This window comes from Streptomyces sp. Tu6071 (assembly GCF_000213055.1).
GTDB lineage: Bacteria > Actinomycetota > Actinomycetes > Streptomycetales > Streptomycetaceae > Streptomyces > Streptomyces evansiae.
In genome coordinates this window covers 572,978-629,277 of record NZ_CM001165.1, presented here as the reverse complement: position 1 = coordinate 629,277, position 56,300 = coordinate 572,978, and the positions used below count along the sequence as shown (strand labels likewise).

Here is a 56,300-nt window from a genome sequence, read left to right as displayed (position 1 = left end):
GGGACGCGGCGCAGGTAGAGGAAGTCGGGTGGCAGCGGCGCGGGTTGGTGGGCGTCCTCGATCCAGTAGACCGACGGGGGCAGGCCCGCCGCGCGCAGTGCGGCGGCGAGCGCTGCCCGAGGGTCCCCGGCCTCAGCCGACGAGGACACGCAGGTAGTCGTGGTCGAGCAGCCACTTCACGTTGAGTCCCTCGCCCTCGCCCGGGTTCAGCAGTGCCGGGTCCAGTTTGATCTGCTCGCCGCCGCCCGGCTGCCCGAACCACGGCGCGATCGGCCCCTGCCACACGGTGAACCGCTTCGTCACCTCGTACACGTGGTAGCTGCACGGCGCGCTCACCTCACGGGTGGTGAGGTTCTGCGGCGGCAGCGCGCGCTTCGCGTAGGCGTCCCCGGCGGGGGCGAGGAAAGCCCCGTACACCGAGCCGAACCGGTCCAGGCGCTCCCCGCGCCGCAGCCGCGTCGCCGTGCGGTCCGGCTCGCCGTTCGTCTCCGTGAAGCCGTCGTTCGGCGGGTACTTCCAGCTCCCCTTCGTGGCGTCGCCCTCCCAGTACTTCTTCAGGAAGGCGCGCTCGCCGAGCCCGCCCGTACGCTTCCAGCCCTTCAGGAGCGGGCCCACCGGCTCCTCGCGCGGCCCCGGCAGGTGGCGCGGGCCGAGCCGCGCGTCACCGCGGAACTCGCCCGTGCACGGGGCGGCAGCGGCGGCCTTGGCCGGTTTCGCCGCCTCGGCGGGAGCGGTGGCGAGCGCTGCGGTGGTGAGCGCGGCGAGCAGCAGCGCGAGCGGCTTGGCGGTCACGAAGGGGTACCTCCGGGCTGTACGGGAGCCCGCGCGGCGGGCGCGGGTGGTGACCTGCCGCAAGCTAGCCGCGCGCCGTCCCCGCGCCCGCCGCGCGGGACCCGTACCCGCCGGAGTTCCCCCGAACGAGTGAGGCGGACTCAGTTCAGCGCGAACCCCAGTTCAGCGGCGGCCCGTTCGGGTGCCGGGTCGTTCCAGTACCGGAGCAGGTTCTCGTTCGAGGTGAGCGAGCGCGGCAGCGCCCGGTCCACGTACAGCGTCCCGTCGAGGTGGTCCGTCTCGTGCTGCACGATGCGCGCCGGCCACCCCCGTACCTCCTCGTCGAGCCCCCTGCCGTGCTCGTCCTCGGCGCGCAGCCGCACCACCGCGTGCCGCGCCACGACGGCCTGCCAGCCCGGCACGCTCAGACAGCCCTCGTAGAAGGCCGCGCGCCGCTCGCCGACGCCCTCGCACACCGGATTGACCAGCACGCGGTACGGGAGCGGCTCCCGCTCGCGCACGCGCCGCACCTCCTCGGGCACCGTCGCCGGGTCCTCCAGGACCGCGAGGCGCAGCGGCACACCGATCTGCGGCGCCGCGAGACCGACCCCCGGGGCCTCGCGCATCGTGCGCCGCATCGCCGCGAGCAGCCGGGAGAGCAGCGCCTCGGGCAACTGGCCCTCGTACGGTGCGGCCGGGGTGCGCAGGACGGGGTCACCCGCGGCGACGATCGGCAGCGGGTCCTCGGTGGCGAGCAGGCGCTCGACCCGCTCGGGCAGGGGCGGCAGGGTGCCGGGAGTGGTCATCGGGCCAGTCTCGCAAAACGGTCCGCGCGCGTCAGTCCCGCAGGAGGCCGGTTTCGCGGGACCGGGCCCGGCTCGCGCCGCGGTCCGTCCACTCCCGTACCCCGCCCGCCGAGAAGACCACCGGCAGCTCCTCCAGGCCCCGCTTCCACAGCGAGCGGCGCCAGCGCAGCTCCTCGGCCTCGACCGCGACCGCGAGGTCGGGCAGCCGGGCGAGCAGCGTGTCGATCGCCGTGCGCGCGATGACGCGGGCCATCTGCGGGGACGGGTGCGGGCAGCGGTGCTCGCCCATGCTGAACGACAGGTGCGCCGTGCTGCCCTCGCCCATGCCGCCGTGCGGCCACAGCTCGGGATCGGTGTTCGCAGCGGCGAGACCGAGCAACACGCAGTCGCCCTGTTTGACGGGCCGACCGCCGAGTTCCGTGTCGCGCGTCGCCCAGCGACCCAGGAAGTTCTGCACCGGGGTGTCGAGCCACAGCGTCTCGGTGAGCGCTTCCGGGACCCCGACGCGACCGCCCGCGACCCTGTCGGCGAAGCGGTCGTCGAGCAGGAGGAGACGCAGCGCGTTGCAGATCCAGTTCGACGTGGGCTGCTGACCGGCCAGGATGAGCACCGTGAGGTCGTGCACCGCCTCCGTGTCGGTCAGCGCCGCTTCGTCCGTCACGAGGTACGAGGTGAGGTCCCGCTCGGGCCGCTCCCGGCGCGCGGCGACGAGCGCCCCGAGCTGCCGCGCCACCCGCCGGTACGCCTCCACCGGATTCTCGCCGCGCTCGGCGTCGAGAGTGATCCGCAGATCCTCGGCGAGGTTCTCGGTGATGTCCTCGCCCGCGGGCATCCCGCACAGCTCGATCATCACGCGCACGGGGAGCGCGTGCACGTACGACTCCAGCAGCTCCACCCGCCCGTCGTGCACGAAGCGGTCGATGAGACGACGGCCGACCGACTCGCACACGAGCGAGACGTCGTACATGTCCATCGCCTCCAGCGCGCGCGTGAGCGCGCCCGCGCGGCGCCGGTGCTCCTCGCCCTCGGCGAAGAACACCGAGGGCTGGTAGCCCGCGTAGGCGAGCAGCGGCCAGTCGCCCGGGATGTTCTCCCACTGGTGCCAGCGCCGCGAGTCGCGCCCGAACTCCTCGTCGTGGCCCGTCACATAGGCGACCTCGGGGTAGCCGAGGGCGAGCCAGGCGGGGATGTCGTCGTCGAGCAGCACGGGGGCGACGGGCCCGAAGCGCGCACGCAGTTCGCGGTACAGCTCGGCGGGCGGCCGGTCCGAGTCGAGCGTCGAGAGGCGTACGGGCTCGTCCTCCCAGCGATCGCCGTGCGCGGGGCAGGCGGGCGGGGGGCCGCCCGCCGCGGTGGGACCGCGCAGCGGCGGCGTCGCGGACTCCTTCGGGCGGTGGTCCCAGGGCCGCAGCGGTTCGGGCCCGTAGTCGTCCGAGGGGGGCGGGAAGAGCGGGTTCTTCATACGCCTGCCTCCTGCGCGAGGGCGCGGTGGTAGAGGTGGTCGACGAGGGTGAGCAGGACCTCCTTGCTGGAGGCGCGTTCGCGCGCGTCGCAGTCCAGGACGGGGACGTGCGCGGAGAGGTTGAGCGCCGCGCGGATCTCGGCGAGTCCGTAGCGGCGCGGGTCGTTCTCGAAGCGGTTGACGGCGACGACGAAGGGGGTGCGGTGGGCTTCGAGGCGGTCGACGGCGTACCAGGAGTCGGCGACCTTGCGCGTGTCGACGAGGACGACCGCGCCGAGGCTCCCGGCGAAGAGCTGGTCCCACAAGAACCAGAAGCGCTCCTGCCCGGGGGCGCCGAAGAGGTAGAGCACCGTGCGCTCGTTGAGGGTGATGCGGCCGAAGTCGAAGGCGACCGTCGTGGTGGTCTTCGACTCGACGCCCGCGAGGTCGTCGACGCCCTCACCGGCCTCCGTCATGACCTCCTCGGTGCTCAGCGGGCGGATCTCGCTCACCGCGCGCACCATCGTCGTCTTGCCGACGGCGAAGCCGCCCACGACGACGATCTTCACGCCCTGCTCGGCGGTCGCGGGCAGCGGCGTGCGGGGCCCCGGGGGCGCGGTGGCCTGGGCGGGGACGGCGTCGGAGGGGGGAACGGCGGGCGCGGACGCGGCGGCGGGCCCGGCGGGTGTCGTGGGGGTGGCGGGTTCAGAGTCTGCGCAGCGCATGGAGCACCTCTTCGAGTACGGCGGTGTCCGGCCCCGTCGTCCCTGCCGCGCGGGCGGCGGGGCGCGGGGAGCGGACGCGGATGTGCCCGGCGGCGAGCAGGTCCTCCAGCAGAATGCGCGTCACCACCACGGGGAGGCCCAGTTCGGCGGAGAGTTCGACGACCGCCACCGGGTGCTGGCACAGGTCCAGGACGCGCTGGTGCTCGGGGCCGAGGTCCCGGGCCCGGTCCGTCTCGCGCACGACCAGGGTGACGAGGTCGAAGACGCGCGAGCCGGCCGCGGTCCTGCCGCCGGTGACGAGGAAGATCCGGTCGGGTTCGCCCACGTCGGCCGGACCGCGTGGCGTCACGGGGTACCGGCGTTCGGTGCGGGGCTGCGCGGTTCGGCGCGCAGGTGTGCGCCGATCGCGCCGACCAGGTGGCTCATCTCCTGTCCCACGTACTCGGGGTCGGCGTTCTCCTCGGCGACCACCGCGAGGTGCGCGCCGTCGCCCGCGTCCACGATGAACAACTGTCCGCCGTAGTACGCGGTCATCGAGTGCCGCACCCCGCCGCGCCGGTCGCCGAACTCGACGGACGCGCCCTGGGCGAGCGCCTGGATGCCGGAACAGATCGCGGCGAGCTGGTCGGCCTGGTCGAGGGGGAGGTCGGGGGTCCAGCAGAGCTTGAGGCCGTCGCGGGAGAGGACGAGGGCGTGCCGGGTTCCCGGGGTGTGGTCCAGGAGTTTTTCGAGGAGCCAGTCGAGGCTGTTGTCGGTGGTGGGCATGGTGTGCGCGGGCGGGGTCCGGGCGGGGGCACGGACACCGGCCCTTGTCTCCAATCACGTGCGCCGGTCCGGGGCCGCCGCGGGGGCGGCCGGGGGCGGGGCGGGGGGAACTCGGGGGCGGCCCTGCCGGGGCTCAGGGGGTCTCGCGCTCCGGCAGGGGAGTGGGGGGCGGGGTGGGCCCGGGGGGCGGGTCGCCGTGCGGGCGCGGGCCTTCGGCGGGCGCGGGGCCCGGTGGCGCGGCGGGGTCCGGCGTGGTGGGCGGGGCCGCCTGCTCCGTGGCAATCGCCTGCTCGGTCGCGACGGTCTGTTCGCTGGCGAGCGCCTGTTCGGTCGTGGCCGCTTCGCGGGCGGCGCGGCCCGCGCGCATCGCGCGGTCGAAGCCGCCGAAGCTGCGGCCCACGTCCTGCTGCGGGGCGGGCGCGGGGGGCTCCCCAGCGAGGAGTTCGGCGATCATCTGGTCCACGGCGGCCATCGTCCGGCCCGGCGGGCGCACGGGGAGACCGTTCTCCGTGGAGACGAGCGGCCCGAGCCCCTGCAAAGGGTCGAAGAACAACTCGCCGCTGTCGTCCCCGAAGAAGCGCGCCCGCGCCGAGTCGGGGTCGGTGCGGAAGCGCTCGCGTTCCATGAAGCCGGGCACCGGGTCCTCGCTGTCGGGCTCCTCCGGCAGGTCCCGGGAGTACGGGCCCACGGCGCCGGACTGGTGACGCGGCGAGGGGAGCGGCCCGTGCGAGCCGGGGCCACGGGTGGGGAGCGGGGGCGGGGCGTCCTGCGCGGGGGCGCCGGTCCGGGCGGGGGTGCCGGGAGGGATGCCGGAACCGGCGGGGGCGCTGGACCCGGCGGGCGCGCCGGACCCGGCAAGGGCGTGGGGCTCGGCGGGACGCGCGGGCGCCCCCGTACCCCCCGGCTCCGTCCCCGTCCCGTACGAGTCGGTGCCGCCCGTACCGCTCGTCGGCGCTTCCCCCGCCGAGGCGGCGTCCGTCGCTTCCGGGGCCGGTCCGTCGCGGAACGGGTCCCTCCCCGTCACCTCCTCGTATCCGCCCGGCGGTTCGCTGTCGTACGGGTCCGCGCCCTCGGGCAGGTACGGTGCCCGCCTCCGGCGGCCTCGCGGCTCCTGCTCGGGGGCTTCGCCCCGGTGCTCCTCGGGGGCGGGCGCGGGCTGGGCGAGCCAGGGAGCCGTCAGGCGCTCCAGCTCGGAGGGCGGTCCGGGCGGGGGCAGCGGGGTGCCCGCCTCGGCGGCGGCGCGGGCGCGCTCCTCCTTGTGGGCCTTGACCCATGCCCGGTGCTTGGCGAGGGCCTCGGCGGGCGGTAGGTCGCGGTCGAGCGGCGGGGCGACGGGCGCGGTGATCTCGGGGAGCTTCTGCTCGACGACGAGCGCGGGGTGCTGGGGGTTGCGCTCGGAGATGTGCGCGGAGGGGAGCAGGACGACGAAGCCCGTACCGCCGCGTGAGGAGGGCCGGATGCTGACCTCGATCTCGAAGCGCTGGGCGATCATGCCGACGACGTTGAAGCCGTAGTGGTGGTTCTTGAAGTCCGCGAGATCGAGCACCTTGCCCGCGAGACAGTCCTCGACGTACTCGCGCATCGCCCAGGGGATCTTCATGCCGCTGTCCTCGATCGTCACGACGATGCCCGCGGGACGCTCCTCGGCGTAGACGTGCACCTCGGCGGTGGGCGGCGAGAACTGGGTCGAGTTGTCGATGAGTTCGGCGAGCAGGTGCATGATCGCCTCGGCCGAGCGGCCGACGATCGACAATTCGGTGTCGCAGTGCAGCACGACCCTGCGGTACGCCTCGATCTTGCCGATCGCGCCGCGCAGGATGCGGTACATGACGATGGGCCGGGTCCAGATCCGGCTGCCCCGGCCGCCGACCATCCAGGCGATGCGGTCGGCGGCGAGGGCGAGTCGCGAGGCGGTCTCGTCGAGGAAGAAGAGGTCCTTGAACGCCTCCTGCCCGTACCGGAACTGCATGTCCTGGAGGCGGTGCAGCACGGTGGCGTTGCGCGCCTGCACGCGGGTGAGGCTGTGCCTGACCATGCCGTAGGCGACCTTGGCGCGCCGCATGCCGTAGTGCGCGGACCACGCGAACTCGTCGAGCGCGGCGCGCAGCCGCTCGTCCTCGGGGAGCGGGACGCGGTGCAAGGCGTCGCCGTGGTTGCGCAGTTCGGCGAAGCGGGCGACGACGAGCGGCACTGTCTCGTGCGCGAAGGTCTCGATGTCCTGGTCCAGGCGCTCGGCGTGCCGCGCGGCCTCGACGCTCAGGGCGTGGGCGTCGCGCGCCGCCGTGTGCGCGGAGCCGAGCGCGGTCGCGACGGAGTGGAGGGCCGCCCGCAGTGAGGGATCGGACGGGAGCGAGAGCGCGTCGAGCGCGCGCGTCGGGTCCTCGCCCTCGGCGAGCCTCGCGCCGAGGTCGGGCAGGAGGACGCGGACGAGCCGGGCGATCTCCGCCGTGTGCCCGGAGAGCGCCTCGCGGGCGTCGGTACGGGCCTGTTCGGCGCGCTCCGCGCGGCGCCGGTGCACCCGGACGAGCAGGGTGGCCCACGTGGTGGCGAGGGCGAGGAGCAGCCAGCAGACCGCCGCGGTCGTACCCGTCCAGACCTGGGCGGCCGGGGGCGCGGCGGTCGTCGCGGCCATGGCACCGACAGCGGTGAGGGCGAGCAGGAGCAGGGGGGGCGCCGCCCGGGGCAGCCGCCCGGGGCGGCCCGCGCGGCGCGGGTGGTGAGCGGTCACTGGCATTCCGCGGTTCCCTCGGTCTCGATGGTGGGGGAGGGGAGTACGGGGACGTACGAGACGCGGACCGGGGCCGCGTGCGGGTCATGCTAACCGTGCCGAAGCGGACCGTTGGGGTGCTGTAGGGGCATAGCGCCCGATGGGGGTGTTTACTGCCGAATCCCTTTCAGGGGTGGGGTGATTGTGGTAGAGGAGGCGGATTTGCCGGACGGGGTCAGCCGGTCCGGCTGAAGTGGCGCCCTATCGGAAGGACGAGGGGCGTGCCGGACACGGGGTCGGGGACGACGCGGCAGTCCATCGCGAAGACCTCGCGCACCAGGTCCTCGGTGACGACCTCCGCCGGGGCGCCCTCCGCGACGACGCGGCCCTCGCGCAGGGCGATCAGGTGGTCCCCGTACCGGCAGGCGAGGTTGAGGTCGTGCAGCACGGCGACGACCGTCGTGCCGCGCTCGCGGTTGAGGTCGGTGACGAGGTCGAGCACGTCGACCTGGTGCGGCAGGTCGAGGTAGGTCGTCGGCTCGTCGAGGAGCAGGATGCCGGTGCGCTGCGCGAGCGCGACCGCGATCCACACGCGCTGGCGCTGGCCGCCGGAGAGTTCGTCGACGGGCCGGTCCGCGAGGTCGAGCGTGTCGGTCGCCGCGAGCGCCTCGGCGACGGCCGTGTCGTCCTCGGTGCTCCAGCGCCGGAAGAGCCCCTGGTGCGGGTAGCGACCGCGGCCCACGAGGTCGAGCACGCGGATGCCGTCGGGCGCCACGGGGGTCTGCGGCAGGATGCCCAGCCGGGCGGCGACCTCGCGCGAGGGGACGGAGTGGATGTCCTCGCCGTCGAGCAGGACGTCACCCGCCGTGGGGCTCAGGAGCCGCGCGAGCCCGCGCAACAGCGTCGACTTCCCGCAGGCGTTGGGCCCCACGATCATCGTGACCTTGCCGGTGGGCAGCGCGGTGCTCACCCCGGCGACGACGCTGCGCCGCGCGTACCCGAGGTGCAGGGCGCGTGCCTCCAGGCTGCTGGGCGGGGCGGCGTCGGGGGCGGACCGGGCGTCGGGGGACGGCGCGGGCGCGGGGGTGGCCCGGGCGTCGGCGGACGGGGCGGGGGCGGTGGTACGGGGCATGGGTGCGGTCCTCATGGTGTGTCAGCCCCCCTGGCCCGCGCGGCCCGCGCGGGCGAGGAGCCACAGGAGACAGGGGGCGCCGACGGCGCCCGTGACGACGCCGACGGGGTAACCGCCCACGCCGGGCAGGTGCTGGGCGAGCAGGTCGCAGCCGAGCAGGAGACCCGCCCCGCACAGCGCGGCGGTGCCGAGCACGGGCCCGCCGCGTCCGGTGAGCCGCTGGGCGAGCGGCCCGGCGAGGAAGGCGACGAAGGCGACGGGCCCGGTCGCCGCGGTCGCGACGGCGGCGAGGCAGACGGCGGCGAGGACGAGCCACAGCCGTCCCGCCTCGACGCGCAGCCCGAGCCCGGCCGCCGCGTCGTCGCCGAGCGAGAGCGCGGGCAGGACGCGCGCGGCGAGCGCGACGGTGAGCGGGAGCAGCGGGATCAGGCAGAGCAGCAGCGGGCGGGCCTTGTCCCAGTCGGCGCCGCCGAGGCTCCCGGTGAGCCACAGCATCGCCTCTTGCGCGGTGTGGACCTCCGCGCGCGTCGTCAGGTACGAGACGACGCTGCCGAGCACGGCCGAGACGCCGATGCCGACGAGCACGAGGCGGTACCCGCTCACGCCGCGCCGCCACGCCAGCGCGTACATCAGGACGGCCGTCAGCACCGCGCCGACGACCGCGGCGAGCGGGACGGGCGGGCCGCCGAGGTGGAGCACGACGATCGCGAGGACGGCGCCCGTGCTCGCGCCCGAGGTGATGCCGATGACGTCGGGGCTCGCGAGCGGGTTGCGCACGAGGCTCTGGAAGACCGCGCCCGACATGCCGAAGGCGGCGCCCGCCGCGAGCGCGGTCGCGACGCGCGGCAGCCGTACGTGCTGGACGACGAACTCCGACGCGGCGTCGCCCCGCCCCGCGAGCGCGCGCGAGACCTGCCCGAGCGGCACGGTGAAGTCGCCGGTGCTCAGCGCGAGGCAGGACAGCGCGAGCAGCAGCGCGGTGAGCGCGGCGGTCACCACGAGGAGCCGCGGCAGGGCCCGGCGGCGCACGCCGCGCAGGGCACGCAGGGTCTCGGGGGTGACGGGCGCGGGGGCGGGGCGGCGGAAGGCGGGGGTCCCGGTATGGGTCCGCTCGAGCGCGGGGACGGGGGCGGTGGTGCGTGCGTGGGTCACAGTTCCGCCAGCCGGCTCTTGCGGACCAGGGCGATGAAGACGGGCGCGCCGATGACGGCGGTCACGATCCCGACCTCGATCTCGCCCGGCCGTGCCACGACGCGGCCGAGCACGTCGGCGACGAGCAGCAGCGCGGGCGCGAGGACCATCGTGTACGGGAGGATCCAGCGGTGGTCGGGCCCGGTGAAGGCCCGTACCGCGTGCGGCACCGTGAGCCCGATGAAGCCCAGCGGCCCGGCGAGGGCGGTCGCCGCCCCGCACAGGAGCACGACGGACGCCGAGCAGAAGACGCGGGCGAGCGCCGGGTTCTGGCCGAGTCCGCGCGCCGCCTCGTCGCCGAGGCCGAGCGTGTTGAGCATGCGCCCCGACAGGAGCGCGCACACCGCGCCGACCGCCAGGAAGGGCCCCGCCTGCGCGGCGACGCCGAGCCCGCGTCCGGCGAGGGAGCCGACCTCCCAGAAGCGGAACTGGTCGAAGGTCTTCGTGTCGCTGAGCAGGACGGCGCGCGTGAAACTCATGAGCCCCGCGCTCACGGCGGCCCCGGCGAGCGCGAGTTTGACGGGCGTCGCGCCCTGCCCGCCGAAGGAGCCGACGAGGTGCACGAGGAGCGCGGCGAGCGCGGCGCCGGCGAAGCCGAACCACACGTACCCGGTGAAGGTCGTGACCCCGAGGACGCCGATCGCGAGCACGACGGCGAAGGAGGCGCCCGCGTTGACCCCGAGGAGTCCGGGGTCGGCGAGCGGGTTGCGGGTCAGGCCCTGCATGAGGGTCCCGGCGAGCCCGAGCGCGGCCCCGGCGAGCAGGCCCACGACGGTGCGCGGCAGGCGCAGCGAGGTGACGACGGTCTGGTCGTCGTCGGAGGGGTCGTGGTGCAGGACGGTGTTCCACACGGTGTCCAGCGGCACGGACTTGGCGCCGATCGCGAGGCTCGCGAGCACCGCGAGCGCGAGGACGACGAGCGCGAGCGCGAGGCCGCCGCCGAGCGCGCCGCCCCTGCGACGCCGCGCGGGGGCGGCGGCGGGTGGTGGCCCTGTGGCCGTACGGGTACTGGACATGAACGACTCCTCTGGAATCAGGGGAGGCTAACCTAATATCTGCTCCCCATAATTCGGTCGCTAAGTGCATGAATATGAATAAAAAGCTCGTCTGTCTGGTCGTTCTCGGTCATTCAATGTCGATGAACGGACGCGGGGAAAAGTCGGCCGTTCCGCCTCCGTGGCGCCTGTCGCCCCGTTATCGGGCCTGTTCGCGAGGGGAGTTGGCGAGCGGGCTCGGCGCGGAGCGGCGCCGGGCCGCGCCGGGGCGGTGGCCGGGTGGCCGTACGACGTGTCCGTGTGGTCCGTGGTGGGGTGTGCGGCTGGTTAGGCTCGCCAAAGTTAGGCAAACCTAAGTCGCCTTGGAGTGCACATGTCCCGCCCCCTCGCTTCCGCACCGTCCCGTCGGCGTGTCCTCGGTTCCGCCGCGGGCATCCTCGCGGCGGCCGGCCTCGCCGCCTGCTCCAGCGACTCGGACGACGGGGGCAAGAAGGGCACCGAGTCCCCGGGCGCCTCGGGGACCCGTACCGTCGACACCGCCAAGGGCAAGGTGAAGATTCCCGCGCGGCCGAAGCGGGTCGTGGCCATCAACGACTTCCCGATGTCGGCGATGTTCGACATGGGACTCACGCCCGCCGGGGTCTTCAACGCCGGTGAGGAGTACGTGCCCGCGCGGGATCTCCAGCGGTGGCGCGCGGTGCCGAAGGTCTCCGACGGGGTCGGCGGCGAGATCCAGGTCGAGAAGGTCGCGGCGCTCCGCCCCGACCTCGTCATCGGCATCGACGCGCAGACCAACCTCCCGTACAAGCAGCTCAGCGCCCTCGCCCCGACCGTCCTGCTGCCCTTCAGCAAGTCGAAGAGCCCGTGGCGCGACATGGCGGAGCAGACCGCCGACGTGCTCGGCGAGCACGGCAGGCTCGACGCGCTCAAGAAGGAGTACGAGGCGAAGGCCGCCGCCGTCCGCGAGAAGCACGCCAAGGCGCTCGCCGCGACGCACTGGGCGCTGCTCCAGGGCGGTTTCGACGAGGGCCAGTGGTGGCTGTACGGGCACGGCTCGCCGATCGGCGGCATCCTCGCCGACGCGGGCGCGGTCTTCTCCTCGGCGAGCCGGCGGCTCGACGTGCAGCAGGCCGTCTCGTACGAGCTGATCGCGAACAAGCTCGCCGACGCCGACGCGGTCTTCTACTACACGACCAACGACGGGAAGCCCGCCAACCTCGGCCCCAAGCTCTTCGCGCAGCCCGCCTTCGAGAAGCTCGCCGCGACGAAGGCCGACAAGCTCTTCGGCAGCATCTACTTCCTGCCCGGCGGCATGCGCGACGCGATCGCCGCGCTCGACGACTTCGACAAGGCGCTGCGGAAGCTGTGAGGCGTGGGCGGAGGCAGCGGGTGCCCCGGTCCGCGCCGCCTCAGTCGCCGCCGCCCTGCCCCTGGCTCGCCGAGAAGTAGGCGCCGGGGGTGCGGCCCGTCTCGTGGCGGAAGGCCGCGACGAACGAGCTGGGCGAGGTGTAGCCGACACGGTGCGCGACCGCCGTCAGCGGGCGGTTGACCGCCATGTGCTCCAGACCCGCCCGCAGCCGGGCCCGCGTGCGCCAGCGCCCGAAGGACAGGCCCGTCTCCGCGCTGAAGAGCCGGGCCAGGGTGCGCGCGCTCGCGCCGACGAGACGGCCCCACTCGTCCAGCGAGCGGGGATCGGCCGGGTGCGCGACGAGCGCCTCGGCGACGCGCAGGGCCCGCTCGTCGCGCGGCATCGGGACCTCGATCGTCGTCACCTCCACGGGCCGCAGCAGATCCGGGAGCAGCGCCTCGGCGCGGGCGCGCGGGCCCGGTTCCAGCGGCGTGTCCGCGAGGTGTGTGATGAGTTCGCGCAGCAGCGGGCCCACCGCGACCACGGTCGGGCCCGGCCGGCGCACGGGGGAGTGCCGGGGCAGGAGGTAGACGCTCCGCATGAGCGCGGGACGCGTCGCGCTCGTCGTGTGCGGGGTCCCCGCCGGTATCCAGAGCGCGAGCGTCGGCGGCAGGACCCAGGAGTGCGCGCCGATGTCCACCGTGAGGGTCCCCGCCGCAGCCCAGGCGAGCTGGTGCGCGGAGTGCTCGTGCCGCTCGAAGCGACGGCCGCCCGGCATCTCGAAGTTCATGACCCGCAGGGCGCCCCGGGAATCACCGGGGACCGCGCCCTTGCCGCCGGGAGCGGGCTCGGCGCCGGGTTGTCTGTTCAGCGACATGGCGCGTCACCGTATCGCACACCCGTCAAACTTAGCCAGCCCTAACCTGAGGCGGGGGCGCCGGGACGGCCTCCCGCTCGTTCGCACGGACGGCCTTCCGCTCGTCCGCACCCCGGACCACGACCGCCCCCGCAGACCACGCCTCCGAAGGTGATGCCCGTGAAGCCCCCCGCCCAGGACGCCCGGCCCGTCGCCCCGCCCCCGCGCGGACCCGGTGCCGTTCTCGCCGCGGCGGCCCGTTCCGTACGGGGCCCGCTGCTCGGCTCGCTCGTCCTGCTCGCGGGGCACCAGGCGGGCGAGGCGCTCGTGCCCGTCGTCGTCGGCGTCGTCGTGGACCGCGCCGTGGACGGAGGGGCGGCGGGGGCGCTGCTCGGCTGCCTCGCCCTGCTCGCCGCCGACTTCCTGTTCCTCTCGCTCTGTTACCGCTTCGGCTCCCGCCTCTCCACCCGCGCGCGCGAACACTCCGCGCACCGCCTCCGTGTCCGGCTCGCGGGGCGCCTCCTCGCCCACGACGACGCGGCCGGCCGCGACCGGCTCCCCGGCGACCTGCTCACCGTCACCGGCTCCGACACGCAGGTGGTCGGCCAGTTCACGAGCTGGCTCGGCATGACGACGGGCAACCTCGTCGCCGTCGGCCTCGGTGCCGCCCTCCTGCTGCGCATGTCCGTCCCCCTCGGAGTCCTCGTCCTCCTCGGCACGCCCGCCGTGCTCCTCCTCATGAACCGCGCGGGCCGTCCGCTGGAGCGCCGGGGCGCCGCCGAGCAGGCCGCCGCCGCGCGCGCCGCGGCGACCGCCGTCGACTACGTGAGCGGACTGCGCGTCCTCAAGGGCCTGCGCGCCGAACGCACCGCGCTGCGCCACTACGAGGGCGTCAATCGCGAGAGCCTGCGCGCGACTGTCACCGCGGCCCGCACCGAAGCGGTGCTCGACGGCGCCGGGACGCTGCTCGCCGGGGTCCTCGTCGCCGCCGTCGCACTCGTCGCCGGGCGCCTCGCGCTCGGTGGGGACCTCGGACTCGGCGACCTCATCGCGTGCGTGGGGCTCTGCCAGTTCCTCCTGGCCCCGATCCAGGGCCTCCTGGAACTCGGCCCCGCGCTCGCCCGCGCCCGCGCGAGCGCGCGCCGCGTCGCCGTCCTCCTCGACGCGCCCGCGCCACCGCCCGGTACGGCCCGGCTGCCCGAGGACGTGCCGGTACGGGGCGAGCTGACGGTACGGGGCCTCGCGCACGAGGCGCTGCGCGGCGTGGACCTGCGCCTCGCCCCCGGCGAACACCTCGGTCTCGTCGTCCCCGAGCCGGTCGCGGCGGCCGAACTCCTCGCCTGCCTCGCGGGCGACCTCGCCCCCGCGCACGGGACGATATGCCTGGACGGCGTGCCCCTGACCGCCCTCGACCGCGCGGAGGCGCGCGGCGCCGTCCTCGTCGCCCCCCACCAGGCGTACCTCTTCGACGGCACGGTCCTCGACAACCTCCGCCCCGACGAGGGGGAGGCCGGGGAGACGGCCACGAGCGCCGACACCGAGGCCCTGCACGCCGCGGCCGCCACGGACCTCGTCGACGGTCTCCCGCACGGCACGGCGACCCGGGTCGGCGAGCGCGGCGCCTTCCTCTCCGGCGGGCAACGCCAGCGCCTCGCCCTGGCCCGCGCGCTGCGCGCCGCGCCGCCCGTACTCGTCCTGCACGACCCGACGACCGCGGTCGACGCGGTGACACAGACCCGTATCGCACGCGGCATCCGCACCCTGCGCGCGGGCCGCACGACCCTTGTCCTCACCTCGTCCCCCGCCCTCCTCGGCGCCTGCGACCGCGTGGCCGTCCTCCGCGAGGGCCGCGTGACCGCGAGCGGCCCGCACACCGCCCTCCTCGCCACCGACAGCTTCTACGGAAAGGTGGTCAGCGCATGAACGCCACGGACGGGACACCGGCGGGGACGGAGGGCCCCGGCGAGCGGGGCGGCCTCGCGGCGCGGACGCGCGCTGTGCCGGGGCCCGCCGCGCCGGCGGGGGAGCCGGGCGGCGGGCGGTCCGCCTCCGGGAGGGACGGGAAGAACGCCGTCCCGCCCCGTGACGGCGACACCCAGCGCTCCCTCCTGCCCACCGCCACCTCGCGGCGTACCTGGGGCGCGGCGCGGGAGTTGACGCGGCCCCACCGGGGGCGGGCGCTCGCGGCCGTCGCCGTGTTCGCCGCGGACGCGGCGGCCGGGCTCGCGGGGCCCTTCGCGCTGGGGTGGATCGTCGACACCGTGCGCGAGGGCGGGACGAGCGGCGCCGTCACCGGGGCCGCGCTCGTGCTGTTCGGGGCCGCGCTGCTCCAGGCCGTCCTGACCGCGACCGGGGCCGGGCTCGTGGCCCGCGTCGGCGAGGGGGCGCTCGCGCGGCTGCGGGAACGGGTCGTCGCCCGCGCCCTCGCGCTGCCCTCACAACGCGTCGAGGAGGCGGGCACGGGCGACCTCGCCGCGCGCATCGGCGACGACGCGGCGCTCGTGGCGCGCGCCGTGCGCGACGTCGTCCCGGGCCTCGCGGGCTCCGCGCTCACGCTCGCCGCGACCCTCGTCGGGCTCACCGCGCTCGACTGGCGCTTCGCCCTCGCGGGGCTGTGCGCCGTACCGATCCAGGCCGCGACCCTGCGCTGGTACCTGCGCCGCTCGACCCCGCTGTACGCGCGCCAGCGCGAAGTCGGCGCCGAACGCGCGCGGCAGACACTCGAATCGGTCTCGGGCGCGGCGACGGTACGGGCCTTCCGGCTCGGCGCCCGCCACACCCGCCGCATCGAGGAGCGCTCCGCCGACGCGGTCGCGTACGCCCAGCGCGCCACGACCCTCCGCTCCCGCTTCTACGGGCGCCTCAACGTCGCCGAGTTCGTCGGCCTCGCGCTCATCCTCGTCGTCGGCCACGTCCTCGTCCGGGACGGCTCCGCGCGCGTCGGCGAGGCGACGGCCGCCGCGCTGCTCTTCGTCCGGCTCTTCGACCCGGTGAACATCCTGCTCGCGCTCGCGGGCACCGCGCAGGAGGCCGCCGCGGGCCTCGCGCGGCTGGTCGGTGTCGCCGACCTCGTAGCGGCGTCGCCGCCAGGAACGTCCGAGGAGGCGCGTACCGCGCCGTCCGCGCCCGGCGCGTACGCCGTCTCCGCCCTCGGCATCCGGCACGACTACCGCCCGGGGCACCCCGTCCTGCACGGCGTCGACCTGCGGCTCGCGCCCGGCGAGCACGTCACGCTCGTCGGGGCGAGCGGCGCGGGCAAGAGCACACTGGCCCGGATCGTCGCCGGGGCCCACGCCCCCACCGCCGGGAGCGTCACCGTACGGGCCGCGGCGGGCGAGGGCCCCCGCGTCCTCCTCGTCGACCAGGACACGCACGTCTTCGCCGGGACCCTCGCCGACAACCTCCTCCTCGCCCGGCCCGGCGCCGCCGCCTCCGACCTCGCCGCCGCGCTCCGGGCCGTCGGCGCCGAGGGCTGGACCCGCGCGCTGCCCGAAGGGCTCGCGACCGTCGTCGGCGCGGGCGGACTGGCGCTCACCCCGCTCCAGGCGCAGCAACTCGCCCTCGCCCGCCTGGTCCTCGCCGACCCGCCGGTCGTCGTCCTCGACGAGGCGGCGGCGGAGGCGGGCAGCGAGGGGGCGCGGGGGCTGGAGAAGGCGGCGGAGGAGGCGATACGGGGCCGCACCGCACTCGTCGTCGCCCACCGGCTGGGGCAGGCAGCACGTGCCGACCGCGTCGCCGTGATGGAGGCGGGCCGCGTCGTCGAGGAGGGCACGCACGCCGGACTCCTCGCGGCGGACGGCGCGTACGCCCGGCTGTGGGCGGCGTGGGCGGCGCGCGGGGCGGAGTGACGGAGGAGGTGGGCGGGGCGCGTTGTCAGTGGGGCGTGCGAGAGTCCCGTACATGCTTGCGATCGTGATCAGGACGGAGCCCGGCGAGAGCCACGAGCGGGTGTCCGCGGAGGGGCTCGCCGGGCTGGTGCGGCGCGTCGGGGGACGCAAGGACCGGTTCCTCGTGCTCGAACGGCTGCCGGACGAACCGGACTTCTACGCCCAGGTGTGGCACGAGGACGAGGGCTCCTACCAGGTGGAGTACCGGGACGGCTCCGCCCGGCGGCACTTCCAGGCGCACACCGACGACGCCGACGCGGTCGCCGCCGCCCTCACCGGCTGGGCCCGCCGCACCCCCGGCTGGGACGCCGCGCTGACATGGAGTCCCCTCGACCTCGGGGAACCGGACGGCCCGGGGGACTCCGCGCCGCACGAGGCGGCTCCCGCGCCGCACGAGGCGGCTCCCGTACCGGACTCGGGGGCTCTGGCACCGGATCAAGAGCCTCCCGCACCGGACGACGCGCCCCCCGCGCCCATCCTTTCCGCCGGGGACCTCACCGAACTGGAGGGTGTCGTCCGCGTCGCCCTGCACGGCGGCTACCGCGACCCCGAGGCCCTCGCCGAACTCGCCGAGGAGCATTTCGTCGCCGACGACCGCCGCCCCGTGACGGCGGCGCAGGCGCGGGCCCTCGTGGACCGGCTGTGGGGCGAACGGCTCGCGGAGCAGGAGGCGTGGCACGGCGAGACCGACCCCGAACGCCTCACGCGCGCCTTCACCGCGCTCGACGCGGCGGGTGTCGTCGCCCGCGAGGACTTCACGTGCTGCCGCTCCTGCGGCATGGGCGAGATCGGCGCGGAGGCCGGCCCGGGGGGAGCGCGGGGCTTCGTGTTCTTCCACGAGCAGTGCACGGACGACGCCGTGACCGGTGGCGGGCTGCGGCTCTACTACGGCGGGTTCGACGACGAGGAGCGCACGACGGCCGCGATCGGGCGCGAGGTGGTGGCCGCGCTCGCCGCCGCGGGACTGCGCACGACGTGGGACGGGAGCCCGGCGCGGGCGATCGAGGTGACGCCGCTGGACTGGCGCCGCCGCCTGCCCGTCGGCTGAGCACCCCTCGCGGCCGTACCGGCCGCCGGGCCGCCGAGGGCGCCTGACATCATTGACCGGCACATGAACGAAAAATGACCCGGGGGGGCCATGGGAACGATCAACACCGCGCTCCGCGAGCTGAGAACCGCGCAGAAGTCCTCGAAAGGCGTCTCGCTCTACTCCCGCTTCGCCAACCGCCCGGCGGGACGCGTCCTCGCCGCCTGCGCCTACGCACTGCGCCTGACACCGAACCAGGTGACGGTGATCAGCGCGCTCTTCAGTTTCGCCGCCGTGGTCGGTCTCGCGATCGGCACCCCGGCCGTGGGCCTCGGGATCCTCGTGTGGCTGGGCCTCGCGATCGGTTTCGCCTTCGACTCGGCGGACGGCCAGCTCGCCCGGCTGCGCGGCGGCGGCAGCGCCGCCGGGGAGTGGCTCGACCACGTGGTCGACTGCGCGAAGATCACCGCCCTGCACACGGCGGTGCTCATCTCCTTCTACCGCCACCCGGACGCCTACGGCATCGACGGCGAGGACGCCTGGCTGCTGCTCCCGCTCGTCTTCCAGTTCGCGGCGGTCGTCACCTTCTTCGGCGGACTCCTCACCGAGAAGCTCACCCCCCGCCCGGCCCCGGGAACGCCCGCCGCGGCCCCCTCGACGCCGCGGGCGATCGCGCTGCTCCCCGTCGACCACGGCATCTTCTGCCTGGTCTTCCTCTTCCTCGGCGCCGGGAGCGGATTCCGCTGGGCCTACGCGGCCCTCGCCCTCGCCGCCGTGCTCTTCCTGCTCGCGTTCCTCGCCAAGTGGTTCAGGGAACTCAGCGCAGTTCGGCGCTGAGCGGCCCGGCGGGCCGCTCGTCCCCCGTGAGCACGTCCAGCGCGCGCCGCAGTTGCGTGCTGGACGTGTGGACGGTGTACGGGAAGTAGACGATGTCCACGCCGACCGCCGCGAAATCGCGCTCCAGCTTGTCCCCCTTCGGCGTGCCCCGCCAGTCGTCGCCCTTGAAGAGGACGTCGAAGCGGACCTGCTTCCAGGTGTCCACCTTGTCCGGCACGGTCTCCACGAAGGCGGCGTCGACGTACTTGACGCTGCGTACGATCTCCAGGCGCTCCACCAGCGGGATCATCGGCCGGCGGCCCTTGGCCTGCTCCAGCATCTCGTCCGAGACGACGCCCGCGACGAGGTAGTCGCAGTGACTCTTCGCGTGCCGAAGGATGTTGAGGTGTCCGATATGAAAGAGATCGTAAGCACCCGGGGCATAACCGACTCGATACGGTCTGTGCTCCGTCATGAAAGAAACCCCCCTGGTCTCGTTCGCACCGTTCGTGCGGTGCGGCTCCGACGATAGCGTGCGCGTTCACTTCGGCGTGAGTGAACGTTTAGGCTAGGAAAGCTTCGCCTGGAGGACCGAGAGGGTCTGTACCTGCGCGAACGCCCGGGGGATTGCAGCGAAATGCTGGGGGAAGGGGAGCGCTGCGTGAGCGCAAATGATCAGAACGGGGACATAGCGGGGCGACGCACCCTGCTGATGGTCTCCACCAACTACGCGCCCGAGCACGCCGGGATCGGCCCGTACGCGACACAGATCGCCGAGCACTGGGCCGCTTCGGGTCATGAGACGCACGTCCTCGCCGGGATGCCGCACTACCCCTCGTGGAGCCTCGACCCCGAGTACGCCGGTGCCTGGCGGCGCACCGAGCAGCGCGCGGGCGTCACCGTGCACCGCCGCAGGCACACCGTGCCGCCCCGCCAGACCGCCGTGCGCCGCGCCCTGTTCGAGGGCTCGATCCTCCTGCACGGCGCCGTCGCCCCGCCCCGTATGCCGCGCCCGGACGCCGTGCACGCGCAGATGCCGAGCCTCGCGGGCGGCGTGCTCGCCGCACGCCTCGCGCACCGCTGGAAGGTCCCGTACGTCCCCGTCGTCCAGGACCTCATGGGCGCCGCCGCCGCGCAGAGCGGCATCAGCGGCGGCGACCGCGCCGCCAAGGTCGCCGCGCGCGCCGAGTCGTTCGCGCTGCGCCGTGCGACCCTCGTCGGCATCATCCACGAGACCTTCCGCGCCAAGGTCGAGGCCCTCGGCGTCGCCCCCGAGCGCGTCCGCCTCGTGCCCAACTGGTCCCACGTCACGAGCCCCACGGGCGACCGCGAGGCGACCCGTGCGCGGCTCGGCTGGGCCCCCGGCGAGACCGTCGTCGTGCACTCGGGGAACATGGGCCTCAAGCAGGGCCTCGAAGTCCTCGTCGAGTCCGCCCGCCGCGACCCCGCCGTCCGCTTCGTGCTCATGGGCGACGGCAACCAGCGCGCCCACCTCGAAGAACTCGGCCGGGGCGTGCCCAACCTGGACTTCCTGCCGCCCGCCGACGACGCCGACTTCATGGACGTCCTCGCCGCCGCGGACGTCCTCGCGGTCACGCAGCGCGCCTCCGTCCTCGACATGAGCGTGCCCTCGAAGCTGACCTCGTACTTCGCCGCAGCGCGTCCCGTCATCGCCTCGGTCGCCGCCGAGGGCGGCACCGCGCACGAGGTGCTGCGCTCGGGCGCGGGCCTCCTCGTCGCCCCCGAGGACCCCGACGCGGTGCTCGAGGAAGTGCGTAGACTCGCCGACGACCCGGCGCGGGCCCGGGTACTGGGGGACGCGGGACCGCGCCACGTCGCGGCCCACCTGACGCGCGCGGCGGGACTCGCCCGCATCGACGCACTCATCGAAGAGGCTCTGGGGGTTTGGCGCACATGACCGACTCGCACGTCAGTCCGGCGGGGGACGAACCGGAACTACTGCGCGACCAGTTCCGGCAGCTTCTTCGCTACCGCTGGCTGATCGGCGGGGGCATCGGGATCGGCCTGATCGGCGGTGCCTACCTCGGCATCACCTCGGCGGACTCGTACGCGGCCAACAGCGACATCGTCGTCCGCACCCCCACCACCAACCCCTTCGACAGCTCCACCGCGCCCGACAAGAGCGTCAACATGAACACCGAGCGCCAGACGGCGCTCTCCTCCAACGTCGCCCAGATCGCCGCGAAGAAGCTCAAGGACGGCACCTCGGCGCGCACGCTCAAGAAGGGGCTCCAGGTCACCACGCCCCCGCAGAGCCTCACGCTGCGCTTCACGTACACCGCGGACTCGCCCGAGGCCGCCGCGCGCGGTGCCAACGCGCTCGCCGACGCGTACCTGTCGGCGAGCGAGAAGAAGTGGTCCGACCTGCGCGACAGCATGGTCGCCCGGCTCAAGAAGCAGATCGACCCGCTCGGCAAGCAGCAGAACGAGCTGGCGCAGCAACTGGACGCGATGACGAAGGGCACCTCCGCCTACGACGCCCAGCAGACCGCGAACGTCAACCTCAAGAGCCGCATCAGCACCCTCCAGAACCAGCGCGACACCCTCATGGGCCTCGACATGGCCGCGGGCTCCGTCACGCAGGAGGCCACCCCGCCGACCGGCTCGGACGGCCTCGGCCTCGTCATATCCCTCGCGCTCGGCGGCGCCTTCGGCATCGCCTTCGGTCTCCTCGCCGCCTGGGTGCGGCTCGTCTTCGACCCCTCGCCGCGCTCCACGGGCGACGTCGCCCGCGCCGTGCGCGCCCCCGTGCTCGGCTCGCTCCCGCGCGGCGCCGCGAAGGGCCTCCTCGCCGTCGACCAGACCGGCTCGCGCACCGCCGAGGAGTACCGCTCGATCGCCTTCCGGCTCGCCTACGACGCGCGCTTCGCCGACCGCCGCCGCCTCCTCGTCGTCGCGGCCCGTGACGCGAGCGCCCAGGCGGCCACCTCCGTCGCCACCAACCTCGCCGCCTCCTTCGCCGAGACCGGCAAGGACGTCCTCCTCGTCGAGGCGGACCTGCGCGCCCCCGGCCTCTCCGCCCGTCTGCACACGACCGCGGGCCGCCCCGGCTGGAGCCTGCCCGCCGACACCGACGACAACGGCTGGCCCGCTACCCGCCCGCTCACCGTGGACGCGGGCGAGGCGGGCTCCTTCGACCTCGTCGCGGGCCAGCGCGTGCGCAACGTGGCCCGCGCGCTCACGTCGACCCGCACCACCCAGCTCATCGAGGACGCCGACGAGAGCGGATCGACCGTCGTCGTCCTCGCCCCGCCCGTCCTCTCCTACGCCGACGCGCTCGCGCTCGTCGACCGCGTCGACGGCGTCGTCATCGTCTGCGACCTGCGCAGCGTGCACCGCACCGAACTCGTCCGCATCCGCGAGCTGATCGTCGGTGCGGGCGGCACGGTGCTCGGCGCGGTCACCCACGACGAGGGCGGGCACCCGGCCAGGGACAGGGGCGCGGCCAAGGGCAGCGGACGCCGCGCGGCGGGCAGTGAACTGCCGCCCCCGGCCCCGCGCCCGGCACCCCCCGTCGAGCAGCGCCTCGGCGACGGCACCGAGACCGTGACGCTGCGGCAGCTGCGGCCCGAGGACCTGCGGACGGGCGACAAGAGATGAGACGCTCGGCCACGGTCGCCGCGTCCGTACTCGACCAGGCCGCCTCCAGCCTGACCAACATCCTGGTCCTGGTGATCGTGGCCCGCGTCTCGACGGCCGCCGGCTTCGCCGCCTTCTCCATGGTCTACGTGACCTTCACGGTCCTGCTCGGCCTCAACATGTCCTACGTGGGACAGGTCGTCGTCCTGGAGAAGGGCGGCGCGCGCGCTCTCGCCGCCGCCTGCCGCTCCGCGACCGCCTTCACCGCGCTCGCCTCGCTGCTCGCCGGAGCCCTGCTCGTGGCGGGCGGCGCGGCCGTCGGCGGCACCTCCGGCACGGCCTTCGCCGCGCTCGGCGCCGTCCTGCCGCTCGCGCTGCTCCAGGACGGACTGCGCTACTCCTTCTCCGCGCTGCGCGTCCCGCACCGCGCGCTCGCGGCGGACACGCTGCGCCTCGTGTGCGTCGTGCCCGCGCTCGCCCTCCAGCCGCACCACGCGAGCCCCGCCCGCATGGTCCTGGCCTGGGGCCTGTCGGCGCTCCCCGCGCTGCTCCTCGCGCTCGCGCTGCTGCGCCCGTACGTGCGCGACACCCGCGCCCGCCTGTCCACCTACCTCGGCCGCGGCCACCTCGGGCGGCGCTTCGTCGTCGAGTTCGCCGTCGGCAACGCCTCCAGCCAGCTCGCCGTCCTCGGCCTCGGCCTCTTCGCGAACCCGCTCGCGGTCGGCGCGCTGCGCGGGGCGACGACCCTCTTCGGGCCGCTCAACGTCCTCTTCAACTCCGTCAACGCCTTCGGCCCGCCGATCCTCGGCCGCTTCGGCGGCCGTCGCGCGACCGCCCGTGCCGCCGCCCTGCTCGGCGCCGTGCTCGGCTGCGTCGCCCTCGGCTGGGCGCTGCTCCTGTACGCGCTCCCCGCGAGCGCGGGCAAGCACCTGCTCGGTGCCACGTGGGAGGCGACCGCGAAGCTCCTGCCCGCGACGGGCGGCCAGTACGCCGTCATGGCGCTCGGCACCTGCGCGCTCGTCACCCTCCGTGTGCTCAGCCCCCGCGCGACGCTCTCCCTCCAGGTCGTCTTCTCGCTTCTGTCGGTCGCCTTCATGCTCGGCGGCTACGCCCTCATGGGCGTTCAGGGCGCCGCGTGGGGACTCGCGCTCGGCTCCGCGCTCAAGGCGGTCGGCGCCTGGAACCGCGTACGGAGGCTCCCCGAGCACCCGCCCACGGCGGCCCCGGACCCGGACGACCGGCAGGAACCGGCGGCGGCCTGAGCGCACGCGCATCGGCGGGCCGGGGGGACTTGACCTGGAGCGCGCTCCAGATCCGAGCATGGCCGTCATGGACCACAGCGAACCCGTGATCATCCTCGGCACCATGGACTTCGGCACGCGCGTCGACCGCGCGCGTGCCTTCGCCCTCCTCGACGCCTTCGTCGCCAGCGGCGGCGTCTGGCTCGACACCGCGAACTGCTACTCCTTCTGGTCCGACCCGACCGGCGCGGGAGGCGCGAGCGAACGCGTCATCGGCGCCTGGCTCCGGGCCCGCCCCGGAGCCCGCGAGACCGTGCGCATCGCCACCAAGGTCCGGCAGAACCCCCTCGTGCCGCACTCCTGGCCCGAGAGCGCGGAGGGCCTGTCGGCACGCGCGGTACGGGACGGCGTGGCGGGCAGCCTCGCCCGTCTCGGCACCGACCGCGTCGACCTCCTGTGGGCGCACGCGGAGGACCGCTCCGTACCGCTCGACGAGACCGTCGGCGCCTTCGGTGAACTGGTCGCCGGGGGAGTGGCCCTGCGGATCGGCGCCGCGAACCACCCCGCCTGGCGCGTCGAGCGCGCCCGCTCCCTCGCCCGGGCCCGGGGAGTGGCGCCGTGGACGGCGCTGCAACTGCGCCACTCGCTCCTCCAGCCGCGCCCCCTCACCCCCGTCGCCGAGGCGGGACACCGCTTCCTGACCCCCGACGACCTCGACCTCGCCCGCGCGGACGGACTCGACGTGTGGGCGTACAGCGCGCTGCTGTGGGGTTCCTACGGACGCGCGGACAAGCCGCTGCCCGCGACCTACGGTCACCCCGGGACCTCCCGCGTGCTCGCGGTGCTCGACGGGATCGCCGGAGAACTCGGCGTCACGCGCAACCAGGTCGTCCTGGCCTGGCTGCGCGGCCAGGGGATCGCCCCCATTGTCGGCGCGAGCCGCGTGGAGCACGTCACCGAGGCACTCGCCGCCCGCGACGTACGGCTCGACGAGGGGCACCTCAAGCGCTTCGCCGAGGCGCGGTAACGGCGGCGGGCGCGCAGCCGCGAGCGGCCGGCGCGCCCGGAGCCGCGCCACCCCAGAACGCCCCACGAGCCGCCCAAGGAGCCCCATGAGCAGTACCCTCACCCCGGCCGCCGCCGTCGAGCGCACCGGCGTCCCGCTCGACACCCTGCGCTACTACGAGCGCGAGGGGCTCATCGGGCCGATCCGGCGCTCGGGCGGCGGGCACCGGGAGTACACCGAGGACGACGTCTTCTGGATCGGCCTCGTCACGTGCTTCCGCGACGCCGGCCTCGGCATCGCGGACCTCCGCGCGTTCGTCGCGATGCTGCGCGCCGAGCACCCGGCCGCTGACCGCGTCGGCTTCCTGCGCGCGCGCCGCGCCGCGCTGGAGGAACGCGTCGAGGCGCTGCGCCGGGCGATAGGCGTCCTGGACGACAAGATCACGTACTACAGCTGAGCGGGGGCGGGCGCCCGCGCAACGGGCGTCCACCGGCGGCCGGTGAGCGCTCCCGCCGCCGGAGGTGCGGGAGGCCGGCGACGGGCCGCGGGTGTCAGTCCTGGACCGGTGTGCCCGGAGTGATGTCGTACGCCTTCTGCACGAGGGCGGGCCGGCCGCCGTCGTTGAGCCGCCGGTCCCACAGGGCGTCAACCTGTGCGCGGGCCTGCGGCTCCATCTCTTCGGGCAGCAGGTTGCGGTAGCGCCGGTCCTCGCCGAGCAGCACCCGTACCGTGCGCGCGTAGACCGGCTCGGGGTCGTACTGCTCGTGCGGGAAGGCCAGCTCGGCGTAGTCGTAGAGGCGGTCGGCGGGGTCGTCGCGCCATTCCCTCCATGTCTCGAACATCGTGTCGTTGAAGCCGGTCAGGAAAGGACCGGGGTTGATCGTGGCGACCGTGACGCCGAACTCGGCCAGCTCCTGGTCCAGCGCGTCGGCGAACGCCTCCACCGCGTGCTTCGATCCGGCGTACGCCCCGGTGAACGGGTCGACGGTGAGTCCGGCGACCGAGGACATGAAGACGATCCGCCCCCTGCGGCGCGCCGCCATCCGGCGGGCGATGCCCTGCGTGAGCAGGACAGGCCCGAAGACGTTCACCTCGAACTGGCGGCGCAGCCGCTCCTCGGGGATGTCGGCGGTGGCACCGCCTTCGGAGACGCCCGCGTTGTTGAGGAGGACCTCGACGTCCCAGGACCAGGCGTTCTCGCGGTCGCCGGGATCGGTCACGTCGAGTTTCTCGACGCGCAGCTCGACGCCCCGCTCCCGCGCCTCGGCACGGACCGCCGTCACCTGGGCGATGATCTCCACACCCGCGATCACCTGGTGCCCGGCCGCCGCGAGCCGCAGCGCGACCTCCTTGCCGAAGCCGCTGCCCGCTCCGGTGATGAGAATCGGTCCCGCCATGATGGTTGAGCCTTCCTGCGCTGGTGTCCGGCCTGTCCACGAGGCCGCCGCCCCTGCCGCCGCCACCCGCGTCCGCGACGGCGACGCCGCCGGGAGAGCGGCACAAGACAGACGGTAGGTCCTGCGACGTCAGAACGCCTTTCGGCGCGAGCACCCCGTACTCCTCTGCGGCCGAACGACCGTTCGGCAAGGCGGCGACATGCCGTCTCCGCGCCAGGCACCGTGGCCAGGAGGCGTACCAGGGGGTGACCGCGGCGGTGTCCGGTCGGCGGCCCCTCCCGCTTCCCGCCGCCGCCTCACCCCCGCCCGCGCCTCACTTCATCCATGCCCGCCCGTCCCTGCTCCGCGTCGAGATGACCGCCACGCACACCGCCGCGATCGCCACGCGGCCCGTCGCCTGGAGCAGGGGGCCGCGCAGCAGGATGAAGGAGTAGCCGGCGACGAGCGGGACGAGGACGGAGACAAGCGCCCCCGAGGGGGTGCGGCGCACCGCCCTGCTCGCGTAGCGCCTGTCCACGCGCGCCGCGAGGAAGCCGACACCGAGGAGGCCGCCGAAGACGCCGAGCGGGCCGAAGTCGATCCACAGCTCGGCCCACACGGGCGAGGAAAGGTTGGTGTTCTTGTTGTCCATCCACTCGCCGACGATGACGCCCGTGTCCTTCGGCTTGCTGTCCCACACCGAGCGCGGCACCGCGAAGAACACGTCCCCGAGCAACTGGAGGCCGAAGGTGTGGCCCTCGCCGGAGTGCACGTACGTGATGGTGTTGGAGAACATCGCCGTCTGGTCGTAGTCCTTGAGCGCGAGCGGCTCCAGGATCGACGTCGTCTGCATCGGCTTGTAGTTCTTCTCGTCGTACCGGAAGCGGTCGGCGAAGGGGAAGACGACGAGCGCCACGACGACCCCGAGGCTCAGCGCCGAGCGGTACATCGCCGCGCTGCGCGGGAAGACCGTGAAGAGCAGTGAGAACATCACCGTCAGGAACCAGTAGCGCGGGTTCGAGATCGGGTTGTTCACGACGCAGTTCAGGAGCGCGAGCGCGAGCCAGGTCGCGAGGATCACCGGGGAGCGCCTGGCCCGCTTCGACGTCACGACCCACCGCGTGTAGATGAGCAGCGAGAGCAGCGCGGGCACGGTGCCGAGGCCGCGCAGGATCGCCTGCCCCGCCTGCGAGCCGTCCTGCGAGAGCCCCGCGTCCTCGATCCCCGCGATGATCTCCTGACGGCTGCTGAAGAAGACGGCGGGACCGCCCAGCTTCTGCACGAACAGCGCGCTCGCCACGAAGGAGAAGGCCACGAGCGCGTACAGGCGCCTGCGGTGCACGAGGCGCAGCGCGCTCTCGTCCCGTCCGGGCCGCTCCGGGCGGGTACGGCCGAGGAGCGCGCCGAGGTCGAAGGCGATGCACCCGGCGAGGATCAGCGCCGTCGCCTCGACGAGGTCCCCCCGCGCGCCCACGACGACGGTCGGGGTCTGTCCCAGGACGGCCTGCGCGAGCGGGGCGACGCCCATCGCCATGTAGACGAAGAGCCAGAACGAGCCCTGGAGCAGTTTCCGCTTGTTCGTGAGGATCATCGCGGCGAGCCGCGCGCCGGAGTAGACGGTGAGCGCGAGTTGCAGCCAGAAGACCGCGTCCTTGATCCCCGCGCCGCGCTGCGCGCACACCCACAGCGGGAAGAACACGGCGAGCCCGAGGACGAGGGGCACCGAAAGAGCGCGCGAGAGCAGGGTGCGCGGCGAGGTCGGCTTCCCCCACTCCGCGTCCACCGGGCCCCGCGGCGGCCTCTCCTCCACGCGCGCCCCGGCCTGCTCCGTGCCTGTCGCCATCCAGCGACCCCCGCCCCAACTCGTGCCCCGACCACGGCCGGTGGTCACCGGCCCGCGCCACCCTTCCGGTACGACAACCGGAAGAGATCCCCGGCGGCAGTCTACCGACGCCCCTCGGTCACCTTGAGTCAACCATTAGGCTGAGCACCGAGGGCGCCAGGGGAGGCGCCGGTGGGGGTTACACACATGCGCAATCTCCCGGCCTTCACGCTGGCCGGTTACGACAAGGGACGCGGGAAACTCGTCCAGGCCCTGTGGTTCGCCGTCATGAACACCGTCTTCATGGCGTGGTTCACCCCGGCAGGGGTCCGCACCATGCTCCTGCGCGCCTTCGGCGCGAAGATCGGCGAGGGGGTGCTCATCCGGCACCGGGTGCGCGTCCTGTGGCCGTGGAAGCTGGAGATAGGCGACCACACCTGGATAGGTGAGGGCGCCTTCCTGCTCAACCTGGAGCCCATCCGGATCGGCGCCCACGTCTGCGTCTCGCAGGAGGCCATGATCTGCACGGGCAGCCACGACCACCGCAAGGCCGACTTCCGCTACCGCAACGCCCCGATCACCGTCGAGGACGGCGCCTGGATCGCCACCCGTGCCACCGTGCTCGCGGGCGTGACGGTCGGCGCCCAGTCCGTCGTCGCGGCCGGCACGGTGCTCACCCGCGACCTGCCCGCCCTGACCCTGCACGCCGTCGACGGCAGCCGCAGGCCCGTACCGGAGCCCGTATGAGAGTCCTGCACGCCGTCACGCTGCACAGCCCGACGCACGCCTTCGGCGGCCCCGTCCGCGTCGCGCTCAACCTCGCCAAGGGCCTCAAGGAGCGCGGCCACGAGGCCGGTCTCCTCGCGCTCGGCGACGGCTTCGACAGCGCCCTGCCCACCGACGTCGAGGGCGTGCCCGCGCGCCTCTACCAGGCCCGCAGGCTCGCCCCGCTCGGCTTCAGCGGCATCACCTCGCCCGCGCTCCTCGGCTCCGCGCGCCGCCTCGTGCGCGAGGCCGACGTCGTCCACGTGCACCTCGCGCGCGACCTCGTGACCCTCCCGGTCGCGCTCGCCGCGCTGCGCGCGGGGCGCCCCCTCGTGCTCCAGACGCACGGCATGGTCGACCCGAGCGGCAAGGCGCTCGCGAAGGTGCTCGACGCGCTCGCCGTACGCCGCCTGCTGCGCGGCGCGGGCGCCGTCCTGTACCTGACGGAGCACGAACGCGCCGGGCTCGACGCCGTCGTGGGCGCCCCGCCGCTCGCCCGGGCGGTACGGCTCGTCAACGGCGTCCCCGCGCAGGAAGCGCGCGCCCCCTGGGACGGCACCGCGCCGCACCTCGTGTACGCCGCCCGCCTCCAGGCCCGCAAACGGCCCACCGACTTCGTCGCCGCGATCCCGGCGCTCCTCGCCGCGCACCCGGACGCCCGCTTCACCGTCGCGGGGCCCGACGAGGGCGAACTCGGAGCCGTCCGCGCCCTCGTGGACACGCTCGGGCTGCGCGACAAGGTCGCCCTGCCCGGACCGCTGAGCGGCGAGGCCATGCTCCGCACCCTGCGCGAGGCGACCGTCTACGTCCTCCCGGCCGTCGACGAGCCCTTCCCGATGTCCGTCCTCGAAGCCCTCTCGGTCGGCACCCCGGCGGTCGTCACGACGTCGAACGGTCTCGCCAAGGACATCGCCCGCGCGGGCGCGGGCCGCGTCGTCACCACGGCGGACGGCCTCGCCCCCGCCGTCGGCGACCTCCTCGACCCGGCCCACCACGCCGAGGCGTCCCGCGCCGCGCACGCCCTGGCGGGCGGGACCTTCGCGATGGACGCGGTCGTGGACCGGCTCCTGACGGTCTACGAGGGCCTGTAGGCCCGGCCTGGATACGGGGCGGGGGCGGTCACCCGCGCGAGTGACCGCCCCCGCCCCGTACCCCCGTCGCGTCGGCCACGCCCGGCTTGCCGTTGAGCACCCGGCTCACCGTCGCCTCGCTCACCCCCGCCTGCGCGGCCAGATCGGCGAGGCGCGCCGTGCCCTGCGGCTCCGGGCGCGCGCCCGCGCGACGGGCTGTCGCGGGCTTGCGCCCGTACTGCTGTGTCATGGGGTCCCCTCGACTGGCCCTGCCTCGATGTACAGCGCTGCCCAGGTCACGGGTCCCTGACGGCCCCTCCGATGATTCCCGTTCGGGCGCGGACTGACAAGGGCCTGAGGATTCTTGCACAAGCCTTGCAAGCCCGGACGCGCCGGGCCCGCACCGGGAGAGTACGCCGCAGGTGGAGGCGGTGAACTGACGTTCAGGGCGGCGCGAAGGTTTCTTGCAGATTCTTGCTGCAAGGTCTTTCGCAACGGCTGCGGCGCTGTTACTTTCTCGTTCGCCCGGCCGTCGCGATGGAGCGGCCGGCGGCGGCCATCCGCCGCGAACGGGCTCACACACCCTCAAGGAGTACTCATGCGGCGTGGCATAGCGGCCACCGCACTGCTCGCATCGCTCGCCCTCGCGGCGACGGCCTGCGGCGGGGACGACGGCGACGACGGCGCCTCCGGCGGCGGACCGGTCACCCTCACCTGGTGGGACACCTCCAACGCCACCAACGAGGCCCCCACCTACAAGGCGCTGGTCGAGCAGTTCGAGAAGTCGCACAAGGGCATCAAGGTCAAGTACGTCAACGTCCCCTTCGACCAGGCGCAGAACAAGTTCGACACCGCCGCCGGGGCCAAGGGCGCGCCCGACATCCTGCGCGCCGAGGTCGGCTGGACGCCCGCCTTCGCGAAGAAGGGCTACCTCGCGCCGCTCGACGGCACGGACGCGCTCGCCGACCAGGACTCCTTCCAGCCCGCCCTGCTCCAGCAGGCCCAGTACGAGGGCAAGACCTACGGCGTCCCGCTCGTCACCGACACCCTCGCCCTCGTCTACAACAAGAAGCTCTTCGCCGACGCGGGCATCAAGGAAGCCCCCACGACCTGGGAGCAGCTCAAGAAGGACGCCGCGACGATCAAGTCCAAGACGGGCGTGGACGGTTACTGGGGCTCGACGGCCGGGTACTACGCCCAGCCCTACCTCTTCGGCGAGGGCACCGACACGGTCGACGCGAAGGCGAGGAAGCTCACCATCGGGAGCCCCGCCGCCGTCAAGGGGCTCAAGGAGTGGCAGGGCCTCTTCTCCGGCAAGGGCCTGCACAAGGCCGACATCACCGCCGACAGCTACGCCCACATCCAGGACGCCTTCGCGGGCGGCAAGGTCGCGGCGACCCTCCAGGGCCCCTGGGAGCTGACCAACTACTACAAGGGCACCGCCTTCAAGGACCGGAAGAACCTCGGCGTCGCCGTCGTCCCCGCGGGCTCGGCGGGCAAGCCCGGCGCCCCGACCGGCGGGCACAACCTCTCCGTCTACGCGGGCTCCGACAAGGCCCACCAGAAGGCCGCCTTCACCTTCGTCCGGTTCATGACCTCCGCGAAGACGCAAGAGAAGATCGCCCTCAGGAACGGCACCCTGCCGACCCGCCAGGACGCCTACACCGAAGCGGTCAAGGCCGACCCGGGCACGGCCGGCTTCCAGCAGGTCCTGGACGCCGCCCGGCCGCGCCCCGCGCTGCCGGAGTACAGCTCCCTGTGGGGCCCCATGGACACCGAACTGCCGCGCGTCGCGAGCGGGAAGGAGTCGCTGGACGACGGCATCCGCAAGGCCGGGGACGCGATGCAGAAGCTCCTCCCCGACTACAAGCGCTGACCGGCGCGGGAGCGGGGCCGGCCACCTGACGGGCCGCCCCGCCCCCGTACCGGCGCCGCCGCCTTCCCCCGTACACCATCCCCGCCCCCGGAAGGGCCGCCATGACCGTCGCCGTCGACACCGAGACCGCGCCCCCGCGGCAGCAGCGGCCCCAGGGCCGCAGGACCGGGCCGCTCGCCCGCCTGCGCCGCGGCAGCCGGAAACACTGGTACGCGTACGTGATGATCGCCCCGGTCGTCATCGTCCTCGGCGTCCTCGTCGCGTACCCCCTGGCCCGCGGCTTCTACCTCACCCTCACCGACGCCACGAGCCTCAACTCGGCGCGCACCATCGGCGTCAACCACATCGACGCGACCTACGAGTTCATCGGCCTGCACAACTACGCCGACATCCTGTGGGGGCCCACCGCCTACGAGCGCTTCTGGTCGCACTTCCTGTGGACGGTCGGCTGGACCGTCGCCTGCGTGGCGCTGCACTACTGCATCGGCCTCGGCCTCGCGCTGCTGCTCAACCAGAAGCTCCGCGGCCGGGTCGTCTACCGGATGCTGCTCATCCTGCCGTGGGCGGTGCCCGCCTTCGTCACCGTCTTCTCCTGGCGGATCATGCTCGCCGACGGCGGCCTGATCAACACCCTCCTCGGGCACCTGCGCCTGCCGCAGCCCGCCTGGCTGGAGGACACCGCCTGGCAGCGCGTCGCCGCGATCCTCGTCAACACGTGGTGCGGCGTGCCGTTCATGATGGTCTCGCTCCTCGGCGGGCTCCAGTCCATCGACGCGAACCTCTACGAGGCCGCCGAGATGGACGGGGCGAGCGCCTGGCAGCGCTTCCGGCACGTCACCCTGCCGGGACTGCGCCCCGTGAGCGCCACCGTCGTCCTGCTCGGCGTCATCTGGACCTTCAACCAGTTCGCCATCATCTTCCTGCTCTTCGGCGGCACCAGCGCCCCCGACGCACAGATCCTCGTGACCTGGGCCTACCGCCTCGGCTTCGGCCAACAGCCGCGCGACTTCGCCCAGTCGGCCACGTACGGCGTCCTGCTCCTGTCGATCCTCGTCGTCTTCACCACCTTCTACCGTAGGTGGCTGAACCGCAGCGAGCAGTCCACCCTCTGACCCCGCCGACAGGAGCCACGCCATGAGCACCGAGTCCACCACGCTGCCCGCCGCGCCCGTCGCCGCGCGCCCGGCGCGCACCGCTGCCCGCCCCGCGCGCGTGCGCCGCCGGGGCGAGCGCGGCCCGCTCGCCACCGTCCTCACCCACGCCGTCCTCGTCCTCGCGAGCCTCATCGCGCTCGTGCCCGTCGTCTGGCTCGCCTTCCTCTCGCTCGGACCCGGGAAGGACGACTACCTCCACCCGGGCCGCATCCTCGACCACCTCACCCTCTCCAACTACTCCTACGTCCTCGAACACACCAAGTTCTGGGACTGGCTCCAGTCCACCCTGATCGTCGCGCTCGGCACCACCCTGCTCGGCGTCGCCTTCGCCGCCACCACCGGCTACGCCGTCTCGCGCATGCGCTTCCCCGGCCAACGCCCCCTCATGTGGGTGCTGTTGCTCACGCAGGCGTTCCCGATCGCCGTGCTCATCGTGCCGATGTACGAGATCTTCTCCGAACTCGGGCTCATCGACAGCTACTTCGGGGTGATCCTGCTCAACTGCACGACCGCCATCCCGTACAGCGCCTGGCTGCTCAAGGGCTACTTCGACACGATCCCCTTCGAGATCGACGAGGCCGGGCGCATCGACGGGCTCAGCCCCTTCGGCACCTTCTGGCGGCTCGTCCTGCCGCTCGCGAGGCCCGGCCTCGCCGTCGCCGCCTTCTACACCTTCATCACCGCGTGGGCCGAGGTGGCCTTCGCCTCGACCTTCCTCCTCGACGACGAGAAGTACACCTTCGCCGTCGGCCTCCAGACCTTCGTCAGCGAACACGACGCCCAGTGGAACCTCATGGCCGCGACCGCCGTGCTCATCGCGGTACCGGTCACGATCTTCTTCTACCTCGTGCAGCGCCACCTCGTCACGGGGCTCACGGCGGGCGCGGCGAAGGGCTGAGCCCCGGGGCCGCGCCGGCCGGGCCGGTCCCGCTCCCGTACCGCACGACGCACCACTCGTACGTCCACGTCACCAGCAAGGACCCCATGAGCCAGCACCACGCCGACTCCACCGCCGCCCTCGCCCCCGCTCCCCTCCCCGCGCAGGCCGGGCCCGCCACCCCGGCGCCCGGCGACGACTGGTGGCGCGAGGCGGTCATCTACCAGGTCTACCCGCGCAGTTTCGCCGACGCGAACGGCGACGGCATGGGCGACCTGGCCGGTGTCCGGGCCCGTCTGCCGCACCTGCGCGACCTCGGCGTCGACGCCGTGTGGCTGAGCCCCTTCTACGCCTCGCCGCAGGCCGACGCCGGTTACGACGTCGCCGACTACCGGGCCGTGGACCCGATGTTCGGCGACCTGCACGACGCGGACGGGCTGCTGCGCGAGGCGCACGCGCTCGGGCTGCGCGTCATCGTCGACCTCGTCCCCAACCACTCCTCCGACCAGCACGAGTGGTTCAAGCGCGCCCTCGCCGAAGGACCCGGCTCGCCGCTGCGCGAGCGCTACCACTTCAGGGCCGGGCGCGGCGAAAACGGTGAACTCCCGCCCAACGACTGGGAGTCCGTCTTCGGCGGGCCCGCGTGGACCCGTACCGCCGACGGTGAGTGGTACCTGCACCTCTTCGCGCCCGAGCAGCCCGACTTCAACTGGGAACACCCGGCGGTGCACGACGAGTTCCGCTCCGTGCTGCGCTTCTGGCTCGACATGGGCGTCGACGGCTTCCGCATCGACGTGGCGCACGGGCTCGTCAAGGCGCCCGGACTGCCCGACGTCGGCGGCGCCGAGCAGGTCAAGCTGCTCGGCAACGGGGCCACGCCCTACTTCGACCAGGACGGTGTCCACGAGATCTACCGCTCGTGGCGGCGCGTCCTCGACGAGTACGACGGCGCCCGCGTCTTCGTCGCCGAGGCATGGACGCCGACCGTCGAGCGCACCGCCCACTACGTGCGCCCCGACGAACTCCACCAGGCGTTCAACTTCCAGTACCTCAGCACCGACTGGTCGGCTCCCGCGCTGCGCGAGGTCATCGACCGCACCCTCGCGGCGATGCGCCCGGTCGGCGCCCCCGCCACCTGGGTGCTCTCCAACCACGACGTCACCCGGCACACCACCCGCTTCGGCAACCCGCCGGGGCTCGGCACCCAGCTCCGCACCCCGGGGGACCGCGCGCTCGGCCTGCGCCGCGCGCGTGCCGCGACCCTCCTGATGCTCGGGCTGCCCGGCTCCGCGTACCTCTACCAGGGCGAGGAACTGGGTCTCCCGGACGTCGTGGACCTCCCCGACGAGGTCCGCCAGGACCCCTCGTACTTCCGCGCGGCGGGCCAGGACGGCTTCCGCGACGGGTGCCGGGTGCCGCTCCCCTGGACGCGCGAGGGGGGTTCGTACGGATTCGGGTCCGGCGGAAGCTGGCTGCCGCAGCCCGCCGAGTGGGGCGGCCTGAGCGTCGAGGCCCAGACCGGCGCCGCGGGCTCCACGCTGGAGTTCTACCGCGCCGCGCTCGCCCTGCGCCGCGCACAGCCCGCGCTCGGCGCGGGCACCGAGGTGACGTGGCTCGACGCGCCCGAGGGCGTGCTCGCGCTGCGCCGCGAGGCGGCGGACGGGCGGCCCGTCGTGGTGACCGCCCACACGGGGAGCGCCCCGGTCACCGTCCCGAGCCCCGGCGAGGCCCTGCTGAGCAGCGGGGACACACTCCCGGTCGCGGACGCGGCGGGGAACGTCGTACTGGCCCCGGACACCACGGTGTGGTGGCTCGGCTGAGAACGCGCGGCGCGGAGCCGAGGACCCGGGACTCCGGGGCGGGGGCGGCGAGGCGCGAGGGGTGAGCGGCTGAGGCGGGTGCGCGCGAGGGAGGCGCACCCGCCTCAGCGCGAACGGCTCGCCTCAGCGCGAACGGCTCGCCTCAGCGCGAACGGCTCGCCTCAGCGCGAACGGCTCGCCTCAGCGCGAACGGCTGGCCTCGACGGGACCGGCTCACCCCGACGGGACCGGCTCACCGAACAGGGCCGGGTCGTCCGAAAAGATCGGTTCGCCTCGGTACGACCCCTCGCCGCAGTCCGCCCGCCTCGCGCCGCCCCTCCCTCGTCACCCGTCCGTCCCCGTCCCGCCCGCCACCTCCTCCTGTCGCGCCAGGTGTCCCGCGAGCCAGTCCTCCACCGCTCCCACGTGCGCCGCCGCAGCCGCGCGGGCCGCCTCGGGGTCGCGGGCGAGCAGGGCCCGGTGGATGCGGGCGTGCTCGTCCCTCGTCCGGTCGAAGGCGCCCTCCTCCTGGAGACCGCGCCACACCCGGGCCCGGAAGGTGCGCGAGGACAGGCCCTCCAGGATCGCGGCGAGCGAGGCGTTCCCCGAGGCCCGCGCGATCACCCGGTGGAAGGCGAGGTCGTGGGCGAGGATCACCTCGGAGTCCTCGGTCGCGCGCATCGCGGCCAGCTCGGCCTCCACGTCGGCCAGCCCCGCCTCGTCGATACGGGCCGCCGCGAGCGCCGTCGCGGTCGACTCCAGCACCCGCCGCACCTCCAGGAGTTCGAGCAGCTGCGGGCCGCGCGAGAGACCGGCCACCACGCCGAAGGTCTCCAGGAGGTCCCCGGCCCGCAGGTGCGTCACGTACACGCCCGAACCGTGCCGCGCCTCCAGGACGCCCATCACCGTCAGCGCCCGGATCGCCTCGCGCATCGAACTGCGCGAGATGCCCAGCCGCGCCGCCAGCTCCCGCTCGTTGGGCAGGCGCTCGCCCGGGTGCAGCCTGTCCTCGGCGATCATCGCCTTGACCTGTTCGATGGCGCGCTGGGTCACCGTCACCCCGCGCCCCGCGCCCCCGTCCCCGCGCGGCTCCTCCGCCTCCGGCACGCCGGTCCCCTTCCCCTGGTACGGGCCCGCCCCCACGGGCTCCGCACGCCTGTACGGGCAGCGAGTCTAACCCGCCCCGCCCGCTCCCGTACCGCCAAGTGATCCGACCACTACGTGAGTTGAGCCCCAGAAAACCGCGTCAGGGGGCTTGCGCGCGGCAAGTGGTCGGATCACTATCGCAGCGGCCGGGCTTTTCCGGCCGCCGTACGGACCACCCGTGCGGGCAGCACCTCCAGGGGACGCGCGCCAACCACCGCCCCCGCCCACGCACCCGACACCCGCACGACGAGGAGTCACGAGCATGGCCGGCAGCACAGCGCGAAGCAGCACACGACGAGGCAGCACCGCGCGCGGCAGGACAGGGCGTACGGGGACCCCGCGGAGCCGTACGGGGCGCGGGGCCGGGGCCGTCGCCGCGCTCGCCTGCGCGGCGCTCCTCCTCGCCGCCTGCGGCAGCACCGGCAGTCCGGGCGCCGCCGCGAGCGGGGGCGGGCCCGCGAAGAAGGACGGCAAGGTCGGCGTCATCCTGCCGCTCCTCACCTCGCCCTTCTGGCAGTCGTACAACGACTACGTGCCGAAGATGGCGAAGAGCGGGGGCGTCGACGCGCTCAAGACCGTCAACTCCAACAGCGACCCCGCGCAGCAGATCACCGACATGAACAACCAGCTCAACCAGGGCGTCGCCGGAATCGTCGTCGCCCCGCTGGACAGTGCCGCGATCGCCGCCGGGCTCCAGCAGGCCGAGCGCAAGAACGTGCCCGTCGTGGCCGTGGACGTCGCCCCCGAGAAGGGCAAGGTCGCGATGGTCGTGCGCGCCGACAACGTCGCGTACGGCGAGAAGGCGTGCGACTACCTCGGCCAGAAGGTCAAGAAGGGCAAGGTCGTGCAGATCATGGGCGACCTCGCCTCGGTCAACGGGCGCGACCGCTCGACGGCCTTCCGCGACTGCGCCAGGAAGAAGTACCCGGACCTCAAGGTCCTGGAGATCCCCGCGAAGTGGGAGTCCGACACGGCGGCGGCGAAGCTCGACACACTCCTCGGCGCGCACCCCGACATCAAGGGCATCTACCTGCAGGCGGGCGGCGTCTACCTCGCCCCGACACTCCAGACCCTCAAGTCGAAGAAGCTCCTCTTCCCCGCCGGGGACGAGCGGCACATCGCGATCATCTCCAACGACGGCATCCCGCAGGAGTTCGACGCGATCCGCCGCGGCGACATCGACGCGACCGTCTCGCAGCCCGCCGACGCCTACGCCAAGTACGGCATGTACTACATCAAGGCCGCGATGGCCGGGAAGACCTTCGAGCCCGGCCCCACCGACCACGACTCGACCATCGTCAAGACCCCCTCCGGGAACCTGGAGGACCAGTTGCCCGCGCCGCTCGTCACGAAGGAGAACGTCGACGACCCGAAGCTGTGGGGGAACACGATCAAATGACCGCGACCCCCACGGAGTCCCCGTCGCCGCCCCTCGCCGAGGTCCGCGCCGTGAGCAAGCGGTACGGCGCGACGGTCGCCCTCGCCGACGGCCGGCTCACCGTCCGGACGGGCGAGTCGCACGCCCTCGTCGGGCGCAACGGCGCGGGCAAGTCCACCCTCGTCTCGCTCCTCACAGGGCTTCAGGCACCCGACAGCGGCGGCATCCGCTTCGACGGCGCCCCCGCGCCCGCCCTCGCCGACCGCGCCGCCTGGCGCGCCAAGGTCGCCTGCGTCTATCAGAAGCCCACCGTCGTCCCCGACCTCACCGTCGCCGAGAACCTCTTCCTGCACCGCCAGCCCACCGGGCGCGGCGGCCTCATCTCCTGGCGCCGCCTGCGCGCCGAGGCCGCCGAACTCCTCGGCCACTGGGACGTGCGCGTCGACCCCGGGGCCCGTACCGGGGACCTGCGGGTCGAGGACCGGCAGATGGTCGAGATCGCCCGCGCGCTGAGCATCGGCGCCCGCTTCATCGTCCTCGACGAGCCGACGGCCCAGCTCGACAGCCGCGAGATCGACCGCCTCTTCACGCGGATGCGGGCGCTGCAGGAGGCGGGCATCACCTTCCTCTTCATCTCGCACCACCTCCAGGAGGTGTACGAGGTCTGCCAGACCGTCACCGTCCTGCGCGACGCCCGCTGGATCACCACGGCCCCCGTCGCCGAACTCCCGCGCGCCGCACTCGTCGAGGCGATGGCGGGCGAGGCCGTCACCGCCACCGCGAACACCCCCCGCCACGCCGTCCCCGCCGAAGCGCCCCTCGTCCTGGACGTCGTGGGGCTCACCGGCGAGGGCTACACGGACGTGTCGCTCGGCGTGCGCGAGGGCGAGGTCGTGGGGCTCGCCGGGAGCAGCGGCAGCGGCAAGATCCAGCTCGCCGAGACCCTCGCCGGACTGCGCAGCCCCCGCTCGGGGCGCGCGAGCGTACTCGGCCGTCCGCTGCCCTTCGGCGACGTCGCGGCGACGCTGCGCGCGGGCGTCGGCTGCGTCCCGCGCGACCGGCACGAGCAGGGGCTCGTCTTCGGGATGACGGTCGGCGACAACGCCACGCTCGGAGTGCTCGACCGGCTCGGGCGCTACGGGTTCGTGCCGCCCGCGCGCAAACGCGCCCTCGCCACCGCGCTCATCGAGCGCCTCGGCATCCGCACCGAGGGCCCGGCCCAGCCCGTCTCCGGCCTCTCCGGGGGCAACGCGCAGAAGGTCGTCATGGCCCGCGCGCTCGCCTCCGACCCGAAGGCGCTCGTCCTCGTCAACCCGACGGCGGGCGTGGACGTGCGCTCCAAGGAGTCGCTGCTCGCCCGCGTCGACTCGGCGCGCGAGGACGGCACCGCCGTGCTCGTCGTCTCGGACGAACTCGACGACCTGCGCCGCTGCGACCGCGTCCTCGTCCTCTTCCACGGCCGCGTCACCGCCGCCTTCCCGGCCGGCTGGCACGACCACCTGCTCATCGCCGCCATCGAGGGGGTCTCCGGGGCCGGCGACGGGGCCGGGACGGACGCGGGGCCACCGTCCGCCCCGGGCCCCGTCGGCCCCGTACCCCCGCAGAACCCACCCGAAGGGAAGAGGCCGTGACCCAGACCACCGCGCCCGCCGAGACCCGCGAGAAAACGGCCGCCGCCCCGCCCGGGACCCGCTCGGTGCTGCTCCGGCGCGCCCGCGAACTCGCCCTCGTCCCGGCCCTGTTGCTGCTCCTCGTGCTCGGCGCCGTGCTCAACGACGCCTTCCTCACGGAGGCGAACCTCGTCTCCGTGCTCGGCGCCTCGGCGGCGCTCGCGCTCGTCGTCCTCGCCGAGTCCCTCGTCCTCATCACGGGGAAGTTCGACCTCTCGCTCGAATCGGTCGTCGGCATGGCCCCCGCCGTCGGCGCGATGCTCGTCCTCCCGGCGAGCGCGGCGGGCTTCGGCACCGAGGTGCCCGCCTGGCTCGCGCTCCTCGCCGTCCTCGTCGCCGGGGCCCTCATCGGCGCCTTCAACGGCTTCCTCGTCGTCAGGCTCAAGCTCAACGCCTTCATCGTGACGCTCGCGATGCTCATCGTCCTGCGCGGGCTCCTCGTCGGCTCGACGGACGGCAAGACGCTCTTCGGGATGCCCGACGCCTTCTACACGCTCTCCACCACGACGCTGCTGCGCGTCCCGCTCTCGGTGTGGGTCGCCGCCGTCTGCTTCGCGATCGCGGGGCTCTTCCTCACGTACCACCGCATCGGCCGCGCGCTCTACGCGATCGGCGGCAACCCGGAGGCGGCGCGCGCGGCGGGGGTGCGGGTCGAGCGCGTCATGCTCGGCGTGTTCGTCGTCGCGGGACTCCTCGCCGCGCTCGGCGGGCTCATGCAGACGGGGTACGTCGGCGCCATCAACGCCAACCAGGGCCAGAACATGATCTTCACCGTGTTCGCGGCGGCCGTCATCGGCGGGATCAGCCTCGACGGCGGCAAGGGCACGATGTTCGGCGCGCTCACCGGGGTCCTGCTCCTCGGCGTCGTGCAGAACCTCCTGACCCTCGCGCAGGTCCCGGCCCCGTGGACCCAGGCGATCTACGGCGGCATCATCCTCGTCGCGCTGATCCTGGCCCGGGTCACCACCGGGCGGGCGCAGGACTGAGCCGCTGCCGCAGCGCCCGCCGCTCCTGCCGCGCGCCGGTGCGCCGGTACGTGCCCCGCCGCCCCCGACCGAGAGAGGTCACCCGTGACCGCAACGCCCGCCCGAGTCACCGCCGTCGACACGCTCGACGTCCGCTTCCCCACCTCGCGGGAGCTGGACGGCTCCGACGCGATGAACCCGGACCCCGACTACTCCGCCGCCTACGTCGTACTGCGCACCGACGCGGACGACGGGCACGAGGGGCACGGCTTCGCCTTCACCATCGGGCGCGGCAACGAGGTGCAGGTGGCGGCGGTCGAGGCCCTGCGCCCGTACCTGCTCGGCCGCTCCGCCGACGCCCTGTGCGCCGACCCGGCGAGCCTCGCCCGGGATCTCGTCGGGGACAGCCAACTGCGGTGGCTGGGGCCGGAGAAGGGCGTGATGCACATGGCGATCGGGGCGGTGCTCAACGCGGTGTGGGACCTCGCGGCGAAACGGCGCGGGCTGCCGCTGTGGCGCCTGCTCGCCGAGGCCGAGCCCGAGTGGCTCGTCGCCCAGGTCGACTTCCGCTACCTCAGCGACGCGCTCACCCCGGCGGAGGCACTCGGCCTGCTCACCCGCGGCCGCGAGGGCGCCGCCGCGCGCGCCGAGCGGCTGCGCGCGCGGGGCTACCCCGCCTACACCACCTCGCCCGGGTGGCTCGGCTACGACGACGAGAAGCTGGCCCGGCTCGCCCGCCGCGCCGTCGCCGACGGCTTCCGGCAGATCAAGCTCAAGGTCGGCGCCGACCTCGCCGACGACGTCCGCCGCTGCCGCGTCGCGCGCGCCGCGATCGGCCCCGACGTGCGCCTCGCGCTCGACGCCAACCAGCGCTGGGACGTCGAGCGCGCCGTGACGTGGGTGCGCGCGCTCGCGCCGTACGAGCCGTACTGGATCGAGGAGCCGACGAGCCCCGACGACGTACTCGGCCACGCCGCGATCCGCCGCGCCGTCGCCCCGGTCCGCGTCGCGACGGGCGAGCACGTCGCCAACCGCGTCGTCTTCAAGCAACTGCTCCAGGCGGGGGCGGTCGACGTCGTGCAGATCGACGCGGCCCGCGTCGGCGGCGTCAACGAGAACCTCGCGATCCTCCTGCTCGCCGCGAAGCACGGCGTCCCCGTCTGCCCGCACGCCGGGGGAGTGGGGCTGTGCGAACTCGTGCAGCACCTCTCCATGTTCGACTACGTGGCCCTGTCGGGGACCACCGAGGACCGCGCCATCGAATACGTGGACCACCTCCACGAGCATTTCCTCGCCCCCGTCGTCATCGACCGCGCCCACTACCGGGCCCCCGAGACCCCCGGCTTCTCGGCCGAGATGCGCCCGGACTCGCTCGCGACGTACCGCTTCCCGGACGGGAAGTACTGGGCCGCGGAGCGCGAGCGGGAGGCGGCGGGGCAGGGCGGGTGAGGCGCGGAGGGGGATGACGGCGGGACGGGGCGGGGCCGCACGCGCTCCCGGGAGCCCGTGTCCCGAGCCGCCCGGAGCGCCCTCGCGCGGATTCCTCCCGTTTGCGTCGTTCCGTCCCGACCGGCACACAATGGCGCAGCACCCGGAGCGGTCCCGCGCGGTCCGTGCCGGGTCCGAGCGGTCGTGCCCACCGGGGGCGCCGCCCGAGCCGGGAGGACACCGTGCGCACAGCTCTCCGGACGACCCCCGCCGTTCTCGCCTCGGCCGCGCTCGCGCTGCTCGCCCTCGGGGCCGCCGGGTGCGGCGCCGGCGAGCAGCGCGCCGAGGCGGCGGCGGACACCGTCCTGGAGCCCGCGGGCTCGCGCGGGCCCGACCCCTTCACGGCCTCGGCGACGCGCGCGGCGCCCACGCCGCTCACCCGGACGGAGCAGCCGCTGCCCGAGGGCGAGGGCGGCAAGGACGACGGGCCGCGCCTCGTCGCGGGGGACACCCCCGGGCTCTACGCGGGCCTGCCGGCCCGTACCGGCTGCGACGTCCGCGCCCAGTCCCGGCTCCTGACGGCCGACCGCCCCCGCGCCGGCGCCTTCGCCCGAGCCGCCGGAACGCCCGCCGACGGGCTCGGCCGCTGGCTCGACGACCTCACCCCCGTCGTCCTGCGGGCCGACACCCTCGTCACGGCCCACGGCTACGCGAAGGGCGACGTCACGACGTACCGCGCCGTCCTCCAGTCGGGCACCGCCGTCCTCGTCGACGCGCGCGGCGTGCCCCGGGTGCGCTGCGTCTGCGGCAACCCGCTCGGACCGGCGGGCGGCGACCGCGTCGGGGCGCCGCGCGGCAAGCGCTGGAAGGGGTACGAGGCGGGCGAGGTGCGCGCCGTGGCGCCCGCCGCGCGCCCCCTGTCCGCGCTCACCCTCGCCGACCCCGCGCACGGCCACTGGCTGGAGCGCCCCGTGGGCGACGACGGCACCCACGACCGGGCGGTACGGGAGCCGAGCGCGACGCCGAGCGCGCCTCCCACCGAGCCGCCCGAGGAGGAGCCGAGCCCCGAGTCCTCCGGGCCCTGGGAGACCGTGCCGCCCTCCACGGACCCCGGTGAGACCCCGACGGAGGGCGGTCAGGAGACGGCCCGCAGCGTGCGGCTCGGGCCGGAGGGCGAGGACTGAGGCGGGTCCGGGGGCGGGTGCCACCGGGTGGGGACCGGGGGCCGGGGGCGTCGTATCCGGCGCCGGGGCTGTTCTTGGCCACCACAACGGAGCAAAATGGGATAAAACCTACCTTTCGGGAGCGGGTCCTCGGAGCAGAGGCCCACCACCAGGCGGGAACCGGACGAGGGCCTAGGGGGCTTCATGGCAGAACGGGGAGCGATGCGGCACGGTGCGGCCTCCGGCACCCGCCCGGGGGCCACGCCGCGCCGCGAACCCGTGCCCGCCCCCTCCGGGGACCCGGAGGAGGAGGCCGCCACGTGCCCCGAGGACTGGCCGGCCCGTCCCGACCCGATCCTCGCCATGAACCGCATGGGCAGCTTCGACTGGGACCTCGACAGCGGGCGCATGCACATGGACCGGCAGGCCCTCGCCGTCTTCGGGCTGCGCCCCGAGCGTTTCGACGACATGGCCACCACCGCGTCCGCGCAGATGCCCCGAGCCGAGCGCGACCGGATGGCCGCTCTCGTCAAGGACGCCATCACCGCGGGCCACGAGACCTACGCGGGCTACTTCCGTATCCGCCGCGCGGACGACTCGCTGCGCTGGACCCACACCCAGGGCTACATCCGCCGCGACGCGGGCGGCCGGGCCCGCCGCATCTTCGGCATCGTCCGCGACGCGACGCAGGAGCTCAGCGACACCACCGCCCGCCGTGAGCAGGCGTCCGAGCTGCGCCGCCGCACGACCGTCGTCGAGCGCACGACGGCCGCCCTGGCCGCCGCCCGCACGGTGGCCGACGTGCTCGACGTGCTGCGCGAGCAGGACGGGCTCGTGCGCCTCGGCGCGGACTCGCTCGTCGTCGGCCTCCTCGAACAGGGCCGCATCCGCCTCGTCCCGGACGGACCCACGGGCGGCGTCATCGACGCCGGCCGCCACACCCGCCTCGACGACCCGTACCCGATGGCCGATGTCGTGCGGACCATGCGGCCCGTCTACCTGGAGGACGCCGAGAGCTTCGCCGCCGCCTACCCCGAGCTGTGGAAGCAGATCGCCCACCTGCGGCCCGGCGCCGCCGCGTACCTGCCCCTCGTGGCCCAGGGCAGCCCCATCGGCTCCCTCGGCCTCTTCTACGGCGGGACGCACCACTTCGCCCCCGAGGAGCGCAACGTCCTCGTCGCCCTCGGCAGCAGCCTCGCCCAGAGCCTCCAGCGCGCCATGCTCTACGAGCAGGAGAAGGACCTCGCCCAGGGCCTCCAGCAGGCGATGCTGCCGCGCACCATCCCGCACGTGCCGGGCGCCGAGGTCGCGGTGCGCTACCGGGCCGCGAGCGCGGGCCGCGACGTCGGCGGCGACTGGTACGACCTCGTCCCGCTGCCCGGCGGCCGTACCGGCGCCGTCATCGGCGACGTGCAGGGCCACGACACGCACGCCGCCGCCGTCATGGGCCAGCTCCGCATCGCGCTGCGCGCCTACGCGGCCGAGGGCCACCCGCCCGCGACCGTCATGGCCCGCACCTCGCTCTTCCTCGACGAACTCGACACCGACCGCTTCGCGACCTGCCTCTACGCCGAGGCCGACCTCAGCACCGGCGTGCTCCAGCTCGTACGCGCCGGGCACCTCGACCCCTTCCTCATGGCCCCCGACGGCTCCGCCCGGCGCGTGCCCGTGCCCGGCGGGCTGCCGCTCGGGCTCTCCTCGCAGTTCGGCGCGCTCGACTACCCCGTCTCCACCCTGGAACTGGACCCCGGCGCGACGCTGCTCCTGTGCACGGACGGCCTCGTCGAAGTCCCCGGCGCCGACCTCGACGACGGCTTCGCGAAGCTCGCGACGCGGCTGCGCACCGGACCGCGCGATCTGCGGCTCCTCGCCGACCTGCTCACGACGGCCGTCGAGCGGCGCGGCGGCGAGGACGACGTCGCGGTGCTGCTCCTGCGCCGCCGCGCCACCGTGGGCGCCCCGCTCTACGGCGGCAGGCTCCAGCAGCACGTCGCCCCGGGCGACCCCCGCGACCTCGCCGAGGCCCGCCGCATGATCCGCTCCGCCGTCCGCTCCTGGGGCGCGGGCTCCCGCTCCGACGACATCGAACTCGCCACGGACGAACTCGTCGTCAACGCGCTCACCCACACGGAGGGTCCCGCCCTCGTCACCCTGCGCGTGCTCACCGGGGCCGTGCGCCGCCTGCGCGTCGAGGTCGAGGACTCGTCGAGCGCCCTGCCGAGACGGCGCCAGGCCGAGGCCGAGGGGCAGTCGGGGCGCGGCCTCATGCTCGTCGACCTGCTCGCGGACGCGTGGGGCGTGGAGGCGCGGGGCGCGGGCAAGTGCGTGTGGTGCGAGTTCGAGGTGCGCAGGCCGGGCGAGGAGGTCGCGGGGCCGGGCCCGGCGGGCTGATCCGGCTCCGGTACGGCACGGCTTCGTGGCGTGCCCCGGCCCGGAGGCGCGGCGTGACCCGGGTCCCCGGGCGAGCGCTGGCTTTCGCGCCGCCGGAGAGGCAATCTGGGAGCTATGCCCGAACTGCCCGAGGTCGAGGCCCTGCGGGACTTCCTCGACGACCACCTCGTCGGACGCACCCCCACGCGCGTCCTGCCCGTCGCGGTCAACGTCCTCAAGACCTACGACCCGCCGCCGAGCGCCCTGGTGGGCCACGAGGTCACGGACGTACGCCGGTACGGGAAGTTCCTCGACGTCGTCACGGACGGCGGCCCCCACCTCGTGACGCACCTCGCCCGTGCCGGGTGGCTGCGGTGGCAGGCCAAGGTGCCCGACACACCGCCGAAGCCCGGACGCGGCCCGCTCGCGCTCCGCCTCGTGCTCGACGACGGTTCCGGCTTCGACCTCACCGAGGCCGGTACGCAGAAACGCCTCGCGGTGTACGTCGTCGACGACCCGCGGACCGTCCCCGGCATCGCCCGGCTCGGCCCCGACCCGCTCGCCCCCGGCTTCGACCGCGCCGCCTTCGCGGAACTCCTGCGCGGCGAGCGCCGCCAGCTCAAGGGTGCCCTGCGCGACCAGAGCCTCGTCGCAGGGGTCGGCAACGCCTACAGCGACGAGATCCTCCACGCCGCGAAGCTCTCCCCGTTCAAGAACGCGGGCCGCCTCACCGAGGAGGAGACGAGCCGCCTGTACGAGGCCCTGCGCACGACCCTCACCGAGGCCGTCGCCCGCTCCCGGGGCATCGCCGCGGGCAGCCTCAAGGCCGAGAAGAAGAGCGGCCTGCGCGTCCACGGCCGCACGGGCGAGTCCTGCCCCGTGTGCGGCGACACGATCCGCGAGGTCTCCTTCGCGGACTCCTCGCTCCAGTACTGCCCGACCTGCCAGACCGGCGGCAAGCCCCTCGCCGACCGCCGCCTCTCCCGCCTCATCAAGTAGCTGCCGGAGCCCGGGGGTACGCTGCGGCCCACCGCCCGCCGCCACCGACAGGGGAGCCCGTGGACACCGTCTTCTCCGCCCGCGTCATCGAGTGGCGCGGGCCCGCGCCGTTCTCCGGCGACGAGGTGACGGTGCGGCTGACGGTCCGCGTCTGAGGCGTCCGAGGCGTCCGGCACGTCCGCGAGGCGACCGGCGACCCGGCCCCGCACGAGGCCACGGACTCACTCGTACGGGCGAAACGCCGTGTTGACGCGAGAAGGTGGCTCCGACCCCGGGTCGCCCCGGCCCCGTACCGCCTAGACTCCAGCGCCATGCTGCGCGTACTGGCCGTGGACGACGAGGAACCCGCGCTCGCGGAACTGCTCTACCTGCTGCGGGCCGACCCGCGCGTCACGAGCGCCGAGGGCGCCACCGACGCGACCGAGGCGCTGCGCAGGCTCGGCCAGGGGATGGACGACGGGGGCGGCGCCGAACCCGTCGACGTGCTGTTCCTCGACATCCGCATGGCCGGGCTGTCCGGGCTCGACGTGGCACGCCTGCTCGCCGGCTTCGCGCGGCCCCCGCTCGTCGTCTTCGTCACCGCGCACGAGGACTTCGCCGTCACCGCCTTCGACCTCAAGGCCGTCGACTACGTCCTCAAACCGGTCCGCAGGGACCGCCTCGCCGAGGCCGTGCGCCGCGTCGTCGAGCGCGTCGAGGCCCGCGAGCCGCGCCCCGCGCTCCCCGCCACCACGACCTCCGCGCACATCCCCGTCGAACTCGGCGGCGTGACCCGCCTCGTGCCGGTCGCCGACATCGCCTACGTCGAGGCCCAGGGCGACTACGCGCGCCTGCACACCGCCGAGGGCAGCCACCTCGTGCGCGTCCCGCTCACGACGCTGGAGGAGCGCTGGCAGCCGCACGGCTTCGTCCGCATCCACCGCAGCCACCTCGTCGCCCTCCACCGCGTCGAGGAACTGCGCCTGGACGGGGGCGGCATGAGCGTCCGCATCGGCACGGCGGTCCTCGCCGTCTCGCGCCGCCACGCGAGCCGCCTGCGCGAGTCACTGCTCAAGCGGGCGGGGGGCTGACCCCCGCGCGCCCGGCCGCGTACCCTGCCGCGCATGTGCGTCTCCGCCGCGCCCGCCGCCTTCACCGGCACGACCCTCTACTGCGGGCGCGTGCGCCACGAGCGCCACGGACTCGTCCACGTCCTCGGCTACCAGAACACCGCCGAGAACCACGCGGACGGGCCCAACGCGATGATCCTGCACCTGCCCGCACGCGAGCTGACACCCGGCCACTTCCTGCGCACCGCGGGCGACGACGGCATCCTGCGCCGCATGGTCGACGCCGTGCGCCCGCGCCGCGCCGCCGCCGGGGGCATGGACTGGATGGACTTCGAAGCCCCGCGCCCGGTCCAGGTCTTCGAGCACGACGTCTACACCGTGCTCCTCGCCGCCGACCCCAGCGACGTCCCCGCCGCGCTGCACCGCGTCCCCGCCCGCCGCCGCCCCGCGCTCGACCCCGGGCTCCTCGCCTTTTACGCCGAGCACTTCCCCGCGCACACCTTCGCGATCTGCTGCTTCGACAACGCCGAGGCCCGCACCGCGAAACCGCTCCTGCTCTGGTACGAGCCGCTCGACCCCGACGTCCTCACGGTCCCCGCCCTCGACAGCCACACGGGCGGCGCCCCCGACCTCGCCGCGCACGTGCCCACCGACCACTGGGTGCTCTTCTCGACCGACGAGGCCCCCGAGGGCTGGGGCGCGCCCGTCGCGCACCCGCCCGCCACGCGCCACGCCCTGCGCGCCTTCCTGCCCACGAGCGTCGTGGGACGCTCCTCCGCGGAGCCGCTGCCCAACGGGGATTTCAGCGTCACGCACGCCGCACTCCTCGCCGACGAGACCCTGGAGCGTGTACGGCGCGTGGCCCCCGGCCGACCCTGAGCGACCAGGCCACTTTCCCCCGGGGCACCCGCACCCCTACACTCCGCCCCGTGCCCGCAGAGCAAGCCCCCCGCCGCGAGGTCGTGACGGGGGACCGCAAGGCCGTGCGCCGGCCCGCCGGGCGGCGCACGCAACTGGAGATCCACGAGCAGACCCCGCTCGGCGCCGCCTACGTGCGCTCCCTCATGCGCAGTCAGCTGCGCACGGGCCTCGCCGCGCTCGCCGTGCTCGCGCTGCCCGTCGTCACGCTCCCGCTCTTCCTCGGCGCCCTGCGCAGCCCCGCCACGACCTGGGCGGTCCTGGGCTTCGCCTGCTACCCCGTGCTCGTCGCCCTCGCGTGGGCCTACGTGCGCAGGGCCGAGCGCAACGAACGCGACTTCGCCCGCCTCGTACGCGGCGCCGAGCACCCGCCCGAGCCCGCCCGCCCCGCCCCCGTACCGCCGCCCCGCACCGGCGAAGGACCGCGCCCCGCCCCCGCCGACGACACCGACCGGGGCGGTGCCGCGTGAACCAGGCGTACGCCGTTCCCGCCGTCGCCGTCGTCGTCCTCGCGACCGTCCTCATCGGCGGCTTCGGCCTCCGGGTCTCGCGCACGACATCCGACTTCTACGTCGCCTCACGCACCGTGGGCCCCGCGCTCAACGCCGCAGCGATCAGCGGCGAATACCTCTCCGCCGCCTCCTTCCTCGGCATCGCCGGACTCGTCCTCCTGCACGGCCCCGACATGCTGTGGTACCCGGTCGGCTACACCGCCGGGTACCTCGTCCTGCTCCTCCTCGTCGCCGCGCCCCTGCGCCGCTCCGGCGCGTACACGCTCCCCGACTTCGCCGAGGGCCGCCTCGAATCGGCGACCGTACGGCGCGCGGTGAGCGGCTGCGTCGTCGGCGTCGGCTGGCTCTACCTGCTGCCCCAGCTCCAGGGCGCCGGACTCACGCTCTCGATCCTCACCGGGGCGCCGCGCTGGTTCGGCGGCGCGCTCGTCGCGACCGTCGTCGTCCTCGCGGTCGCGGCCGGGGGGATGCGCAGCATCACCTTCGTGCAGGCGTTCCAGTACTGGCTGAAACTCACCGCGCTCCTCGTCCCCGCCTTCTTCCTCCTCCTCGCCGCGCACGGCGACCCCGCCGTGCCCGCCGGGCTCCCCGCCGAGAGCGGCTACCTCGGCGGGGCCGGCTCCGGGCAGCCGCTCGCCACGAGCCGCGCCGACCACCCGCTGTACGCCACGTACGGGCTCATCGTCGCGACGTTCCTCGGCACGATGGGCCTCCCGCACGTCGTCGTCCGCTTCTACACGAGCCCCGACGGGCGCACCGCGCGCCGTACGACCGTCGTCGTCCTCGCCCTCCTCGGCGCCTTCTACCTCCTCCCGCCGCTCTACGGCTGGCTCGGCACCCATTACGCGCCCGAGCTGAGCCGCACCCAGGACGCGGACGCCGCCGTGCTGCTGCTCCCCGGGCGCGTCGTCGGCGGCCTCGGCGGGGACCTGCTCGGCGCGCTCGTCGCGGGCGGCGCCTTCGCCGCGTTCCTCTCGACCGCATCGGGGCTCACGATGGCCGTCACCGGGGTCCTCACGCAGGACGTCCTGCCGCCGCGCGGACTGCGCCACTTCCGGCTCGCCGCCGTGCTCTCGGTCGGTGTGCCGCTCGCGGGCTCGCTGCTCGTCGCCGGGGTCCCCGTCGCCGACGCGGTCGGCATGGCCTTCGCCGTCTCCGCCTCGTCGTTCTGCCCGCTGCTCGTGCTCGGCATCTGGTGGCGCCGCCTCACCCCGCCCGGCGCCCTCGCGGGCCTGATGGCGGGCGGCGGCAGCGCGCTCCTCGCCGTCGCGCTCACCGTCGCGGGCGTGGTCCGCACCGGGTGGCTGCACACGCTGCTCGCCTGGCCCGCCGTGTGGAGCGTCCCCGTCGGCTTCCTCGCGATGGCCCTCGTCTCGCTCGCCACCCCGAAGAGCCTCCCGCCGCACGCGGGCGCCACGATGGCCCGCCTCCACCTGCCCGAGGCGCTGCGTGCCGAGGACGAACCCCTCGGGGAGCGCCCGTGATCGCGTCGGCAGCGCCCGTGACCGCCCCGGGAGAGCGCCCGTGACCGCGACCGCCCTGCTCCTCGCCCTGTGCCCGCTGCTCCTCGCGGGCGGGTTCCTGCTCGGCCGCCGCACCGCCCACCCGGCGGGCCGCAGCGACCTCGGGACGCCCGTCGAGCGCGCCACCTTCGAGACCCTGCACACCGCCTCGCTCGCCGCGCCCCCCTTGCGCGCCGGGCTCGCCGACCTCGGCGAGGAGGGCGCGCGCAAGGCGCTGCGCAGGCTTCGCACGCTCCTGGGCACCGAGGCCCTGTGCCTCACCGACGAGGACCGCGTGCTCGCCTGGGCCGGGCACGGCGAGCACCACGCGGCGCACCTGCCCGCGCGCCTCGAAGGGGTGCTCGCCCACGGCCGCAGCGCCGCCTTCGACTGCGGCTGCGCGCCCGAGGCGGGCTGCACGTCCCGCTGGGCGGTGGCCGCGCCCGTCGTGGTCGAGGACCGCGTCCTCGGCGCGCTCGTCACCTACGCGCCGCGCGAGTCCGCCGTCCTCGCCCGCGCCCTCGACGAGGTCGCCCGCTGGGTCTCGGTCCAGCTCGAACTCGCCGAGCTGGACCATTCCCGTACGCGCCTGATCGAGGCCGAGATCAAGGCGCTCCGGGCGCAGATATCCCCGCACTTCCTCTTCAACTCGCTCGCGGCGATCGCCTCCTTCGTGCGCACCGACCCCGAGCGGGCCCGCGAACTGCTCCTCCAGTTCGCCGACTTCGCGCGGTACTCGTTCCGCAGCCACGGGGACTTCACGACGCTCGCCGACGAGCTGCACTCGATCGACCAGTACCTCGCCCTGGTCCGCGCCCGCTTCGGCGAGCGGCTCTCGGTGACGCTCCAGATCGCGCCCGAGGTGCTGCCCGTCTCGCTGCCCTACCTGTGCCTGCAACCGCTCGTCGAGAACGCCGTCAAGCACGGTCTGGAGGGGGCGCTGACGCGCAGCCGTATCACGATCGGGGCGCGGGACGCGGGCGCGGAGGCCGAGGTCGTCATCGAGGACGACGGGGTCGGCATGGACCCCGAGCGGCTGCGCCGCGTCCTGCGCGGCGAGGGCGGCCCGGGGGCGGGCATCGGGCTGCTCAACGTGGACGAGCGCCTGCGGCAGGTCTTCGGCGAGGACCACGGCCTCGTCATCGAGACGGGCGTGGGCGCGGGCACTCGGATCACGGTCCGGCTGCCGAAGTACCACCCGGGGGTCCACTCGACCCCGATGCCGCACCGCGCGTGAGCGTCGCGGAGCCCGGACCGCGCCGTCCCGACGTCGCGCGGCCGTGACCGGCCCGGCCTCAGAAGAGGTGGATCGCCAGGTGCCCGAGCGGCAGCCCGAGCCGCCACGCCGCCGTCCACACCTTCGGCCGCTCCTCCTCCGGCACCGCCGCGCCGCCCGGCACCGCGTCCAGGTCCGGGGCCAGCAGTTCCGTCTCGTGCAGCCACTGCCAGGCCGCGCGCGCGAGCCGCAGTTCGGCGCGGCGGCGCGGTCCCGGCCGGGAGGCGGCGGCCTCCGCGAGCCGCTCGGCGACCCAGTCCTGCCAGGGCTGGTCGTGCGCGGTCAGCCCGAGCCAGGTCTCCAGTTGTGTGATGACCCGGATGCCGCTCAGCTCGTCCTCGGTGTCCGCCAGGTAGACCGTGAGCGCGAGCGCGTCACGTCCCGCGCGGAACTCGAAGGAGTCCGGGGGCATCAGGTCCCCGCTGCGCAGCAGTTCCTCGGCGATGTACTCGGCGTACAGCCAGCCCATCGGAACCACGAGTGTGCCGGTTCCGGCCGTCTCCCCGCTCCCGTTGCCCATCGCGTACGTCCTCCTCAGATCGACGAGTACAGCCGATTACCCGAGGGGCGGTCACGGCAAGCGTCTTTACGGAGACTTGACTCAGTGTCCGGTTTCAATGCGCCGCGGGGGTGTATCCGGGCAGCACGTTCCGCAGGGAGCGCAGCGCGTAGTAGGCGCGCGACTTGACGGTCCCGGCGGGGATGCCGAGCGCCGTCGCCGCCTCCGCGACGCTCGCGCCCCGGAAGTACACCTCGACGAGGACGTCGCGGTGCTCGGGGCTCAGCCCGCGCAGCGCCTCGCGCACGTCGAGCGCGGCGGCCGAGCGGTCGGCGTGGTCGGCGCACGGCGGGGCGTGAGCGAGCAGCACCTCGCCGACCTCGGCGGGGCGCGCCCGGCGGGCCCGGCGCGCGTCGATGGCGAGCCGCCGCCCGACGGTGAACAGCCAGGGCCGCACCGAGGCGTAGTCGGCACGGCGCAGCGCCTCGGGGTGCTGCCAGGCCCGTACGAAGGTCTCCTGCACGAGGTCCTCGGCGCGCTGCCGGTCGCCGTCGCACAGCCGCAGCAGCAGCGCGAAGAGCGCGTGGCCGTGCGCTCGCTGGAGTTCGGCGAGTTCGCGCTCCCCGGTGACCTCGCGGGGCCGCTCCCGGTCGGCGTCGCCGGGTCCCGCGCGGCGCGGGGAGCGCTGGCGCGGGATGGCGGCGAGGGCGGCAGGCATCGTCGTCGTCGGCGGTGTCATGGCGGTATGCCAGCGCAGCCCGCCGCCGGGCGCACATACGCCGTACGCGGCTGTGCGGCGGGCGGTCGAAGCGCTCGACGAGCGGTGCGACGAACGGTCGGCAAGGGCGCGCGCGGGGTGGCGGGGGAGTGGGGGGACGGCGTGAACGGGGGCGCGTGCGCCGGGGTCGGGGCTGTTGCGGTTGCATTCGCGCGCTGCCCGGGATGGGGACTTGCGTGCCGACGGCGGGGCTATGTCTTGTCGTTTTGTCATATTTACGCCCGTGTGTCGCTCCTTCGGAGGTCGCCATGCCCCGTCCCGCTCGTCCCCGCCCCCTCCGGCCCCGCCTGGCCGGACTGCGGACCGGCCTGCTGCTCGCAGGTCTCGCCTCGACCGCCACCGCGTGCGCCGGACTCACCGGCGCGGAGGACGCCCCGGCCGCCCACGCCCGGCCGCAGGGCGCGGGCGGCGCCCCCGCCTCCCCCTCACCCGCCTCGCCGTCCCCGTCCGACAACCGCCACGCCTTCACGCTCCTCGCCTCGGGCGACGTCCTGCCGCACGACTCGGTCATCAAGCAGGCGCACGCCGACGCGGGCGGCAAGGGCTACGACTTCCGCCCGATGCTCTCGGGCGTCAAGCCCGTCGTCTCCCGCGCCGACCTGGCGATCTGCCACATGGAGACGGTGTACGGGGACGACGACGGGCCCTACACGGGCTACCCCGCCTTCGTCTCGCCGCCGCAGGTCGCCACCGCCCTCGCCACCACCGGCTACGACTCCTGCTCGACCGCGTCGAACCACAGCCTCGACGACGGCACCGCCGGGGTCTCGCGCACGCTCGGCGCCCTCGACCGCGCGGGCATCGCGCACGCGGGCACCGGGCGCAGCGAGGCGGAGGCGCACCGGCCCGCCTGGCTCACGGCGGGCGGGGCGAAGGTCGCCCACCTCAGCTACACGTACGGCACCAACGACATCCCGTTGCCGAAGGATGCGCCCTGGACCGTCCGGCTCATCGACGAGGGCCGCGTCGTGCAGGACGCGCGCGCCGCGCGCGAGGCCGGCGCCGACGTCGTCGTCGTGAGCATGCACTGGGGCACCGAGTGGCAGACCGCCCCCGACGCCCAGCAGCGCCAGCTCGCCCAGGCGCTCACCGCCTCGCGCACGGGCGAGCGCCCCGACATCGACCTCGTCATCGGCACGCACGCGCACGTCCCGCAGGCGTACGAGAAGGTCAACGGCACGTGGGTGATCTACGGCATGGGCGACCAGATCGCCGGCCGGATGATCAACTACGACGACGTGCACGACCCGCGCGGCAACGAGGGCACGCTCGGCCGCTTCACCTTCACCCCGCCCGCGAAGCCCGGCGCCCGCTGGGAGGTCACGAAGGCCGAGTTCCTGCCGCAGTGGTACGACCTCGCGGTGAACCGCGTCGTCGACGTGGACGACGCGATCGCGAAGGGCCGCGACCTGACCGCCGTCCGCGACCGCCTGCGCGAGGTCGTCCTGAGCCGGGGCGCGGCGAAGGACGGGCTGGTCGAGGGGCGCTGAGGCCGACGTCGAAGGGTGGGGGGCCGCTCAGCGAGGGGCGTGCGCCGGGACGGCGTGCGTCCCCCGCGCCGCGTCGCGCCGCTGGACCCCGCTCCCTACGGCACCACCGTCACGGGCCAGCGGCCCGTCTTGACGAGGCGGACCGCCACCGAGCCCACGAAGCGGTGGCCGGCCTGCTCCGAGGCGCCGACCACCACCGCGTCCGCCTTGAGTTCGTCCGCCGCCGTCACGAGGCCCGTGTACGGGTCGCCGCGGAAGGTGTGGAACTCCCAGCGCAGATCGAAGATGCCCTTGAAGAGTTCGGTGCCGTGGCGCAGTTCCTCCATGAGGGACTCGGCGATCTCGTCGGTGGTCTCGGCCACGGGGGCGCCCATCGCGGCCCCCGCGGCGAGCAGCGGCTGCACGTACACGAAGGCCAGAAGGGCGCCCTGTCGCCTGGCCAGTCCGCCTCCGTAGGCCGCCGCGCGGAAGGAGGAAGCGGAACCGTCGACGCCGACCACGATCACCTTCGGTCCGTCGGTGCCACGTTCGAACTGGGATGGCTGCTGTTCGGTCACGCAGTGAGGTTAGTGCCTGGCCCCCGTCGGTCACAGGGCTGGTCCGGCCGGGTGTACCCCGCACCTTGTGACGGCGTTGCGCCGGTGCCCGAGGTGTCCGGAGTGCGTGGGATCGGCCCATGCACGCGGTACGAAGCACAGTCGCGCCCCGCCGCGAAACGGACCCCGCGCCCGGCGCCCCCTCGCGCCGCGCGCTGCTGCGCACCGCCGGGCTCCTCGCCCTCACCCCCGTGGCGGCCTGCGCGGGCGCGACCGGAGCGCGGCCTCCCGCGGCGGCGACGACTCCGCCGCGCCGCCTCCCCCCGCCCCGCGCGCAGCGGGCGCGGGCCCCCGAGGAGCCCGACGCGAAGCCCCCGGAGCCCGCACCGGGCCCCCGTACCACCCCTCCCGTGCCCCCGCCCCCGGTCCGCACCCGGCCCTTCGCCCGCCTCCCGCGGGCCGGGCACGCGCTCGCGCTCACCTTCGACGACGGGCCCGATCCGCGCTGGACGCCCGAGGTCCTCGCCGTGCTCGCGGCCCACGACGTCCGCGCGACCTTCTTCGTGTGCGGGAGGCAGGCCGCGAAGCACCCGGCCCTGCTGCGCCGCATCACCGAGGCGGGCCACCTCGTCGGCAACCACACCTGGGACCACCGCAGGCTCACCGGGCTCGGGCGCGCGGCGGTCGAGGAGCAGATCGCCCGCACCAGCGAGACCGTTCGCCGCGCCACGGGCCGCGCCCCCGCCTGGTTCCGCGCCCCCTACGGCGAGTGGGACCGCACCGTGTACACGCTCGGCGCCCGGCACGGCATGGAACCGCTCGCCTGGAGCGTCGACACGGAGGACTGGTCGCGCCCCGGAGCCGCCGCCATCACCCGCCGCGTCCTCGCCGGGGCGCGCCCCGGGGCCGTCGTCCTGTGCCACGACGGCGGCGGCGACCGCGCCCAGACGGTCACCGCGCTGCGGCGCTTCCTGCCCCGCCTCAGGGCGGACGGCTGGGACCTGGTCCGCCCGGACCGACGGCTGACGCAAGGTGCCGCGCGGTAGGGCGCGGGGCACGGCGCGCTGAGGTACGGCGCTACGACGCGGAGCCCCGCGCGGCCGGGCTCCCCTTCGATTCCAGGCGCCCCAACGGGTGCGCCCCGCCCGCCAGTTCCGCGTGCGCCCGCGCCCACGCCGTGCCGTCCGTGCCGAGCGCGTGGTGCAGGTAGGCCGTGGTGACGTCCTGCACGAGGGCGAGGCGGGCCGGGTCCTCGTCGGTGGTCTCGGCGGACCCGTACCCGGGTATCCCGCCGAGGGAGTGCTCCCCGCCGTACACCGTCAGCAGGCTCTTCGGTCCCGGGCTGAGCGTGTACGGGTCCTTCGTCCACTCCGCGCCCCGCACCGAGAGCGGGAGGTCGTCCGCGTCCCCGGCGACGACGAGCGCGGGGCGGCGCAGCGCCGAGAAGTCCTGGCCGCGCAGCCACGGCAGGTGCGTCGTGGCGAAGGGCGTGAGGTCGGAGCCGCCGCTGCCCGCCGTGGCGAGCAGCACGCCCGCCGAGACGCGCGGGTCCGACAGGTCCCGTGCCG

50 protein-coding genes and 1 pseudogene (2 of these 51 running past the window's edge) are annotated in these 56,300 nt (G+C 74.6%); 30 read left to right on the top strand and 21 right to left on the bottom strand.

What is annotated here, in order from left to right; genetic code table 11:
• The 11 genes from STTU_RS02595 to STTU_RS02535 all read right to left on the bottom strand — a co-directional run.
• Positions 1-149, bottom strand: the 5' portion of a protein-coding gene (locus tag STTU_RS02595; RefSeq protein WP_043253877.1) for a hypothetical protein. Its footprint begins 118 nt before the window's first position; 149 of the gene's 267 nt are visible here — the first part of the coding sequence; the start codon lies at positions 147-149; its stop codon lies off the left edge, out of view.
• Positions 133-792 (bottom strand): TNT domain-containing protein, encoded by a 660-nt coding sequence (locus STTU_RS02590; protein WP_043253875.1) that lies wholly within the window; start codon positions 790-792, stop codon positions 133-135. The genes STTU_RS02595 and STTU_RS02590 overlap by 17 nt, the downstream gene beginning before the upstream one ends.
• A gap of 140 nt (positions 793-932) precedes the next feature.
• Positions 933-1,577 carry a peptide deformylase gene (locus tag STTU_RS02585; RefSeq protein WP_007819551.1) on the bottom strand — a complete coding sequence of 215 codons (645 nt, stop codon included), beginning with the start codon at positions 1,575-1,577 and terminating at the stop codon, positions 933-935.
• A gap of 31 nt (positions 1,578-1,608) precedes the next feature.
• Positions 1,609-2,784, bottom strand: a complete 1,176-nt coding sequence (locus tag STTU_RS02580; protein ID WP_007819550.1) for a cytochrome P450 — start codon at positions 2,782-2,784, stop codon at positions 1,609-1,611.
• 251 nt (positions 2,785-3,035) lie between these two features.
• Positions 3,036-3,743, bottom strand: coding sequence for a GTP-binding protein (locus tag STTU_RS02575; protein ID WP_078518896.1), 708 nt, complete (start codon positions 3,741-3,743; stop codon positions 3,036-3,038).
• Positions 3,724-4,092, bottom strand: a complete 369-nt coding sequence (locus STTU_RS02570; RefSeq protein WP_009070331.1) for a DUF742 domain-containing protein — start codon at positions 4,090-4,092, stop codon at positions 3,724-3,726. The genes STTU_RS02575 and STTU_RS02570 overlap by 20 nt, the downstream gene beginning before the upstream one ends.
• Positions 4,089-4,508 (bottom strand): roadblock/LC7 domain-containing protein, encoded by a 420-nt coding sequence (locus tag STTU_RS02565; RefSeq protein WP_007819547.1) that lies wholly within the window; start codon positions 4,506-4,508, stop codon positions 4,089-4,091. Before STTU_RS02565 ends, STTU_RS02570 begins: the two co-directional genes overlap by 4 nt.
• 133 nt (positions 4,509-4,641) lie before the next feature.
• Positions 4,642-7,242: an ATP-binding protein gene (locus STTU_RS32110; protein ID WP_007819535.1), complete on the bottom strand. Its 2,601-nt coding sequence runs from the start codon at positions 7,240-7,242 to the stop codon at positions 4,642-4,644.
• A 208-nt stretch (positions 7,243-7,450) separates the two neighbouring features.
• Positions 7,451-8,347: an ABC transporter ATP-binding protein gene (locus STTU_RS02545; protein ID WP_007819533.1), complete on the bottom strand. Its 897-nt coding sequence runs from the start codon at positions 8,345-8,347 to the stop codon at positions 7,451-7,453.
• A gap of 21 nt (positions 8,348-8,368) precedes the next feature.
• Entirely contained in the window at positions 8,369-9,499 is a 1,131-nt protein-coding gene (locus STTU_RS02540) for a FecCD family ABC transporter permease (protein ID WP_043253870.1), read from the bottom strand.
• Positions 9,496-10,554: a FecCD family ABC transporter permease gene (locus tag STTU_RS02535; protein WP_007819529.1), complete on the bottom strand. Its 1,059-nt coding sequence runs from the start codon at positions 10,552-10,554 to the stop codon at positions 9,496-9,498. The genes STTU_RS02540 and STTU_RS02535 overlap by 4 nt, the downstream gene beginning before the upstream one ends.
• Before the next feature lie 352 nt (positions 10,555-10,906).
• Here STTU_RS02535 and STTU_RS02530 point away from each other — a divergent pair, with 352 nt between their 5' ends.
• Positions 10,907-11,902: an ABC transporter substrate-binding protein gene (locus STTU_RS02530; protein ID WP_007819517.1), complete on the top strand. Its 996-nt coding sequence runs from the start codon at positions 10,907-10,909 to the stop codon at positions 11,900-11,902.
• Positions 11,903-11,942: 40 nt separating this feature from the next.
• Here the strand turns inward: STTU_RS02530 and STTU_RS02525 are convergent, their stop codons facing one another.
• The gene (locus STTU_RS02525; protein WP_007819516.1) at positions 11,943-12,758 is read right to left on the bottom strand and encodes an AraC family transcriptional regulator; all 816 of its coding nucleotides are present in this window, start codon (positions 12,756-12,758) and stop codon (positions 11,943-11,945) included.
• A 153-nt stretch (positions 12,759-12,911) separates the two neighbouring features.
• Here STTU_RS02525 and STTU_RS02520 point away from each other — a divergent pair, with 153 nt between their 5' ends.
• The 4 genes from STTU_RS02520 (at position 12,912) to STTU_RS02505 (ending at position 18,488) form a co-directional block, all read left to right on the top strand.
• On the top strand, positions 12,912-14,660 hold the full coding sequence (locus tag STTU_RS02520) for an ABC transporter ATP-binding protein (protein ID WP_063894595.1): 1,749 nt from the start codon (positions 12,912-12,914) through the stop codon (positions 14,658-14,660).
• Positions 14,657-16,585 (top strand): ABC transporter ATP-binding protein, encoded by a 1,929-nt coding sequence (locus STTU_RS02515; protein ID WP_063894594.1) that lies wholly within the window; start codon positions 14,657-14,659, stop codon positions 16,583-16,585. The genes STTU_RS02520 and STTU_RS02515 overlap by 4 nt, the downstream gene beginning before the upstream one ends.
• A 52-nt stretch (positions 16,586-16,637) precedes the next feature.
• Positions 16,638-17,672, top strand: a complete 1,035-nt coding sequence (locus STTU_RS02510) for a DUF6891 domain-containing protein (RefSeq protein ID WP_007819513.1) — start codon at positions 16,638-16,640, stop codon at positions 17,670-17,672.
• A gap of 90 nt (positions 17,673-17,762) precedes the next feature.
• On the top strand, positions 17,763-18,488 hold the full coding sequence (locus STTU_RS02505; RefSeq protein WP_007819512.1) for a CDP-alcohol phosphatidyltransferase family protein: 726 nt from the start codon (positions 17,763-17,765) through the stop codon (positions 18,486-18,488).
• Here the strand turns inward: STTU_RS02505 and STTU_RS02500 are convergent.
• Positions 18,469-18,942: an adenylyltransferase/cytidyltransferase family protein gene (locus STTU_RS02500; protein WP_009070361.1), complete on the bottom strand. Its 474-nt coding sequence runs from the start codon at positions 18,940-18,942 to the stop codon at positions 18,469-18,471. The two genes, STTU_RS02505 and STTU_RS02500, sit on opposite strands and share 20 nt — an antisense overlap.
• Before the next feature lie 237 nt (positions 18,943-19,179).
• Here STTU_RS02500 and STTU_RS02495 point away from each other — a divergent pair, with 237 nt between their 5' ends.
• From STTU_RS02495 to STTU_RS02475, 5 genes are all read left to right on the top strand, one after another.
• Positions 19,180-20,385 (top strand): glycosyltransferase family 4 protein, encoded by a 1,206-nt coding sequence (locus STTU_RS02495; RefSeq protein WP_007819511.1) that lies wholly within the window; start codon positions 19,180-19,182, stop codon positions 20,383-20,385.
• Positions 20,382-22,088, top strand: coding sequence for a tyrosine-protein kinase domain-containing protein (locus STTU_RS02490; protein WP_043253867.1), 1,707 nt, complete (start codon positions 20,382-20,384; stop codon positions 22,086-22,088). Before STTU_RS02495 ends, STTU_RS02490 begins: the two co-directional genes overlap by 4 nt.
• A complete protein-coding gene (locus STTU_RS02485; RefSeq protein WP_043253865.1) occupies positions 22,085-23,329 on the top strand; it encodes a hypothetical protein in 1,245 nt (414 codons plus the stop codon). The genes STTU_RS02490 and STTU_RS02485 overlap by 4 nt, the downstream gene beginning before the upstream one ends.
• Before the next feature lie 58 nt (positions 23,330-23,387).
• On the top strand, positions 23,388-24,335 hold the full coding sequence (locus STTU_RS02480; protein ID WP_007819508.1) for an aldo/keto reductase: 948 nt from the start codon (positions 23,388-23,390) through the stop codon (positions 24,333-24,335).
• Positions 24,336-24,420: 85 nt separating this feature from the next.
• Entirely contained in the window at positions 24,421-24,771 is a 351-nt protein-coding gene (locus STTU_RS02475; RefSeq protein WP_007819507.1) for a MerR family transcriptional regulator, read from the top strand.
• Between the two features lie 94 nt (positions 24,772-24,865).
• Here STTU_RS02475 and STTU_RS02470 read toward each other — a convergent pair whose 3' ends face one another.
• Both STTU_RS02470 and STTU_RS02465 read right to left on the bottom strand, forming a co-directional pair.
• Positions 24,866-25,711 (bottom strand): SDR family oxidoreductase, encoded by an 846-nt coding sequence (locus tag STTU_RS02470; RefSeq protein WP_007819506.1) that lies wholly within the window; start codon positions 25,709-25,711, stop codon positions 24,866-24,868.
• Between the two features lie 313 nt (positions 25,712-26,024).
• Positions 26,025-27,533: a hypothetical protein gene (locus STTU_RS02465; protein WP_007819505.1), complete on the bottom strand. Its 1,509-nt coding sequence runs from the start codon at positions 27,531-27,533 to the stop codon at positions 26,025-26,027.
• A gap of 186 nt (positions 27,534-27,719) precedes the next feature.
• Here STTU_RS02465 and STTU_RS02460 point away from each other — a divergent pair, with 186 nt between their 5' ends.
• Together STTU_RS02460 and STTU_RS02455 are read left to right on the top strand one after the other, a co-directional pair.
• Positions 27,720-28,259 carry a WcaF family extracellular polysaccharide biosynthesis acetyltransferase gene (locus STTU_RS02460; RefSeq protein ID WP_010263849.1) on the top strand — a complete coding sequence of 180 codons (540 nt, stop codon included), beginning with the start codon at positions 27,720-27,722 and terminating at the stop codon, positions 28,257-28,259.
• On the top strand, positions 28,256-29,368 hold the full coding sequence (locus tag STTU_RS02455) for a glycosyltransferase (RefSeq protein WP_007819503.1): 1,113 nt from the start codon (positions 28,256-28,258) through the stop codon (positions 29,366-29,368). The genes STTU_RS02460 and STTU_RS02455 overlap by 4 nt, the downstream gene beginning before the upstream one ends.
• Positions 29,369-29,432: 64 nt before the next feature.
• On the opposite strand, the pseudogene STTU_RS02450 reads toward STTU_RS02455, so the two are convergent.
• Positions 29,433-29,597 (bottom strand): annotated as a pseudogene (locus STTU_RS02450) (LacI family DNA-binding transcriptional regulator); the annotation flags it as partial.
• Between the two features lie 348 nt (positions 29,598-29,945).
• Here STTU_RS02450 and STTU_RS02445 point away from each other — a divergent pair.
• The 4 genes from STTU_RS02445 (at position 29,946) to STTU_RS02430 (ending at position 35,074) form a co-directional block, all read left to right on the top strand.
• Complete coding sequence (locus STTU_RS02445; protein ID WP_007819501.1) at positions 29,946-31,223, top strand: extracellular solute-binding protein; 1,278 nt, start codon at positions 29,946-29,948, stop codon at positions 31,221-31,223.
• Between the two features lie 101 nt (positions 31,224-31,324).
• Positions 31,325-32,335, top strand: a complete 1,011-nt coding sequence (locus tag STTU_RS02440) for a carbohydrate ABC transporter permease (protein ID WP_007819500.1) — start codon at positions 31,325-31,327, stop codon at positions 32,333-32,335.
• Positions 32,336-32,357: 22 nt separating this feature from the next.
• Positions 32,358-33,275 (top strand): sugar ABC transporter permease, encoded by a 918-nt coding sequence (locus STTU_RS02435; RefSeq protein ID WP_007819499.1) that lies wholly within the window; start codon positions 32,358-32,360, stop codon positions 33,273-33,275.
• An 86-nt stretch (positions 33,276-33,361) separates the two neighbouring features.
• Positions 33,362-35,074 carry a glycoside hydrolase family 13 protein gene (locus STTU_RS02430; RefSeq protein WP_007819498.1) on the top strand — a complete coding sequence of 571 codons (1,713 nt, stop codon included), beginning with the start codon at positions 33,362-33,364 and terminating at the stop codon, positions 35,072-35,074.
• 324 nt (positions 35,075-35,398) lie between these two features.
• Here the strand turns inward: STTU_RS02430 and STTU_RS02425 are convergent, their stop codons facing one another.
• A complete protein-coding gene (locus STTU_RS02425; RefSeq protein ID WP_050794899.1) occupies positions 35,399-36,160 on the bottom strand; it encodes a FadR/GntR family transcriptional regulator in 762 nt (253 codons plus the stop codon).
• A 301-nt stretch (positions 36,161-36,461) separates the two neighbouring features.
• Between STTU_RS02425 and STTU_RS02420 the strand changes: the two genes are divergently transcribed.
• From STTU_RS02420 to STTU_RS02365, 12 genes are all read left to right on the top strand, one after another.
• Positions 36,462-37,598, top strand: coding sequence for a sugar ABC transporter substrate-binding protein (locus tag STTU_RS02420; protein ID WP_007819478.1), 1,137 nt, complete (start codon positions 36,462-36,464; stop codon positions 37,596-37,598).
• On the top strand, positions 37,595-39,208 hold the full coding sequence (locus STTU_RS02415; RefSeq protein ID WP_043253860.1) for a sugar ABC transporter ATP-binding protein: 1,614 nt from the start codon (positions 37,595-37,597) through the stop codon (positions 39,206-39,208). The genes STTU_RS02420 and STTU_RS02415 overlap by 4 nt, the downstream gene beginning before the upstream one ends.
• A gap of 65 nt (positions 39,209-39,273) precedes the next feature.
• On the top strand, positions 39,274-40,233 hold the full coding sequence (locus tag STTU_RS02410) for an ABC transporter permease (RefSeq protein WP_007819475.1): 960 nt from the start codon (positions 39,274-39,276) through the stop codon (positions 40,231-40,233).
• A gap of 84 nt (positions 40,234-40,317) precedes the next feature.
• Positions 40,318-41,661 (top strand): enolase C-terminal domain-like protein, encoded by a 1,344-nt coding sequence (locus STTU_RS02405; protein WP_007819472.1) that lies wholly within the window; start codon positions 40,318-40,320, stop codon positions 41,659-41,661.
• Positions 41,662-41,882: 221 nt separating this feature from the next.
• Complete coding sequence (locus tag STTU_RS02400) at positions 41,883-42,824, top strand: DUF6777 domain-containing protein (protein ID WP_106432107.1); 942 nt, start codon at positions 41,883-41,885, stop codon at positions 42,822-42,824.
• A 201-nt stretch (positions 42,825-43,025) separates the two neighbouring features.
• On the top strand, positions 43,026-45,194 hold the full coding sequence (locus STTU_RS02395; RefSeq protein ID WP_007819467.1) for a SpoIIE family protein phosphatase: 2,169 nt from the start codon (positions 43,026-43,028) through the stop codon (positions 45,192-45,194).
• A 114-nt stretch (positions 45,195-45,308) separates the two neighbouring features.
• Positions 45,309-46,172: an Fpg/Nei family DNA glycosylase gene (locus STTU_RS02390; RefSeq protein WP_007819465.1), complete on the top strand. Its 864-nt coding sequence runs from the start codon at positions 45,309-45,311 to the stop codon at positions 46,170-46,172.
• 311 nt (positions 46,173-46,483) lie between these two features.
• Positions 46,484-47,242: a LytR/AlgR family response regulator transcription factor gene (locus STTU_RS02385; RefSeq protein WP_007819463.1), complete on the top strand. Its 759-nt coding sequence runs from the start codon at positions 46,484-46,486 to the stop codon at positions 47,240-47,242.
• Between the two features lie 33 nt (positions 47,243-47,275).
• Positions 47,276-48,100, top strand: a complete 825-nt coding sequence (locus tag STTU_RS02380; RefSeq protein ID WP_007819461.1) for a hypothetical protein — start codon at positions 47,276-47,278, stop codon at positions 48,098-48,100.
• A gap of 50 nt (positions 48,101-48,150) precedes the next feature.
• Entirely contained in the window at positions 48,151-48,609 is a 459-nt protein-coding gene (locus tag STTU_RS02375) for a hypothetical protein (protein WP_007819459.1), read from the top strand.
• On the top strand, positions 48,606-50,135 hold the full coding sequence (locus STTU_RS02370; protein WP_043253855.1) for a cation acetate symporter: 1,530 nt from the start codon (positions 48,606-48,608) through the stop codon (positions 50,133-50,135). The genes STTU_RS02375 and STTU_RS02370 overlap by 4 nt, the downstream gene beginning before the upstream one ends.
• 40 nt (positions 50,136-50,175) lie before the next feature.
• Positions 50,176-51,390 (top strand): histidine kinase, encoded by a 1,215-nt coding sequence (locus STTU_RS02365; protein WP_007819455.1) that lies wholly within the window; start codon positions 50,176-50,178, stop codon positions 51,388-51,390.
• Between the two features lie 58 nt (positions 51,391-51,448).
• Here the strand turns inward: STTU_RS02365 and STTU_RS02360 are convergent, their stop codons facing one another.
• Together STTU_RS02360 and STTU_RS02355 are read right to left on the bottom strand one after the other, a co-directional pair.
• Positions 51,449-51,949, bottom strand: a complete 501-nt coding sequence (locus tag STTU_RS02360; protein WP_007819453.1) for a hypothetical protein — start codon at positions 51,947-51,949, stop codon at positions 51,449-51,451.
• A 94-nt stretch (positions 51,950-52,043) separates the two neighbouring features.
• Positions 52,044-52,667, bottom strand: a complete 624-nt coding sequence (locus STTU_RS02355; RefSeq protein ID WP_007819451.1) for a sigma-70 family RNA polymerase sigma factor — start codon at positions 52,665-52,667, stop codon at positions 52,044-52,046.
• 287 nt (positions 52,668-52,954) lie between these two features.
• On the opposite strand from STTU_RS02355, the gene STTU_RS02350 reads away from it, so the two are divergent.
• Positions 52,955-54,196 (top strand): CapA family protein, encoded by a 1,242-nt coding sequence (locus STTU_RS02350; protein ID WP_007819449.1) that lies wholly within the window; start codon positions 52,955-52,957, stop codon positions 54,194-54,196.
• 95 nt (positions 54,197-54,291) lie between these two features.
• Here the strand turns inward: STTU_RS02350 and STTU_RS02345 are convergent, their stop codons facing one another.
• Entirely contained in the window at positions 54,292-54,753 is a 462-nt protein-coding gene (locus tag STTU_RS02345) for a universal stress protein (RefSeq protein ID WP_007819447.1), read from the bottom strand.
• A gap of 119 nt (positions 54,754-54,872) precedes the next feature.
• Between STTU_RS02345 and STTU_RS02340 the strand changes: the two genes are divergently transcribed.
• Complete coding sequence (locus tag STTU_RS02340) at positions 54,873-55,778, top strand: polysaccharide deacetylase family protein (RefSeq protein ID WP_007819442.1); 906 nt, start codon at positions 54,873-54,875, stop codon at positions 55,776-55,778.
• A gap of 31 nt (positions 55,779-55,809) precedes the next feature.
• On the opposite strand, the gene STTU_RS02335 is transcribed toward STTU_RS02340, so the two are convergent.
• Positions 55,810-56,300, bottom strand: the 3' portion of a protein-coding gene (locus STTU_RS02335) for an alpha/beta hydrolase family protein (RefSeq protein WP_007819440.1). 451 nt of this gene lie beyond the right edge of the window; 491 of the gene's 942 nt are visible here — the last part of the coding sequence; its start codon lies beyond the right edge, outside the window; the stop codon is at positions 55,810-55,812.

What these genes read in the sequence shown, in the direction of transcription:
- STTU_RS02585 (WP_007819551.1), bottom strand. Translation starts at nt 1,577, where the DNA reads ATGACCACTCCCGGCACCCTGCCGCCCCTGCCCGAGCGGGTCGAGCGC.
- STTU_RS02575 (WP_078518896.1), bottom strand. Translation starts at nt 3,743, where the DNA reads ATGCGCTGCGCAGACTCTGAACCCGCCACCCCCACGACACCCGCCGGG.
- STTU_RS02565 (WP_007819547.1), bottom strand. Translation starts at nt 4,508, where the DNA reads ATGCCCACCACCGACAACAGCCTCGACTGGCTCCTCGAAAAACTCCTG.
- STTU_RS32110 (WP_007819535.1), bottom strand. Translation starts at nt 7,242, where the DNA reads ATGCCAGTGACCGCTCACCACCCGCGCCGCGCGGGCCGCCCCGGGCGG.
- STTU_RS02545 (WP_007819533.1), bottom strand. Translation starts at nt 8,347, where the DNA reads ATGCCCCGTACCACCGCCCCCGCCCCGTCCGCCGACGCCCGGGCCACC.
- STTU_RS02535 (WP_007819529.1), bottom strand. Translation starts at nt 10,554, where the DNA reads ATGTCCAGTACCCGTACGGCCACAGGGCCACCACCCGCCGCCGCCCCC.
- STTU_RS02530 (WP_007819517.1), top strand. Translation starts at nt 10,907, where the DNA reads ATGTCCCGCCCCCTCGCTTCCGCACCGTCCCGTCGGCGTGTCCTCGGT.
- STTU_RS02525 (WP_007819516.1), bottom strand. Translation starts at nt 12,758, where the DNA reads ATGTCGCTGAACAGACAACCCGGCGCCGAGCCCGCTCCCGGCGGCAAG.
- STTU_RS02520 (WP_063894595.1), top strand. Translation starts at nt 12,912, where the DNA reads ATGCCCGTGAAGCCCCCCGCCCAGGACGCCCGGCCCGTCGCCCCGCCC.
- STTU_RS02515 (WP_063894594.1), top strand. Translation starts at nt 14,657, where the DNA reads ATGAACGCCACGGACGGGACACCGGCGGGGACGGAGGGCCCCGGCGAG.
- STTU_RS02510 (WP_007819513.1), top strand. Translation starts at nt 16,638, where the DNA reads ATGCTTGCGATCGTGATCAGGACGGAGCCCGGCGAGAGCCACGAGCGG.
- STTU_RS02505 (WP_007819512.1), top strand. Translation starts at nt 17,763, where the DNA reads ATGGGAACGATCAACACCGCGCTCCGCGAGCTGAGAACCGCGCAGAAG.
- STTU_RS02500 (WP_009070361.1), bottom strand. Translation starts at nt 18,942, where the DNA reads ATGACGGAGCACAGACCGTATCGAGTCGGTTATGCCCCGGGTGCTTAC.
- STTU_RS02495 (WP_007819511.1), top strand. Translation starts at nt 19,180, where the DNA reads ATGGTCTCCACCAACTACGCGCCCGAGCACGCCGGGATCGGCCCGTAC.
- STTU_RS02490 (WP_043253867.1), top strand. Translation starts at nt 20,382, where the DNA reads ATGACCGACTCGCACGTCAGTCCGGCGGGGGACGAACCGGAACTACTG.
- STTU_RS02485 (WP_043253865.1), top strand. Translation starts at nt 22,085, where the DNA reads ATGAGACGCTCGGCCACGGTCGCCGCGTCCGTACTCGACCAGGCCGCC.
- STTU_RS02480 (WP_007819508.1), top strand. Translation starts at nt 23,388, where the DNA reads ATGGCCGTCATGGACCACAGCGAACCCGTGATCATCCTCGGCACCATG.
- STTU_RS02475 (WP_007819507.1), top strand. Translation starts at nt 24,421, where the DNA reads ATGAGCAGTACCCTCACCCCGGCCGCCGCCGTCGAGCGCACCGGCGTC.
- STTU_RS02470 (WP_007819506.1), bottom strand. Translation starts at nt 25,711, where the DNA reads ATGGCGGGACCGATTCTCATCACCGGAGCGGGCAGCGGCTTCGGCAAG.
- STTU_RS02465 (WP_007819505.1), bottom strand. Translation starts at nt 27,533, where the DNA reads ATGGCGACAGGCACGGAGCAGGCCGGGGCGCGCGTGGAGGAGAGGCCG.
- STTU_RS02460 (WP_010263849.1), top strand. Translation starts at nt 27,720, where the DNA reads ATGCGCAATCTCCCGGCCTTCACGCTGGCCGGTTACGACAAGGGACGC.
- STTU_RS02455 (WP_007819503.1), top strand. Translation starts at nt 28,256, where the DNA reads ATGAGAGTCCTGCACGCCGTCACGCTGCACAGCCCGACGCACGCCTTC.
- STTU_RS02445 (WP_007819501.1), top strand. Translation starts at nt 29,946, where the DNA reads ATGCGGCGTGGCATAGCGGCCACCGCACTGCTCGCATCGCTCGCCCTC.
- STTU_RS02440 (WP_007819500.1), top strand. Translation starts at nt 31,325, where the DNA reads ATGACCGTCGCCGTCGACACCGAGACCGCGCCCCCGCGGCAGCAGCGG.
- STTU_RS02435 (WP_007819499.1), top strand. Translation starts at nt 32,358, where the DNA reads ATGAGCACCGAGTCCACCACGCTGCCCGCCGCGCCCGTCGCCGCGCGC.
- STTU_RS02430 (WP_007819498.1), top strand. Translation starts at nt 33,362, where the DNA reads ATGAGCCAGCACCACGCCGACTCCACCGCCGCCCTCGCCCCCGCTCCC.
- STTU_RS02420 (WP_007819478.1), top strand. Translation starts at nt 36,462, where the DNA reads ATGGCCGGCAGCACAGCGCGAAGCAGCACACGACGAGGCAGCACCGCG.
- STTU_RS02415 (WP_043253860.1), top strand. Translation starts at nt 37,595, where the DNA reads ATGACCGCGACCCCCACGGAGTCCCCGTCGCCGCCCCTCGCCGAGGTC.
- STTU_RS02395 (WP_007819467.1), top strand. Translation starts at nt 43,026, where the DNA reads ATGCGGCACGGTGCGGCCTCCGGCACCCGCCCGGGGGCCACGCCGCGC.
- STTU_RS02390 (WP_007819465.1), top strand. Translation starts at nt 45,309, where the DNA reads ATGCCCGAACTGCCCGAGGTCGAGGCCCTGCGGGACTTCCTCGACGAC.
- STTU_RS02385 (WP_007819463.1), top strand. Translation starts at nt 46,484, where the DNA reads ATGCTGCGCGTACTGGCCGTGGACGACGAGGAACCCGCGCTCGCGGAA.
- STTU_RS02380 (WP_007819461.1), top strand. Translation starts at nt 47,276, where the DNA reads ATGTGCGTCTCCGCCGCGCCCGCCGCCTTCACCGGCACGACCCTCTAC.
- STTU_RS02360 (WP_007819453.1), bottom strand. Translation starts at nt 51,949, where the DNA reads ATGGGCAACGGGAGCGGGGAGACGGCCGGAACCGGCACACTCGTGGTT.
- STTU_RS02355 (WP_007819451.1), bottom strand. Translation starts at nt 52,667, where the DNA reads ATGACACCGCCGACGACGACGATGCCTGCCGCCCTCGCCGCCATCCCG.
- STTU_RS02350 (WP_007819449.1), top strand. Translation starts at nt 52,955, where the DNA reads ATGCCCCGTCCCGCTCGTCCCCGCCCCCTCCGGCCCCGCCTGGCCGGA.
- STTU_RS02340 (WP_007819442.1), top strand. Translation starts at nt 54,873, where the DNA reads ATGCACGCGGTACGAAGCACAGTCGCGCCCCGCCGCGAAACGGACCCC.